Origin of the sequence: Pseudomonas fuscovaginae SE-1 (assembly GCF_000364705.1) — a bacterium.
Taxonomy (GTDB): domain Bacteria; phylum Pseudomonadota; class Gammaproteobacteria; order Pseudomonadales; family Pseudomonadaceae; genus Aquipseudomonas; species Aquipseudomonas fuscovaginae_A.
Genome location: NZ_AQOH01000094.1, coordinates 1 through 42015, shown reverse-complemented (window position 1 = coordinate 42015; position 42015 = coordinate 1). Strand labels below are relative to the sequence as shown.

The 42015-nt window shown below is 65.1% G+C and carries 28 protein-coding genes and 3 pseudogenes; 3 read left to right on the top strand and 28 right to left on the bottom strand.

Features of this window, described 5'->3' with window-relative positions; translation table 11 throughout:
• From K675_RS0110675 to K675_RS0110630, 10 genes and pseudogenes are all read right to left on the bottom strand, one after another.
• Positions 1–254, bottom strand: a pseudogene (locus K675_RS0110675) (fumarylacetoacetate hydrolase family protein); the annotation flags it as partial.
• A complete protein-coding gene (locus K675_RS0110670; protein WP_017903512.1) occupies positions 251–823 on the bottom strand; it encodes a cupin domain-containing protein in 573 nt (190 codons plus the stop codon). The gene K675_RS0110670 and the pseudogene K675_RS0110675, both read right to left, overlap by 4 nt.
• Positions 824–834: 11 nt before the next feature.
• Entirely contained in the window at positions 835–2040 is a 1206-nt protein-coding gene (locus tag K675_RS0110665; protein ID WP_017903511.1) for an MFS transporter, read from the bottom strand.
• Complete coding sequence (locus tag K675_RS0110660) at positions 2030–4528, bottom strand: efflux RND transporter permease subunit (RefSeq protein WP_017903510.1); 2499 nt, start codon at positions 4526–4528, stop codon at positions 2030–2032. The genes K675_RS0110665 and K675_RS0110660 overlap by 11 nt, the downstream gene beginning before the upstream one ends.
• Before the next feature lie 3 nt (positions 4529–4531).
• Positions 4532–5593 (bottom strand): WD40/YVTN/BNR-like repeat-containing protein, encoded by a 1062-nt coding sequence (locus tag K675_RS0110655; protein ID WP_017903509.1) that lies wholly within the window; start codon positions 5591–5593, stop codon positions 4532–4534.
• Positions 5594–5644: 51 nt separating this feature from the next.
• A complete protein-coding gene (locus tag K675_RS0110650; RefSeq protein ID WP_017903508.1) occupies positions 5645–7012 on the bottom strand; it encodes a DUF1329 domain-containing protein in 1368 nt (455 codons plus the stop codon).
• Between the two features lie 14 nt (positions 7013–7026).
• Positions 7027–8697 (bottom strand): DUF1302 domain-containing protein, encoded by a 1671-nt coding sequence (locus K675_RS0110645; RefSeq protein WP_017903507.1) that lies wholly within the window; start codon positions 8695–8697, stop codon positions 7027–7029.
• A gap of 99 nt (positions 8698–8796) precedes the next feature.
• On the bottom strand, positions 8797–9921 hold the full coding sequence (locus K675_RS0110640; RefSeq protein ID WP_017903506.1) for an FAD-dependent oxidoreductase: 1125 nt from the start codon (positions 9919–9921) through the stop codon (positions 8797–8799).
• Positions 9922–10061: 140 nt separating this feature from the next.
• Positions 10062–10409: a Rieske (2Fe-2S) protein gene (locus K675_RS0110635; RefSeq protein WP_017903505.1), complete on the bottom strand. Its 348-nt coding sequence runs from the start codon at positions 10407–10409 to the stop codon at positions 10062–10064.
• Between the two features lie 3 nt (positions 10410–10412).
• A complete protein-coding gene (locus K675_RS0110630) occupies positions 10413–11354 on the bottom strand; it encodes a VOC family protein (protein ID WP_017903504.1) in 942 nt (313 codons plus the stop codon).
• A gap of 278 nt (positions 11355–11632) precedes the next feature.
• On the opposite strand from K675_RS0110630, the gene K675_RS0110625 reads away from it, so the two are divergent.
• Entirely contained in the window at positions 11633–12571 is a 939-nt protein-coding gene (locus K675_RS0110625; protein WP_017903503.1) for a LysR family transcriptional regulator, read from the top strand.
• A gap of 184 nt (positions 12572–12755) precedes the next feature.
• Complete coding sequence (locus tag K675_RS0110620; protein WP_017903502.1) at positions 12756–13913, top strand: alpha/beta hydrolase family protein; 1158 nt, start codon at positions 12756–12758, stop codon at positions 13911–13913.
• A gap of 102 nt (positions 13914–14015) precedes the next feature.
• Here K675_RS0110620 and K675_RS0110615 read toward each other — a convergent pair whose 3' ends face one another.
• The 15 genes and pseudogenes from K675_RS0110615 to yfcF all read right to left on the bottom strand — a co-directional run bounded on the left by K675_RS0110615 (position 14016) and on the right by yfcF (position 32789).
• Positions 14016–15656: a methyl-accepting chemotaxis protein gene (locus K675_RS0110615; RefSeq protein ID WP_017903501.1), complete on the bottom strand. Its 1641-nt coding sequence runs from the start codon at positions 15654–15656 to the stop codon at positions 14016–14018.
• Positions 15657–15781: 125 nt separating this feature from the next.
• Positions 15782–17023, bottom strand: coding sequence for a glycolate oxidase subunit GlcF (glcF, locus tag K675_RS0110610; RefSeq protein ID WP_017903500.1), 1242 nt, complete (start codon positions 17021–17023; stop codon positions 15782–15784).
• Positions 17024–17027: 4 nt separating this feature from the next.
• Positions 17028–18083: a glycolate oxidase subunit GlcE gene (gene glcE / locus K675_RS0110605; RefSeq protein WP_017903499.1), complete on the bottom strand. Its 1056-nt coding sequence runs from the start codon at positions 18081–18083 to the stop codon at positions 17028–17030.
• Positions 18083–19582, bottom strand: a complete 1500-nt coding sequence (glcD, locus tag K675_RS0110600) for a glycolate oxidase subunit GlcD (RefSeq protein ID WP_026145091.1) — start codon at positions 19580–19582, stop codon at positions 18083–18085. Before glcD ends, glcE begins: the two co-directional genes overlap by 1 nt.
• A gap of 251 nt (positions 19583–19833) precedes the next feature.
• Positions 19834–19920, bottom strand: a pseudogene (locus tag K675_RS32960) (XRE family transcriptional regulator); the annotation flags it as partial.
• A 122-nt stretch (positions 19921–20042) separates the two neighbouring features.
• On the bottom strand, positions 20043–21653 hold the full coding sequence (locus tag K675_RS0110590) for a gamma-glutamyltransferase family protein (RefSeq protein WP_017903496.1): 1611 nt from the start codon (positions 21651–21653) through the stop codon (positions 20043–20045).
• A 91-nt stretch (positions 21654–21744) separates the two neighbouring features.
• The gene (locus K675_RS0110585) at positions 21745–22524 is read right to left on the bottom strand and encodes an amino acid ABC transporter ATP-binding protein (protein ID WP_026145090.1); all 780 of its coding nucleotides are present in this window, start codon (positions 22522–22524) and stop codon (positions 21745–21747) included.
• A 2-nt stretch (positions 22525–22526) separates the two neighbouring features.
• The gene (locus K675_RS0110580; protein ID WP_017903494.1) at positions 22527–23303 is read right to left on the bottom strand and encodes an amino acid ABC transporter permease; all 777 of its coding nucleotides are present in this window, start codon (positions 23301–23303) and stop codon (positions 22527–22529) included.
• Between the two features lie 12 nt (positions 23304–23315).
• Positions 23316–24122: an ABC transporter substrate-binding protein gene (locus K675_RS0110575; RefSeq protein WP_017903493.1), complete on the bottom strand. Its 807-nt coding sequence runs from the start codon at positions 24120–24122 to the stop codon at positions 23316–23318.
• A 71-nt stretch (positions 24123–24193) separates the two neighbouring features.
• A complete protein-coding gene (locus K675_RS0110570; protein WP_017903492.1) occupies positions 24194–24862 on the bottom strand; it encodes a GntR family transcriptional regulator in 669 nt (222 codons plus the stop codon).
• A 541-nt stretch (positions 24863–25403) separates the two neighbouring features.
• Positions 25404–28472: a C-terminal helicase domain-containing protein gene (locus K675_RS0110560; protein WP_017903490.1), complete on the bottom strand. Its 3069-nt coding sequence runs from the start codon at positions 28470–28472 to the stop codon at positions 25404–25406.
• A complete protein-coding gene (locus K675_RS0110555; RefSeq protein WP_017903489.1) occupies positions 28469–30316 on the bottom strand; it encodes a hypothetical protein in 1848 nt (615 codons plus the stop codon). Before K675_RS0110555 ends, K675_RS0110560 begins: the two co-directional genes overlap by 4 nt.
• Positions 30313–31539, bottom strand: coding sequence for a DUF6361 family protein (locus tag K675_RS0110550; RefSeq protein ID WP_051070745.1), 1227 nt, complete (start codon positions 31537–31539; stop codon positions 30313–30315). The genes K675_RS0110555 and K675_RS0110550 overlap by 4 nt, the downstream gene beginning before the upstream one ends.
• A gap of 295 nt (positions 31540–31834) precedes the next feature.
• Positions 31835–32044: pseudogene (locus K675_RS33590) on the bottom strand (PLP-dependent aminotransferase family protein); the annotation flags it as partial.
• 109 nt (positions 32045–32153) lie between these two features.
• Positions 32154–32789: a glutathione transferase gene (gene yfcF / locus K675_RS0110540; protein ID WP_017903486.1), complete on the bottom strand. Its 636-nt coding sequence runs from the start codon at positions 32787–32789 to the stop codon at positions 32154–32156.
• A gap of 185 nt (positions 32790–32974) precedes the next feature.
• On the opposite strand from yfcF, the gene K675_RS0110535 reads away from it, so the two are divergent.
• Positions 32975–33694 (top strand): helix-turn-helix transcriptional regulator, encoded by a 720-nt coding sequence (locus K675_RS0110535; RefSeq protein WP_017903485.1) that lies wholly within the window; start codon positions 32975–32977, stop codon positions 33692–33694.
• 49 nt (positions 33695–33743) lie between these two features.
• On the opposite strand, the gene K675_RS0110530 is transcribed toward K675_RS0110535, so the two are convergent.
• From K675_RS0110530 to K675_RS30610, 3 genes are all read right to left on the bottom strand, one after another.
• Entirely contained in the window at positions 33744–35702 is a 1959-nt protein-coding gene (locus K675_RS0110530) for a MacB family efflux pump subunit (protein ID WP_017903484.1), read from the bottom strand.
• Positions 35699–36856: a macrolide transporter subunit MacA gene (gene macA, locus K675_RS0110525; protein ID WP_017903483.1), complete on the bottom strand. Its 1158-nt coding sequence runs from the start codon at positions 36854–36856 to the stop codon at positions 35699–35701. The genes K675_RS0110530 and macA overlap by 4 nt, the downstream gene beginning before the upstream one ends.
• A 56-nt stretch (positions 36857–36912) precedes the next feature.
• On the bottom strand, positions 36913–42015 hold a 5103-nt coding region (locus tag K675_RS30610; protein ID WP_017903482.1), incomplete at its 5' end, for a non-ribosomal peptide synthetase.

Genomic DNA, 42015 nt, shown 5'->3' with positions numbered 1-42015 from the left:
CCGTGGAGCCACTGGCTGGCGCGCGGCAACGGCGCGGCAAGCTGTTGCAGGTCAAGGGCAAAGGCCTGCTCCACCTCGTTGGCATTGAGCCGCTGGTAGAGGTGCTGCAAGTCGCTCTCGACCTGCGACCAATGCTCCAGGGCAGACTGCAACGTGGCGACCACGCCACTGGCGTCCACCGCCTGCCTCAGGTCGCGGGCAACCACCAGCAGGCGGCCATCGCGGCTACCGTCTTCGAGCGTGGCGAGCTTCATGGCAACAGCTCCTTCAGGTCCTCGGCGTAACGGCCGTCGAGCAGAATGAAGACCATACGCGCCATCTGCTCGCTGCGGTTGCTCCAGGCATGGTTGGTACCGCGCTGTACCACGATATCGCCCCGCTTGAGCTGAACCTCGTCGCCGTCCAGCACCAGCCAGACCTCACCCTCGGTGACGATGCCATAATCCAGGGTCCGGGTACGGTGCATCAGCTTGTGCTTCGAATCGGCCTTGCCCGTGCCGGCGTGAGCCTCACCGATCTCGGCAAAAACGGCTGCCGCGTTCTCGGCGCTGACCTGGTTCTGCACGCTGTCCGGTGGAATGTCCACCACACGGATCACACTGCCGAGCGCGCCGGGGCTCAGTTGCAGCGGCTGCGCCGTGGGGTCGTCGCCATTGTCCAGCAGCGCCGGGCTGCCGACGCTGTTCCAGACTTCATAGAACAGGGTGCCGGGCACCGCCCTGAGCGGGAAGTTGTTCGGCGTCGGGCCACAACTGGCGACGACCGCCTGCCCCTGGGCATCGTGGCCCGTGACCACACGTTTGAATGCAGGAAGCGATTGCATGCTGTCTCCTTTCAATTGCCGTCGCCGATGGTCGTGCCACCGTCGACCATAAGATTCTGTGTCCTGCTCAGCAGCAGGCATATCGGGCCCAGTACCAGTTGAACGAACGCGACCATCAACAGTGCATGCGGCAGTTGCGTCGTCACACCGCCGGTCAGGGCCAGCACCAGCAGTGGGCTGGCGAACTCACCGGCGAAAATCGACGCCGTGAAGCCGCCCGTGGCACGGCCACGCTGATCGAAGCCGACTTGTTGCATCACCTGCGTAATCAGCGTCGGCAGCAGCAGGCCGACACCCAGGCCATTGATCAGCACCGCCAGGACCACGGGAGCATGGCTGCTCGACACGGCCATCAGCACGCCGCCCGAGCCCGCCGTAGCGAACCCCAGGGCCAGCAGCCTGCCCGCCGGCAGGCGACCCAATCGGCGAAAAGCCAGGGCGCCGACCAGCACGCCCAGTTGATTGGCGCCCATGGTCAAGCCCACTTGTTGCGGTGCGTCGACATGCAGCAGTTGCAGCAGGTAACCCGCCTGCACCGGCACGATGAACAGGCTGACACCGGCCAGAGCCGTGAGCAGGTACAACGGCGCCAAGGCCGCCCACGGAAAGCGTGTCACGCAGGTCGGCTCAGGTTGGAAACGATGGGTCCGAGGCTCCCAGAGCAGCGCGGCCATCAACGGCAGGCACAGCAGGCCCACGGCATAGAGCGTGAACGGCGTACGCCAGCCACTTTCCCCCAGCGCGCCCCCTGCGCCCATGAACACCGCGGCCGACAGCGAGGTCACCACCATCTGCAAGGCGAACAGCCGCTCCCGGCGCTGGCCGTCGAAGTAGTCACCCATCAGCGTGGTGCAGCAGGTCATGATGCCGGCCTCGGCCAAGCCAATACCGCCACGGCTGGCCACGATCAGGCCCAGTGAGTCCAGCCACAGCGGCAATACTCCGCAGAGGCTGTACAGCAGCATGCTGGCCAACAGCAGCGGGCGGCGACCGACACGGTCCGCCAGCACGCCAGCCAGCGGCGCGAGCAAGGCGATCACCAGGGCTGGCAGCGTGAGGGCCACCGGTACCAGCACGGCGGCACCGGGCGTCTCGGAGAAATGCGCCTGCATGCGAGGCAGCACCGGTGCGATGAGCACCGCGCCCAGTACGGGCAGGCAACTGCCGAACAGCAGCAACAAGGCTTGTGCATTACCCGCCGTGCGTTCAGCGCCCATGGCTCACCTCCTCCAGCGCGCGAAGGCGGGTGCTGTGACGAACCGGCTCGGGACGCTGCTCGTGCGCCTGGACCCTCTGCTCCAGGGCCGGCAGCACCGGCTCCACCTGCGCCCGGGGTTGCTGACGCGGCAACAGGAAGTAGGCCAGGGCCGGCAGCAGAATCAACGCCCCCACCATGTTCCAGATGAACATGAAGGCCAGCAGCACGCCCATGTCGGCCTGGAACTTGATCGGCGAGAAAATCCAGGTCCCCACGCCAATGGCCAGGGTCACGCCGGTGAGCATCACCACCTTGCCGGTGAACAGCAGCGCCCGGTAATAGGCCTCGGACAGGCTTGCGCCCTGGCGCAACTGGGCCAGCACGATGCTCATCACGTACAAGGCGTAATCCACGCCGATCCCCACGCCCAGGGCGATCACCGGCAAGGTCGCCACCTTCACCCCCATGCCCAGCGCGACCATCAGCGCTTCGCAAAGGATCGAGGTGAGCACCAGCGGCAGTACCGCGCAGAGCACCGCCCGCCAGGAACGAAAGGTCACCAGGCAGAGCAGGATCACCGCGCCATAGACCCACCAGAGCATGTCGCGGTTGGCCTGCTTCACCACCTGATTGGTGGCCGCCTCGATGCCGGCGCTGCCGGCCGCCATCAGGAACGTCGCCTGCTCGCTGTCGTTGGTCCGGGCAAAGGTCTGCACGCTGTCGACCACCCGCGCCAGGGTGTCGGCCTTGTGGTCGGTGAGGTAGGCGTAGAGCGTGAGCAGGCTGCAGTCATCGTTGTACAGCCCACGCGGAGCGTTGGCGGTGACCATGTTCAGGGTCGCCTGGTTGTTCACCAGCTCGTACCACTTCGGGTTGCCTTCGGACAGGCCGACCAGTACCCGGCGATTGAGCAGCGCCAGCGAGTTGGTCGAGTCCACGCCCGGCAGGCCGCGCAACCGCCAGTCCAGGTCATCCACCCGTTTCAGGGTGTCGTAGGCCGAGCAACCGCCAGGGGCCGTGCGCACCATCACGGCGAAGACATCGCTGCTGGCGCCGTAATGCTGGGTCACGAAGGCGTTATCGCGGTTGTAACGCGAATCCGCCCGCAGTTCGGGGGCTCCGGCGTCGAGGTCCCCCACCTTCAGGTGCAGACTCACGGCGTAGCCACCGGCAGCCATGAGGGCAGCCAGGACAATGCACGCGGCAGCCCAGCGGCGACGGGTGAACAGGTCCAGGAAGCGCCACAGCGCATGCTTGGCCGCCCCACTCGCCTCGGCCTCTTCGGCCCGCAGGCTGCGGCGCGCCGCGCGGGCACTGACGCCCAGATAGGACAGCAGCACCGGCAACAGGATCAGGTTGGTGAAGATCAGCACCGCCACACCCAGGCTGGCGATGACCGCCAGGTCCTGGATCACCTGGATCCGGATGATCATCAGCACGGCAAAGCCCACGGCATCGCACAACAGCGCGGTGAGCCCCGCCAGGAACAGCCGGCGGAAGGTGAAACGCGCCGCCACCCGGCGGTGCATGCCGCGGCCGATGTCCTGCATGATGCCGTTCATCTTCTGGGCACCGTGACTCATGCCGATGGCGAACACCAGGAACGGCACCAGTACCGAGTACGGATCGAGTTGGTAACCCAGCAGCGGCAGCAGGCCGAGCTGCCAGATCACCGCCACCAGCGAACAGATCACCACCAGCGCGGTGCTGCGCGCGCAGCGGGTATACCAGTAGAGCACGGCGGCAGTGATCGCGATGGCGGCAGCGAAGAACAGCAGGATCTGCTTCAGACCGTCGATGAGGTCACCCACCACCTTGGCGAAGCCGGTGATGTGAATCTCCACCCCCTGCGCCTGGAAGCGGGTGCGCAGGGTTTCCAGCTCGTGGGCGAACGCCGTGTAGTCCAGCGCCTGGCCATCCGGCGTTTTCTCCAGCAGCGGCACGTAGATAATGCTCGAACGCTGGTCGAAAGCCACCAGTTGGCCGATCTCGTTGGCGCGTTCCACATTGCGCTTGAGCGCCTCCAGGCTCGCTTCGCCGCCATCGTAACCATCAGGAATCACCGGGCCGCCTTCCAGGCCCTCCTCGGTCACACCGGTCCAGCGGGTGGACGGTGTCCACAACGACTTCATCGCCGCGCGGTCCACGCCCGGTAGCAGGTACACCGCGTCGTTGAGCTGCTGCAGGCTGCGCAGGTAGTCCTTGTCATAGAGCGTGCCGCGCGGGTTGGCCACGGCAATGCGCACGGCGTTGCCCAGGCCGGCCAGTTCCTGGCGATGCGCCAGGTAGTTGTGAATGAACGGATGATCGCCGGGGATCATCTTCTCGAAACTGGCGTTGAGCGTCAGGCGCGAAGCCTGCCAGCCCAGTAGCAGGGTCGCGGCCAGGCACAATAGCAGGACCAGCGCACGGTGGTTGAACAGGGCGCGTTCCAGCAGCGAGCCGGAGGTGCTGTCGAAGTCATCGAGACGGCCGCTGGACGGCGCGGGTGGGTTCGTGGCGTGCATGGCTCAGTCCGTCAGGGTGGGAAGAGAGGAAGGCGCCAGGCGGCGGGCACCGGCCATGCCAACGGCGACAATGGCGCCATCGGCGGCCAGGGTCGCGGCGGTCAGTGGCAAACCGTCAGAAACCGGCAAGGGTTGCGCGACGAAGTGGCTGAGGCCACTGCGCAGCAGCAGGCCCGCCTGGTTGGCGAGCAGCAGTTGCTCGCCAGCCACGCGGATGCCGTTGAGCGAAGCGGGCACTGGATTGGCCAGTGCCTGAAAACTGGCACCGCCGTCGTCGGAGGCGAACAGCGAACCGCGCAGCCCACCGACCAGCAGCCGGCCGTTGGGTAACACGCTGGCAGCGAAGTAGCTACCGTCGTAGGGCCCTTCCAGCGCCTCGAAATGGGCACCGTCGTCACGCGAACGCAGCAGCAGGCCCTGCTCGCCGGCGATGTACAGGTCGGCGCCCTGGCGGGCCACGGCATACAGGTGAAGCCCGCGCGGATTCGGTAACCGGTCCATGCTTGACTGCCAGCTGTGCCCGCCGTCGGCGGTGCTCAGGGCCAGTCCATAGGCGCCCACGACCAGGCCGTGCCGTGCGTCGGCAAAACTCAGGGCCAGCAGCGGCTTGTCGGCACCGTCGGCCAGCAGCCGTTGTGCGGCGGCGACGCGGTTGGCGTCGCCGGAAGCCTCGGCCGCCTGCAGCTCCAGGGCGGCGGCGCGCTGCCCATCAAGCTGCAAGGCCCAGTGCTCACCACCATCTTCGGTGTACAGCACGACCCCGGCGTGACCGACCGCCCAGCCGCGGTGTTCATCCACGAACTGCACGGCGGTCAGGCTGACGCTCACCGGTACGTCCATGGCCTGGCGCCAGGTCGTGCCGTTGTCATCACAAAGCAGCACCACACCGCGCTCGCCCACCGCCACCAGGCGCTGGCCGGCGCGGGCCACATCCTGCAGCACCGCGCGCAGCGCCTGGGGACCTTGCAGCGCGGGCTGCGCCAGGACATTCACACTGTTCCCGGCAAAAGCCGGGGGCAGCCCGCAGCAGGCCGCCAGCAGCCAGCCGTAGAGGATCTTCTTCATCGCACGCAACCTTTTTTCTTATAGTCGAGACAGCCGCAGCAAAGGTGCGCCTCAGCGCACACCCTCGCCCGCCATGGCATCGGCGGTGAACACCGAGTCCTTGTAGGGCGGCACGATGCGGTACTGTTCGTTCTTGCCGGCGAACAGGTCGCCGGCGAACCAGGCACCGGAGAGCAGGTCGTAGAAGCCATTGGTGAGGGTCACCACGCCAGGCAGGTCAGGCAGCACCACAGGCGAGGTCCAGAGCACCTTGGCCAGTTGGTTGCGCGCGTCGTAGCGCTCACCCAGTACAGCGGCCCAGGTGTCCTCGTCGAGGTAGTAAGTGCTCTTGGGCATCACGTGGCGCTGGCCGTTCTTCAGGGTCGCCTCCACCACCCAGACGCGATGCAGCTCCCAACGTATGGCGGCAGGATTGAGGTGGTGCGGGTCGAGCAGCGCTTCGGCGTTGGCCGCGGTGAAGACCTGGTTGGCGTTATAGGGGATGTACATCTCCTTCTTGCCCACCAGCTTCCAGTCGAAGCGATCGAGGCGGCCGTTGAAGACGTACAACTCATCAAAACTCATGACCCCGGCGGTGGCGGGCGTCGGTGTGTCGCAGCAGGCGTTGGGCAGGCGACGGACACGGCGCTGGCCCGGCAGGTAAGTCCACACGGCGGCCTTGTCGGCGTTGAGGTTTTCCAGGCCGGTGATGGCTTCGCCGGCACGCAGCGGTGGGCCGTCGTTGGTCATGCGGATCGACCAGAACACCCCCTTCTCCCCACTGCCGCCGGGCAGGTACCAGGGCATCTGCAGGTCAGAGCGCGAGTCGTTGGTCAGCACGTGCTTGCCATCGGCGGTGGTCAGGTACTGATTGAAGCTGGCATGCCAGGAGGCGCCGCGCCAGCGCAGCAGGTGGTTCCACATGGCCTCCACGCCGTTGGCCGGAATCGGAAACGGAATGCCCCCGGACGCGCCCTCAGGCATCGGGCCGGCAGGGCCGTCGACCAGCTTGCCGCGGGTGGCGTTGGCAAAAGTGGCGTCGTACACCGATTGCGGCGCGGCGGCGCTGCGATGGGTGGGGTAGACCTGCAGCCGGTAGCTGTCCGGGTATTTCTTGAGCATCGCCTGGATGCCCGGGGTCAGCTTGTCGGTGTATTGCGCCATGTTCTGCGCGGTGATGGTCAGTAGTGGCTTGTCGCCGGCGAACGGGTCGCCACGCTTGCCGCCGTCCTTGTAGGCCGGGTCGACCTGGGTGTAGCCGCCAGTCCAGGCCGGAATACTGCCATCGGCGTTGCCGGCCCGCTCGCCACCGAGCGGCGTCAGGGTGGTCTTGAGCTTGCCCGCCTCCTCGGCGGAGACCGCGGCCAGGGCGCCGTGGGCAAACAGCAGGGAAGCACTCAGGGCAGTGAGCAGGCAAACGACTTTCTTGTTGTGTTTCATCGGGTAGTCCTCGGTCAGAAGGTACGGCTGACGGTGAAGGCGATGAAGTCGCGGTCTTTGAGCGACTGTTCGAAGGTGTAGTGGTTGTTGGCGTCGAGGAAGGTGTTCTGCGGGCCGTAGTAATGCGTGTAGGTCAGGCCCAGGTTCCAGGTGTTGAGGTAGTTGCCCTTGAGGCCGATGTTCAGGTCCCCGCCGTGGTCGGTGCCAAAGCCGGTTCCCAGGGCCATGGACGCGCCGTTGGTGTAGCTGGCGCCGATCGGCACCGACAGGTCGAGGCCGGGCAGGATCTGCCGGTACATCGGCTCGAAGACCAGGCGCAGGCTGGTGGCGTCGCGGTCGGCGTTGGGGTCGACGGCGTCGGCGTTCTGGCTGATGCTCATCACCCGGTTCCAGGCAATTTCACCCAGGAAGCTCGACTCGGGGGCGATGAAATTCGGCTCCAGGCTGGCCAGCCAGGAGAAGTTGGCGTGCAACGTGCGGCCGTTGGCGTAGAGCGGGTCATCGCTGTTGTCGATCGCCTCGCCGACGAGCAAGGCATGCTGGTTGGTCGAGGCCAGCGGCTGGTTCCAGCGGGTGGACAGTTCACCGGCGATGTTGAAGTTGCTCAGGGTGGTGGAGAAGCTCGCGCCCAGGGCCTCGATGCCTTCGGGGTAGACCCAGTAGAACTCGCCGGCCTTGCCGGTGACCGGGTTGAGGCTGGCGAAATCGGGGCGCACGTTGAGCTGCGGCGACTTGTCGTGGAAACGAATGGCATAGACCCCCCAGTCCACGGTTTCGGTGCGCCAGCGCAGTTGCACACCGCCCTGCCCCGAGTCCTTGGCCTTCTTGTCCTGGCCACGGTAGAACGCCAGCGGCTGACCGCCCGGCATGACCGCGCCGCCCACGTACATGCGCTCGCCGCCGTCGCCGAAGAAGTCATCGTTGGAGAAATAGCTGCCGGCCGCCGGCAGGCGGCTGGCCTCCCACTCGAACTGGTAGTAGGCGCCCAGGGAGACGTCGGGGGTCAGTTGCAGTTGCCCGGACACCTGCTTGACCGGCCGGATCAACTCCTTGAACGGGGTGTTGGGCACCGACAGGCCCTTGACCACGTCCACCGGCGCCATGCCGCCGGCAATACCGTTCATGCCGTAGAACAGGCTCTCGCCCCACTGCATGGCGTATTGGCCCAGCCTACCGGACACCGGCATCTCGCCGATCTCGGTCTTGCCGAAGATGAAGGCGTCGAGCAACTCGCCCTTGCGCCCGTGCAAGGTACGGGTGTCGTCGGTGAACGTGTCGTGGCCGACCGAGTAACTGTTGGCCCGGCTGGGGTCGCTGTTGTCGGTACCCTGGTTGTAGACATCGTCATACCAGGCTGCGCCGCTGACCCGCGCACCGACGTTGCCATAGGTGATGTCGAGCTCCGACAGCAAGTCCAGACGGTTGGAGATCAGGCCCTTGTTGAAGTTGCGATCACCGTCGTCCAGGTTCAGGGCGGTCTGCCCCTCGGTGAGCTTGCTGCTGGCGCCCTCGGTACGCCAGGCTGCGCTGTACTTGAGGGTATTGTCCCAGCGCACCCGCATGTCGGGGTTGCCGGTGTCGATTTCGAAGGCCTGGGCCTGGCTGGCGGCCAGCGCCAGCAATGCCAGGGTGACGGGCTTGAGCGGCGGCAGCGACCGCCCGGTTGCATCTTTGCGAGTCAACATCGGGGTTTCCTCTTTCTTGTTCTTGTTCTTGTTCTTGTACGTCGGCGTTGGCGTAGGGTCCGGCGCACCCGCCAGGCAGCGGGCGCCGGGTACAAGGGCTCAGATCGGCTGAGCGGTGACCTCCAGCATCTGCTTGACCAGGCCGATACGGTCAAAGGACGGATCGCGCTGAACCTCCTTCTCGCCCGCCAGCAGGGACATCTCGCTGATGAACTTGCAACGCTCGAAGCGTCGGTCCATGAAACGCTGCAACTGCGCCTCGAGGCTGCCGCCGGCGGTGAGTTCCTCGGCCAGCACCACGGCGTCCTCGATGGCCATGCCGGCGCCCTGCCCCAGGTGCGGCGTGGTGGCATGGGCGGCATCGCCAATCAGCAGGACGCGGCCGCGATACCACGGCTCGTCGACGAACACGGCTTCCAGCGGCTTGTAGACGACTTCGGCACTGTCCTGGATCTGCTCGCGCAGCTCGCCGATCAGCCCGCCGAAACCGGCCAGGCGCTGGCGCAGGCCTTCGGCGAGGGTGTCTGGCTCCATCCAGGGATTGCCCGGTTCGTGGGAAGTGGTGAACAGGTACATCAGGTCGTCGGCGAGCGGCACCAGGCCGGCGTTGCCCGACGGGCCCTGGTAGTTGGCCAGGTGATCGATACCGGCCGCACGCGGAAAGTTGTAGCGCCACACCGACTGCCCGGTGAAACGCGGCTGGTACCGATCGCCGAACAGCAGCCCACGAATCCTCGAGAACAGCCCGTCGGCCCCCACCATCAGTGCATAACGACCCTGGCGACCGTCGCTGAACAGCACATCCACGCCCTCGGCGTCCTGCTCGAAGCGCTCCACGGAGGTGCCCAGGTGCACCTGGGTGCCGAGTTCCATGGCGGTTTCACTGAGCACCTTGTGCAGGGCACGCCGGGAAATACCGACGTTGGCCGGGTACTGCGGGCCGGCCAGGCGCTGGCCGGGAATGCGCGCCAGTTGCTGACCGTGGGTGGTGTAAATGGCGACATCTTCGAAGGCGTAAGCCGCATCGAGGTAGGCATCCAGCAGGCCCAGGCGCTGCATCTCGCGCACCACGTTGCTCTGTTGGATGATGCCCACGCCGTAGACGGTCCACTCGGTCTTGAGCTCGACCAGATCGACCGCGATCCCCTTGCGCCGCAGCGCAATCGCGGCACACAGTCCGCCAATCCCGCCGCCGACGACCAGCACCTTGTTCACAGTATTCATGGCAAATCTCACGTTTTTGTTCTTGTTGTCCGCCGCGTCGGGCGCAGCGGCCGTTTCCTGTGCCTGGGCACAGCTTCCCGGCAGCGCCGGGTTTTGACCAATCGAGTCCCGGGATGCGACCTATCGCGCGGCGTGATAGGTCAGCCTTCCAACTGCGCCAGCGGCAATAGCAGCCAGCCGTCCGCTTCACGGTGCTCCAACCGCTGCAGCACCTCGCCACGGCACGGGCCGTGGACACAGAGGCCGTCGTCCGGGCGAAAGCGTGCCCCGTGGGCGTAACAGATCACCCATTGGCCGTCGGCACTGAGAAAACGGTCCTTGCGGTACTCCAGGGGCACCAGCAGGTGCGGACAGAGGTTGCGGTAGACCCGCACATGCCCCTGGTACCGCAGGGCGAACAGGCTGTCGGCGCCCCGTCCCAGCGGATCGAAGCCGCGCGCCTGACCCTCGCCCAGTTCATCGAGCTGGCACAGCGCTGCGCTGCCCACGCTTCAACCCTGCTTGGGCGGTGGACCACCGGGTGCCCACTTCTCCCGCGAGGTGAACAGGAACAACTGCGAGTTATCCGCCGACATCGGTGCCTGGCGCGCCGCCCAGTCGTCGTCATGCTTGTCCATGTCGGCGTCGTACTCGATGTGGCAGCCCAACGGGCTGTTGAAGTACCAGAACCAGTTGGAGCCCAGCAGGTGTCGGCCCGGCCCCCAGAAGCTGGTCCAGCCCTTCTGCTGAAAGCGCGTACCGGCCAGCAGCACTTCGGTGCCGCTGCCCATGTGGAAGGTGAAGTGCTCGCAGCCCTGCATGTGCGGCGGCGTCTGGATCATGAACAGACAGTGATGGTCATCCATGCCGGCGGTACGCATGAACGGCCCGACGCCGACGAAGCGGTCGGTGGTGACGAAGCCCAGGCGGTCGCGGTAGAACGCTTCGCCCTTGGCGGCGTCAGGCACGAAGTACACCACGTGGGACAAGGTGCGCGGCTGCGCCGGCATGTCCGGGGTGATGCCCAACTGGTTGAGGGGGCGTTGTGGCGCGCTGCCAGGGGCATTGGTGAGGTCGGCCGGTGCGTCGAAGGCCCGGCGGCACGAGACCTGGAAGGCGATGGCAAAGCCCAGGTCATCGACGGTGTGCAGCACGCCGTGGGCATCGCGGTTGAGCGGGCGGTCACGCCCCAACTCGTCGGCGATAGCGTCCAGGTCCTGCGCCGAGGCCACCCCATAGACCGTCTCACGCAGCGACGGGGTCGGGCCCAGCGCCGCTGGCAGGCTCGGGTCATCGCCACGGCGGATGATGATCGCGGTACCATCCAGGGCCTCGAAACGGCCACCGTCGGTATCCAGTTGGGCGGCGGTCAGGCCGTAGTCACGCAGGCAATCGGCACAGGCCTGGATATCGTCGACGCCGAACACCAGCGCGTCGAGTCCAAGAATGTTCATGGCTACCACTCCGTTGAAATTATTATCGGGCGCCAGGCAGGTCGCCCGGTCATCGGTCTGGCGACGGCAGGGTCGCTCGACTGGAGCGCAGGTTGATGGCTGTCGGGGCTGGCTGACCAATCGCATGTCAGGATGCAAGGCATCGACAATCGCGATACCTGTGCGCCCGCCCATGGCGTCGGCTGTTAGCTCACCTGGGCTATAAGGGGGTCTTGACGTATCGATCAGGTGGCCGGAAGGTATCGCGAAAATAACTACAAGAACCGTGAGCCATCGCCATGCGCTTTCACCATCTGGATCTGAACCTGCTGGTGGCACTGGATGTCCTGCTCGAAGAGCAGAACATCACCCGTGCCGCCGAACGCCTGCACATGACCCAATCGGCCACCAGCGGCGTGCTGGGGCGTTTGCGGACCTTCTTCGAGGACGAGCTGCTGGTGCAGGTCGGCCGCAAGATGCAGCCCACGCCCTACGCCCAGGAGCTGGCCAGACCGGTGCGCGAGGTGCTGCTGACCATCCGCTCCTCGATCACCGCCAAGCCGGTGTTCGACCCCGCCAGCAGCAAGCGTCACTTTCGCCTGGTGACCTCGGACTACCTGATCAGCGTGCTGTTCGCCCAGGTCATCCAGAAGATCCACCAGGAGGCATCGCATATCACCTTCGAGATGATCAGCCCCGGCGACAACAGCGCCGAGCTGCTGATGCGCGGCGAGGTCGACATGATGATCGTGCCCGAGCGCTACCTCATCGAGGGCCACCCGGCGCAACTGCTATTCGAGGAGGATCATGTCTGCGTGGTCTGGCGCGACCACCCCGAGGTCGGTGAGCAACTGACCCTGGAGCAGTACATGGAAATGGGGCATATCTCGGTGGGCTTTGGCCGCAACCGGCACCTGAGCATCGAGGACTGGTTCATGAGCCAGTACGGTTTCAACCGCCGCCTGGAAGTCATCACCAACGACTTCAACACCCTGCCGCAGCTACTGGTCGGCACCCAGCGCATCGCGACCATGCACCGTCGGCTGGCCGAACTCTACGCGGGCTACCTACCCCTGCGCATCCTGCCGCCGCCGGTGAAAATCCCGGTGATGCGCGAATTCATGCTCTGGCACCGCAGCATGGACGGTGACCCGATGCACCGCTGGCTGCGTGAGCGCATCCTCGAGTTCATCCAGCGCGCCGACCAGCAGCCAGCGCCCCTTCGCGCCACCGTCTGAACACCGACTCATCGCCCCAGCCGCCACAACCGTGCCGGGGCATCGCGTTTGGCGATACCTCGCATCCCGACTCACGATTGGCCCCGTCCTCCCCTGCCTGCGTACCTTGACCCTTGAACCGCGCCCTGCGTGCCTGTCGCAGCTCTACGGCGCCGGACTCAACGACCGCAGAAGGACAATAAGAATGTTCCGTTACTTCCCCACCAACTACGTCTGGAATCTCTCGGTGGACCTGGCCATCGAGATGGGTGCCCGCCTGGGTGAAATCGAGGAAATGTGCGCCCCGCTGCAGGAGGCCGCCAAGCAGCCCGACGCCGCCGGCACCCAGGCGTTTCGCGAAACCTGGTCGAAGATGGCCGACAAGCTGTGCGCCCTGGCCGAGGAAGATGAAGCGGCTGGCCGCCACCTCTCCGCCGGCGAGAAATACAACCGCGCCGCGACCTACTACCTCACTTGCGAGCGCCTGCAGGCCCACGGCGCGCCGGGACGCGCCGAACTGTACCAACGCTTTCTGGACACCTTCGCCCGCGGCCTCGACCTGTCCCGGGAAAATTGCGAACGGGTGGAAATCCCCTATGAAGGCAAGCACCTCTCGGGCCTGCTGGTGCGCGCCGAGGGCGTCAGCGGCCCCGCGCCGCTGCTGGTACAGGTCAACGGCCTGGACTCGACCAAAGAGATGAAATACCGCGTCGGCCTGCCCGCCTGGCTGGCCAGACGCGGCGTGTCCTCACTGATCATCGACCAGCCCGGCACCGGTGAAGCGCTGCGCCTGCACGGCCTGACCGCACGCTACGACAGCGAGCACTGGGCCAGCCGCGTGGTGGACTGGCTGGAAACCCGCCCGGACGTCGACCCCAAGCGCATCGGCCTGGAAGGCGTGTCCCTGGGCGGCTATTACTGCCCGCGCGCGGTGGCCTTCGAACCGCGCTTCGCCTGCGGCGTGGTGTGGGGCGCCAACCATGACTGGCGCGATGTGCAGAAGCGGCGCCTGGAGAAGGAAGGCAACTTCCCGGTGCCGCACTACTGGGCGCACGTGCGATGGGTCTGGGGGGCCAGCGACATGGACGCGTTCATGCGCATCGCCGAGAACGTGCACCTCGATGGCGTGCTGGAGCGCATCCGCGTGCCGTTCCTGGTCACCCACGGCGAGAAGGACTCGCAGATTCCGCTCAAATGGGCACATCGCACCTACGAGCAACTGGTGAACAGCCCGAAACGCGAGCTGAAGATCTTCACCGAGCGCGAAGGTGGCGTGCAGCACTCCAGCTTCGACAACAGCATCAACGCCGGCCACTACATCGCCGACTGGGTGGCCGAGACCCTTGGCGGTCGCACCGCCTGACGGCCTTTGCGCCGCTGATGCCGGCGCACGCGTGCAGGTATCGACGGCATCGTTGGGAGGCCATCGACAACAAGCGCCAGGCCTGGTTTCATGCTCAGGCTGCTACAGCTTGAAGGTTCCCACCAGTTGATTGAACGAGATCGCCAGGCGCGACAGTTCCTGGCTGGAGGCGCTGGTCTGGTTGGCGCCGGCCGCCGTCTGGGTGGACAAGTCCTGGATGTTGACCAGGTTGCGATCGACCTCGCGCGCGACGTTTGCCTGCTCTTCCGAGGCCGTGGCAATCAGCAGATTACGGTCGTTGATCGCGGCGATGTTCTGGGCGATACGCTCCAGGGATTCGCCGGTGGCCTGGGCCAGTTCCTGGGTGCTGTTGGCCAGGGTCCGGCTGTTGCCCATGGCCTTGACTGCGTCGTCGGCACGCGATTGCACACTGGCGATCATCGCCTCGATCTCACCGGTGGAGGACTGAGTGCGGGCCGCCAGGGCACGGACTTCGTCGGCCACCACGGCAAAGCCGCGCCCCTGCTCACCGGCTCGGGCCGCCTCGATGGCGGCATTGAGTGCCAGCAGGTTGGTCTGCTCGGCGATGCCGCGGATCACATCGAGCACCTTGGCGATATCGCGGACACTGCCGGCCAGCTCATCGACGATGACCGTCGACTGACCAATCTCGTTGTTCACGCTGGTGATGGCCTTGACCGCCTCGCGGGCCTGGTCACGGCCGCTGGCCGCCTCCTGGCTGGTCTGCCCGGACGCTTCGGAAGCCGAGGTGGCATTGCGTGCAACCTCCTCGACCGCCGCGCTCATCTCGGTGACAGCGGTAGCGGCCAGTTGGATCTCGTCGTTCTGCCGGGTCAGGCCACGGCTGCTTTCCTCGGTCACGGCATTGAGTTCTTCGGCGGCCGAAGCCAACTGATCCGCGGCACTGGCGATCTGCGCAATGGTCCCCTTCAGTCCGCCCTGCATCTCGCCGAGCGCCGTCAACAGCTGACCGGCCTCATCCCGGTGACCGCTCTGGATCGATTGGGTGAGATCGCCACTGGCAATGCGCTGGGCGTTACGCACAGCGGATGCGATCGGGGCGCTGATCACCCGGCTGATGAACATGCCCAACACAACGGCCGCCACAAAGGCCAGGCCGATACCGGTATACAACTTGAGCTTGGCCGCCGCTTCCGTGGCACGCGCCTCCTCGCCGCCCTCACCGATCTGGCGGTTGTTGGACTCGACCATGATGGTCAATTCATCGTTGATTTTACGGAAGCCCTCATGCAATTCCCCGGAAATGAAGCGCCGGGCCCCGGCCAGATCACCCTCGTTGATGATCGCCACCGCACGATCGACGAGTGCCTGATAGGCGGGCCAATCCTTCTCCATGCGATCGCCAGCCGCCCGCTCGTCATCGGCCAGCGGAGTGGCACGGTAGATGGCGAAGGCACGCTCGCTCTTTTCGCGACTGTCCTTCATGGAGGCGACGATGCTGCTGCGCTCGGACGCGGAGTCCCCCGCGGCAGCTACTGACAGCAGACGATACAGCTCACGGTTCTGCGTGATGGCATTGGAGCGAGCCTCGGCGGTTTTGGCCACCGACACCAGGTTGTTGGTAAACACCAGTTGCAGGCTTGAAGACAACGAGCCAATGCCCAGGCTGCCGAGAATGCCGACCACCAGCGTGATGGAGGCGCAAAAAGCGAAGGCGAGATAAAGCTTGGTCGAGATCTTGGCGTTGTAGAACCAGTTCATAGGCAAACCTGCACAAAAGGGATGAGCATGTGACCATGCGGTCGCGTGGGTATAGTCATCCTATCGACCGTGCCAGAACGGTCTTAAGGGTCGGTATCGGGTTTATTTGACAAGCGGTGCCTGCCCTACCCTCGACGGAGCATGGTTGCAGGGGCCAGCGCTTCATCCACCAGTTCGATCCAGTGACGCACGGGAGTCCGGCCGGCCCCGTTCAGATGGGTCTGGCAACCGATGTTGGCGGTGGCGATAACCTGCGGCTTGCCGCTTTCGAGCGCGTTGAGCTTGTTGTCGCGCAATTGCCGGGAGAGTTCGGGCTGAGTCAGGGAATAGGTGCCCGCCGAGCCGCAGCAAAGATGGCCGTCGGGGACCGCGGTGAGGTTGAACCCCAAGCGTGTCAGTACCTCCTCGACCACCCCGCCCAAACGCTGGGCATGTTGCAGTGTGCAGGGGCAATGGAAGGCAACCTTGAGTTCGGGACGTGGTGGGAGGGCCTGCAACGGCTCCGCACGCAGGATCTCAACCAGGTCCACGGCCAGGGAGCTGATGCGTTTGGCCTTGTCGGCGTAGTGCGGATCACGCGTAAGCAATTGGCCGTACTCCTTGACGAAGGCACCACAGCCGCTGGCGGTCATGATGATCGCCTCGGCATCGGCCTCGACGGCCGGCCACCAGGCATCGATGTTACGACGTGCGCGCGCCAGGCCTTTTTCCTGGGCGTTGAGGTGGTAGTCCAGGGCGCCACAGCAGCCGGCTTCACGGACGGCCACCGCGCTGATGCCCAGCCGATCCAGCACCCTCGCCGCAGCGGCATTGGTGTTGGGCGACAGGCTCGGTTGCACGCAGCCCTCGAGCATCAGCACCTGGCGTGAATGCCGGACCGACGGCCGCTCGCCGGCGGGCCGTACCTCGCTCGGGACCCTGTCCCTGAGCATCGGCGGCAACACCGGACGCAGCGCACGCCCGGTGCGCAGCAACAGGCTGAACATCGACGGCTCGGCCAGCACCAGGCGCAGGCCGGCACGCAGGGCCTGCTCGACCAGCGGGCGCGGAACCGCCTCTTCGACCACTCCCCGGCCAATGTCCAGAAGGTTGTGGTACTTCACTCCCGAAGGGCAGGTGGACTCGCAGTTGTGGCAGGTCAGACAACGGTCCAGGTGCTGCCGGGTACTGGCCGAGGGAGTCTGTCCTTCCAGCAGTTCCTTTATCAGGTAGATGCGACCCCGAGGCCCATCCAACTCGTCACCCAGCAGTTGATAGGTCGGGCACGTCGCATTGCAGAAACCGCAGTGCACGCAGCTTCTCAGGATAGCTTCGGCCTCCTCCGCCCGGGGCAGGGAGCGAGCCTGTTCACTCAGATGGGTCCGCATGGTCTCAAAGCTCCCTGTACAGGCGGCCTGGATTGAAAATGCCTTGTGGGTCGAGCCGGGCCTTGAGCTGGCGGTGGTAGCGCAGCAGCCCTTCGGGCAGCGGATGGAACGGCGAGTCGCCGCCTGAAAAGCAGGTGGCATGCCCACCGACCTGGCCGGCGACTTGCCGAATCCGCTCGGGCTCGGCGTCGCTCTTGAGCCAGCGCTGGGCGCCACCCCAGTCGACCAGTTGCTCGCCGGGCAGATCCAGGGGCGCGACAATCGCCGGCACGGACAACCGCCACAACGGCCGCGGGTCGGCGAAAAACGTCAGGCGATGCTCTTTCAGGTCCGCCCAGAAGCCCGGCTCGACGGTCTCGCACCCCAGCCGGTCACGGGCCGCGTGGACCGAGCCCTCCCCACCCTCCAGGCGAAGGTGCAAGGCGCTACCGTCATGGCAGGCCGCGCTGATCGGCAGCGGCTGCCGCCCCCAGTCGGCCAGGCGCTGCATGGCACCCGGCAGGTCCACGTCCAGGCGCAGATTAACCACCGCGCGCGGTTTCGGGAGCACCTTCAGAGAAACTTCGGTGATCAGGCCCAGGCAGCCAAAACTGCCAGCCATCAACCTCGATACGTCGTAGCCGGCGACGTTCTTCATGACCTCGGCGCCAAAACGCAGGTGCTTGCCTTGGCCGGTGATCACCCGTGTACCCAGCACGAAGTCGCGGACCGAGCCTGCCCAGGGGCGACGTGGCCCCGACAGGCCGACCGCGACCATGCCGCCCACGGTCGCCCCGGGGCCGTAATGTGGCGGCTCGCACGGCAGGCATTGACCGTGCTCGGCCAAAGCGGCCTCAAGCATTTGCAGGGGTGTCCCCGCGCGTGCCGTGACGATCAGTTCGGTGGGGTCGTAGTTGACGATGCCCTGATGAGAGCGAGTGTCGAGGACCTGGCCGTTCACCGCCTTCCCCAGCCACGCCTTGGACTGCCCGCCCCGGATGTCGAGGGGGTTGCCCGTGGCCAGGGCCGCCTTGACCTGATCGAGCAACTGGGCACTGGTATCAATATTGCTGCCGGGCATCAGAAGCGCTCCAGATCAGGAAATGGCAACTGGCCGTGGTGCACGTGCATGGCACCGAACTCGGCGCATCGGTGCAGGGAGGGAATGTTCTTGCCCGGGTTCAGCAAGCCCGTCGGATCGAAGGCCGCCTTGATCGCATGGAAGGCGGTGAGCTCGTCGGCGTTGAACTGGATGCACATCTGGTTGATCTTCTCGCGACCGACGCCATGCTCACCGGTGATGCTGCCGCCCACCGACACGCACAGCTCCAGGATGCGTCCGCCCAGTTGCTCGGCCCGCTCCAGCTCGCCCGGTGTGTTGGCATCGAACAGAATCAGCGGGTGCATGTTGCCATCGCCGGCATGAAAAACGTTGGCCACGCGCAGGCCGTATTCGCCCGACAGCTCGGCGATGCCCTTCAACACGCCCGGCAGCGCCCGCCGGGGAATGGTACCGTCCATGCAGTAATAGTCCGGCGAGATGCGCCCGACGGCAGGAAAGGCATTCTTGCGCCCGGCCCAGAAGCGCACCCGCTCGGCCTCATCCTCGGCCTGGCGCACCTCGGTGGCGCCCGCCTCGACCAGGATCTGGCGAACCCGGGCACAGTCGTCATGCACATCGGACTCCACCCCATCCAGTTCGCAGAGCAGGATGGCCGCCGCCTCCACCGGGTAGCCGGCATGAATGAAGTCTTCGGCGGCGCGGATCGCCAGGTTGTCCATCATCTCCAGTCCGCCGGGAATGATGCCGGCGGCGATGATGTTGCCCACGGCAGCGCCGGCCTTCTCCACCGAATCGAACGCCGCCAGCAGCACCTTGGCGACCTGGGGCCTGGGCAGCAACTTGACCGTGACCTCCGTCACCACCCCGAGCATGCCCTCGGAGCCGGTGAACAGCGCGAGCAGGTCGAAGCCCGGGCAATCCAGGCTCTCGGCGCCCAGGGTCAGCCGTTCACCCTCGACGGTGAGGATCTGCACCTGCAGCAGGTTGTGCACGGTCAGCCCGTACTTGAGGCAGTGCACGCCACCGGCATTCTCGGCTACATTGCCGCCGATCGAGCAGGCGATCTGGGACGAGGGGTCGGGGGCGTAGTACAGATTGAATGGTGCCGCGGCCTGGGAGATGGCCAGGTTGCGCACGCCGGGCTGAACCCGGGCAAAGCGCCCCTGCGCATTGATCTCCAGAATTCGGTTGAAGCGCGACATCACCAGCAGCACGCCCTGCTCCAACGGCAAGGCCCCCCCGGACAAACCTGTACCACTGCCGCGCGCCACCACGGGGACCTGCAGGCGGTGGCAGATCCTGAGTATCGATTCGACCTGCTCGATGCGATCAGGCAGCAGCACCAGCAGCGGCAACGTGCGATACGCGGACAGCCCGTCGCATTCGTAGGGTCTGAGGTCTTCGCTGCGGCTGAGCACGGTCAGGTCTGGCATCTCGGCTTCAAGCGCGGACAGCAGTTGCCGTTTATCAACCCGTGGCAGAACGCCATCGATGCTCTCGTCGTGGAGAATGTTCATGGTCATCACGCCCGTGGCTATTGTTGTGCCCTGGTCAGCCTAGGCATGAATACATGACTTTGCGATTCACGGGCAGAGAATAGACGTCCCCCCGTTTTCTCCTATCCCCGCAGTCAACCAGGTTTCGCCTCAGCGCTGTACTCGAACACAACCCGCGGTCGACGGGCGATGGCGGTTGTAGGCCCCAGTGTGCCCCACAGCCAACGCTCGCCCCCGCCACCGTAGTAAACCTCGACCGGCTCAAGCATTTCGGGTTTTCTCTTGATACGCTGGCGCTTGACGCCATTTTCGTAGCGGCGAATGTCTTCAAGGCTGTCCAGCCTGGGCAAGGTCATGCCGACGTCGCCGGCTCCACATCGGATTTATCCCCTGACAGGAGCAAGGCGATGTTCAACGCCGGACTCTACCCGTTGGGGGCCTTGCCCCGCATGGAAATGGCGCGGGTCATGACTTGAGCCCCTCACCAAACCCCCACCACCGAATCCGCCCTCGGCTCCGTCCCACCCCACAGCACCCCGCTCACCGGATCGCGCAAAATGATCTGTCCGCGCCCGTAATCGGTCAGGTCACTGGCCACCACCACCTCGTGCCCGCGGCGCGCCAGCGCATTGACCAGATCCCGCGAGGCGCCCTGCTCGATCCCGACCTTGTTCCCGCCCAGCCACTGCCAGCGTGGAGCATCCAGGGCCGCCTGGGGATTGAGCCGGAAATCCACCAGGTTCATCACCATCTGCACATGCCCCTGGGGCTGCATGTAGCCGCCCATCACGCCAAACGGTCCCAGCGCCTGCCCGTGCCGGGTGAGGAACCCGGGAATGATGGTGTGAAAGGTCTTCTTGCCCGGCACCAGGCAGTTGGCGTGCGCGGGGTCGAGGCTGAATTCCTGCCCGCGGTTCTGCAGGGCGATCCCGCTGTCGGGCAGCACCACCCCCGAGCCGAAGCCATGGTAGTTGCTCTGGATGAACGAGACCATGTTGCCCTCGGCATCCGCCGTCGCCAGGTAAACCGTGCCGCTGGCATGAGGATCGCCCGGTCTGGGCGGCTGGGCCTGTTCGGCGATCTGCCCGCGTCGGCGCCGGGCGTAGTCGTCGCTGAGCAGGTCCTGCACCGCCACGCGCATGTGCTGCGGGTCGGTGATGTAGTGCAGGCCGTCGCTGTAGGCGAGCTTCATCGCCTCCAGTTGCCGATGCCAGGTCTGCTGGCTGTCGCGGTGGTCGAAGTCGAAACCTTCGAGGATCTTCAGCGCCATCAGCGCCACCAGGCCCTGCCCGCTCGGTGGGATTTCCCAGACGTCGACCCCCCGATAGTTCACATGGATCGGGTCGACCCAGTGTGCACGGTAGCCGTCCAGGTCACTGGCGCGCAGGTAGCCGCCAGTCGCACGGGAGTGGGCGTCGAGGCGCTGGGCCAGCGAGCCACGGTAAAAGCTCTCGCAGCGGGTGGCGGCCAGCTCTTCAAGGGTGTCGGCCTGGGCAGGGTTGCGAAACAGCTCGCCGGCCTTCGGTGCGCGGCCGTCGGTCAGGAAAGTGTCGAACCAGGCCTGCAGCACGTCGTCGCGGTGCGGTGCGAACTCGTTGAGCGCGATCTGCCATTGATGGGCGACCACGGGCGACACCGGAAAGCCGTCACGGGCCAGGCTGATGGCCGGTTGCAACAGCTCGGCAAACGACAGCTTGCCAAAGCGTTTCGACAGCTCCGCCCAGGCCGAGGGGCAGCCGGGGACGGTGACCGGGGTCCAGCCATAGAGCGGCATCTCGGTGTGGCCGGCCGCCTTGACCGCTTCGAGATTGAGCGCGGCAGGCGCCTGGCCGTTACCGTTGAGGCCATGCAGTTGGCCCTGGGTCCAGACCAGGGCGAAGGCATCGCCGCCAATCCCGCAGCCTGTCGGTTCGACCACCGTCAGCGCGGCAGCCGTGGCGATCGCGGCATCAATCGCATTGCCGCCCTTTTGCAGCATTTCGATCCCGGCCTGGGCCGCCAGCGGCTGGGAGGCGGCGACCATGCCGCGGCGGGCGAAGACGCTCTGACGCTGCGACGGATAGGGGTATTCGTGGGCAGAGAGATTCAACATGACAAAAGACTCTTCAATGAGGGATTCACTGGCCGCCGCAACACGCCGCGAGCAGACTCGACGAGCGCCGGACGGATTTCCTTTGACGGTTTCAGAGCACGCGGCTGAGAAAGGCCCGGGTACGGGCGTGGGTCGGGTGGTTGAAGATCTGTTCCGGCGGGCCCTGCTCGATCAGTTCGCCCTGGTCGAGCACCACCACGCGGTCGGCCACTTCCCGGGCAAAGCCCATTTCATGGGTCACCACGACCATGGTCATGCCCTCCTCGGCCAGCTCCTTCATGACCTGCAGCACCTCGCCGACGATTTCCGGATCGAGGGCGCTGGTGGGCTCGTCGAACAGCATCGCCTGGGGTTTCATTGCCAGCGCCCGGGCGATCGCCACCCGCTGCTGCTGGCCGCCGGAGAGCATCGACGGGTAATGTCCGCCCTTGTCCGACAGGCCGACCCGGGCCAGCAGTTGCCGGGCCTGCTCCAGCGCCTCGGCCTTGGGCACGCCGAGCACCTGGATCGGCGCCTCGATGATGTTTTCCAGCGCGGTCATGTGCGGGAACAGGTTGAAGCGCTGGAAGACCATGCCGATGTCCCGGCGCTGGCGGGCGATGTTGCGCTCGGAGTCGCGCACCAGGCTGCCGTCGGCACGTTCGCGATAGCCCATGGCATGACCGTTGACACGGATGCGTCCGCCCTGGATGTCTTCCAGCAGGTTGATGCAGCGGATGAAGGTGGTCTTGCCCGAGCCCGAGGCGCCGATCAGCACCACCACTTCGCCGCGCCGCACCTGCAGCGACACGCCCTTGAGAATCGGCAGGTTGCCAAAGGACTTGTGAATGTCCAGCGCCTCGATGACCAGCTCTTCGCTTTTGTGCGCCATGCTCAACGCCCTCTCAACAGTTTCAGGGAGCCGCGGCCGAACATCCGGCTGGCGGCCGGTGGCGACGAATCCGGCCGGTCGGAGCGACCGGAACGGCTCTCCAACCAGCGCTGGAAAAAGCCCCACAGGGTGGTCAGCAACAGAAAGTAGATAGCCACCACCAGGTACAGCTCGAACACGCGGAAGGTCGCCGAGGTGACCATCTGCGTGCTCAGCAACAGTTCCTGTACGCCGATCACGCTGACCAGGGTGGTGTTCTTGAGCATCACGTTGAACTCGTTGCCGATCGGCGGAACGATCACCCGAAAGGCCTGGGGCAAGACGATGCGGCGCATCAGCTTGCCGAAGGTCATGCCCAGGGACCTCCCGGCCTCGTACTGGCCCTTGTCCACCGCGCCGATGCCGGCGCGGATGATCTCGGCCATGTAGGCCCCTTCGTTCAGGCCCAGGGCGATGATTGCCGCCTGGATGTTACCGGGCACCACCAGGCCGAACAGCGAGATATCCTCGAAACGGAAGACCCCGCCCGCCGCCAGCGCCGTGTAGAGAAAGACGATCTGCACCAGCAGCGGCGTACCGCGCATCAGCCACACGTAAAAGCGCACCGGCCATTGCAGCAGCGGGTTGCTGGACAGGCGCATCAGTGCCGCCGCCAGTCCCAGCACGCAGCCCAGCAGCATCGCCAGCACCGCGATCAGGCAGGTCAGCCACAGTCCCGTGAGGTACACCCCGCTGGGCTGCAACAGGTACTGCCAGAACACATCCCAATTGAAGTTCATCGAAGCTGTTCCTCAGTCGAGGGTGTCGCTGCTGACATGCCAGGTGCCGAGCAACTTCGCGTAGCTGCCATCGGCGCGCATGTCGTTGATGATCTGCTGCACCGCGGCGCTCAGTTGCGCGTCGTCCTTGCGAATGCCGAGGCCGGTGAGGATGCGACTGAAGGCCGGCACACCCTCCTCGAACAGGTCCGGCGCCATGGCGGCGTAGTAGCCGGCGGTCTCGACGGTGGTGCCGTAGGCGTCCACCTGGTTGATGCGCAGGGCCTGGAAGGCGTCGGTGTCGGTGTTGTAGACCACCACTTTCATCGGCGCCTTGCCGGCCTTGGTCAGGCTATCGTTCTGAGCGTCGAGCAGGGTCTTGATGGTGGAGCCGTTGAGCACCGCGACCTTGTGTCCGGACAGGCTGTCCAGGGTCTTGAGCCCCTTGGGATTGCCCTTGGGCACCACCACCGCCTGGCTGGAATACATGTAGTTGACGATGTCGATCACCTGGCGCCGCTCGGGCTTGTCGAACAGTTGGTCGACGATCATGTCGCATTGCCCGGCGAGCAGCGCCGGCACCAGGCCGGAGAACGGAATCACCCGCCACTGCACCTGTTTGTTGCCCAGGCGCCTGGCGATCTCCAGGCCGATGTCGACGGTCAGCCCGCGGGGCTTCTGCGCTTCGTCGAAGGAGACCAGAGGCGGTGAATCCATCCCCGAGCAGTAGATGAGTTTATCGACCGACTTCAGGCGATCCGGCACCTGGGGCGCGGCGGCGGCCCATTGCGTGGACAACCCGAGGGAAACAGCCAACAGCAAGGCACGGCGTAAATGCATGACCAGACACTCCACTTCGTTGGGTAACGGCAGGACTCAAAGTCAACACACGGACGGGTTCGGACCCGCCTCTATTTTTCCGATTGCAGGAACTGGATCAGCGCGGGCACGGTGCCCTCGATGTGCTCACGCACCACCGCTTCGGCCTTGGCCCCGTCACCGGAGCGAATCGCATCGAGAATCACCGCGTGCTCCTCACGGGCGCTGAGGGGTTTGTCGCCGTGCTGCAGCCACAGGCGCATCGGCGCCTCGATCAGCGAGTACAACGCGAAAATCTGCTTCATCAGCCGCGGCCGGCCACTGAAGCTGCACAGGTGCTCGTGAAAGGCGCGATGGCGACGGACCCACTGCGCGCCGTCATCACGGTAGTCGTCCATCTCGTCGAGCATGCGCTCCAGCGCGGCCAGTTGGCGGTCGCCGATACGGCTGACGGCGACACGCACCGCCAGACCTTCGAGGGCGCTGCGCATCTCGAACACTTCATGCAGCTCGTCGATATCCAGGCCACTGACCACCGCGCCGCGATTGGGCCGCAGGGTCACCAGGCCCTGGGCGTCGAGCCGGCGAAAGGCCTCGCGCACCGGCATGCGGCTCATGCCGATCTCCGTGGCGATGTCCTCGGCGATCAGGCGGTCACCCTTGCGGTAGCGACCGCCGCAGATGGCTTCCAGGAGGAAGTTGTAGGCCTCCTCCTCGGCGGTCTGGGGCTGACGGTCTACGTAGGCGGGGGCGAATTGCATGGGGCATACCTTTGTATTTTTGTATCCAATTATCCACGGATACAAACTAGCAAGGGGTGTGCCAAGTGGTTCGCGTGACACTCAAGCGATTGATGCAGAAAGAAAAGAGACGCAAAAGCACGATTGGAGGTTGAAGGCCGACGGACCGCAAGTGCTACCGAATGGCTCACCGGGCGAACCACAAGTGTGCACGTTGGTGGTTGGGTAACAATCTGGATCAGTCATGAAAGATTCCCACCTTCGTGCGCAAGTCTGGGAAAACCGTGAGCTGAAGGAGGTTCACCTTCAAGGTGGACGACGAGTACACCCGTCTGGTAAGAGACTTTGCGCCAGCATTCGTGGAAGATGACAGCCTGCTCGCGGGTGCTATCGCCGTGTCGAGCCCCTTGATGCAGGACCTCGCCTGCGCTCTGCAGAAGGCCTCGGGCATGAGCCTGGGCAAGTTGCGGTAGACGCATGCCACCTCGACAGGACAGGGCCAGAAAGGTACCGGTTGGTGTTTTCTGGGCTCTGACTCATGGCGGATCCCTCAACCTCGTGCTCAAAGTATCTGGAGTGGGGACTCGCGCGCGCTCTGGTGAGCTCGGGGCTCTGCGGCCTGCTCATGCCGCAGCCCCATCGCAGAGAGGTCCAGCACCAGAGGCCGCAAGATACCCAGGGCATTCTCGCCGCCCTGGGCAAGGATATCGATGAAGTCCTCCTGGTTGGGTTGGCCCAGTGCCAACCGATAGATCAGCCGCTGCTCCTTGAGTCGGTCGAACCGCATATTGTCCCGTCCGAACGGACGCTCGAAGATATAGCGTTCAATCGCGGCATGGTCCAGCACCCACCAGGGGCGTAGACCGCTTGCATCGGTGAGTCGCCCGGCACATTGGGCCAGTTTCCGCCAAGGCGACTCCATCAGCGGACCTGTGCCATGAATCACTTCGTCACGCAACAACCTGGCCAATCGACGCCTGACTGCCAGCCCTGCGTAGCGCTGAACCCTTCCTTCACGCTGCTCCAGATCGAGGGGGTTGGAGGGCAGGTCCCAGTGCAGCACACGGGAGCACCACGGATGAAAATCCAACCCCTCCTGCCCTACCGACGTCGTTGCCAGTACGTAGGGCCAGAAGGGGGTATTGAAGCTCTGGCGCACCTCATCGGGACGCGCCGGCTGTGCCGTGGCCCCATCGGCGCCCAATGCCGGCTCCGCCTCAGCGTTACCGAACGGCACGGCAACATGGCAACGCACAGCAATCTTGCCGCCCTCTGCACTCAGGGAATGGAAACTGAAAGAACCCGCACGAAGGCCAAGGGATGCCCGCAGGTCCTGTACCAGTTCCGAACTGCCTTTTGGCAAGGCCTGGGCACGAAGCCAGAAGTGTTCGTCGAGCAGGCTCTCGAAACCGCCATCGAGCATGGCCGTCATCACCTGTCCCAGCGCACTGTTTTGCTTTCCGCTCGTGAGGAATACAGGATTGTCCAGGTAGGACCTCAATCCCTGCCAACTCAGCTGGACCAACTCGGCGAAGCGCTCAGCGTTCAGGATGGTACGGTCATGCCGGTACAAGGCTCGCCCAAGTATCACACCTGGTGCAGCGATCGCGTACTCCACGAGGTCGTCAAGTTCAAGCGTCGACAAGCGAGTGAGTGCCTGCGTCTGCTCCCACTTATGAATGGCGCCCTGGGCAGCCTTGTCCTCGCCAATGACCGTTCGCCAGGCTCTTGCGGAGTGAACGTCCAGATTGAACGTTTTTTCCAGAGCCGCAAGCGTAAGGGCAATCGAGCGATGCCGGCGCCGTAGCTTGGCTGATGTGCGGTCCAGGATGTTCTTGGGGAGTGCGGCCAGAATCTGCCGGCGAATCTCCTGGCGGATAACGCGCAGACTGGCACCTGGCTTTACCAGTGGGTCGGTATGGCGAATCAGCCAGGCCGAAGGGTGAAACGCCGCCATCACCGGACCAGGCGACGACCCCAGTTTGAAACGGCGGCTTCGATAGACCTTGTCGTAGTTTTTGCCTCGAGGAAGGCAGTGCTCCTCGACCCCCAGGCTGATCAATGCAGCGACACTCGACGGTGTCGCTCGGAAGCGGCTGAACATCAACAACTTGAGGTTATCGGGGTTATCCTCTTCACTCTTCCAGCCACCGCCCAATGGCCACCAGGGTAATGATGGTGCGACCCAGGGAAGCGCCAGTTTTTGAGGAGGGAGCAGACCTTGCATCGCGCGCAGTTTCGCGTCCGGCCAGCCAACCTCTTTCCCTGACTGCTTGATACGCCGCTCGAGGGTCATCTGGGGCAAGTTTCTTGCAGGCCGAAACTTCGCCGACCTCCACGCCTGGTACTGAGGGCCCAGGGATTGTGCGGGCAACGGGACAGACGCCCAGTAAGGCAGCGCTTCGTGATGCAGCGCAGCAGTGAAGCCTTCCTTGAGGTGCCGGAACACCTTGAAGTCTTCCTCGACAGGGTCTGCCCACAAGCGCTTGGTGACTTCGGACGACGCGGAACTGCCCACGCAATCGCGCTCGGTCCTGGAGATGATCGGAATCAACAACCGACGTAATTCGTCTCTGAACTGCCGAGCGTGATCAATGCGCTCTCGCAGTGCCTCCTGAGGGTTTTCGGCTTGTGTGGCAATGTCCCTCAAGCAGTTGCCAAACAGCGAAAAAAGCCGCCTGGCCCGCTCGGCGACTTCGTTACCTGCCAGAAACTCGATCAGCTTGAGCATTTGCGACTGCGCAAGCACACCTTGTGTCTCCTCCCAGCGGGTGGTGAGATGCGGATACGGTGTCGCACTGAGCAGCAAAACGGCGGGTGGCGGACCACCACAGGGATTGAGCAGCGTCGTCATCAACGTTCCACTGTCGGTACCCTCCAGCAGGTTCCGATAGCGCTGGAACTCATCAAAAATGATCAGGTGCGGTGGTTGATGCCGCACAGCGGCCAACACCAGTGCACGCCGTAAACGGCCTATGAAAGCCGCCTTGGGTAGTGCTGTATCGCCATGGACAGCCCGTTCCAGCCGCTCGCGTACCGGCACACCGAACTCCTGCGCCAGAGCCTGTCGAAACCGGTTGCACAGCCCCGGGGATGAACCGGCGAACCGAGCCTGGGCCTGCTGAAGAGCCCACTCCCAGGAGCTGTATGCATTGAGCTGCAAATACTCCGCGCCCAAACGGCCAGCAAACGCCGGATAGGCTTTCTCCAGCAACACCCAAAGAAACGCACGCTCCTCCTTGCGCCCACCGGTCAAACGGGCCTTGTCTCCCGGAAAAGATGTCAGCGGCGTGAGTGCATAGATCAGCAGTTGGGCATCAGGAGGTGATTGCTGAGCGATAAGTGAAAGCCGATCCGGCGTACTGACTGCGCGCTGGAACTCACTGCCTTTCAGGAAACCGACGATGCGGCTCTTGTTCTGGTAGGAAACCGAATGGCCATTGGCGATGTAATAGATCGTCATGGGCTGCTTGCGTTTGTCGAACAGTCGACGGGCCAACTCGCTGGCCACGACGGTCTTGCCAAGACCCACCTCATCGGCGACCAGAAAGCGCCGCATGCCGGAGAGGTTTTCCAGGGTCGCTAAAGCAGCCTCGACAGCGGCCGCCTGGAAGGGTTTAGGCTCACTCACTGTCTTCTGCTCCTTGAAGAGGTAATGCCGAGTCCGCGGCGCAGCTTGCGCCATAGGTCTTCGAAACGCCGCAACAGTTCCAGCGTTTCATGAGCCTCGCCGTTTCTTGCGCGCTCAAGCAAAGCGGGTAGATAACGCGATACGCGTTGCTCTATAGCCTGGAATCCTGCAGGGTCACGCGCCCATGCACCGAGCATGTCCTCCAGGGTCGGCATCCACGCCTCCCATGTTGCGGGAAGGCCCTGATCCCTGCTTGTCGGCCCGCACAGACGCCAATCCTCACCCGGGCCTGTGCTCTCTTCAGCGAGCATCGCGGCCAACCAGCGCAGGAAACCGTGGGTACCGAGAAAATGCACGAACGCCGCCCGATCACGCCCCTCTCCCAGTTCCGGAATCGTCGCGGCGCGCTGGAGCCAACAAAGACCTCGGCCGTTACTGCTCACCCGTAAGCGGACAAAATCGCTACGCTCTGCCAGCGGAGGCGGTTCGATTTCGATCCTGGGCTGGCTTACCGGCCAGGATACGAGTGCGCCACACAAGGGCCCGACTTCCAACATGACGCCTGGCTGATCGGGATGCGGTCCCGCCGGATGCTCCTCACTCTGTTGTTCAAGCCACAGCCGATCCTGCTCAAGCGACTGGATAACTGACCACCGGGCTGCCACCTGGGACCTCGCGATCTCCAGCAGTGCCTCCTCCTTTGCCGCCGCATCGGGTTCATGCGTCACCGTCGGATGCGCCACCGGCCGTGCACTGCCCAGCAGCGCCTGCAGCCCCTGCTCCACCTGTTCGTTCACCGTTGCCCGCACCATGACCTCGACATTACGCCCAGACCAGGCGCGCATCGTGGCATTGGCGCTCCCCAGCCACACTCTGCGTTGCTTGCCGCCGCGGATGAACATCAGCTTGGCATGCAGTCCGTTGCCGACCGCCTCATCTTCCGGAGTGTTCTGTCCACTCGCAGGCGCGCCTGGTTCGTCCCGATCACCATCAGGCGCATGGACCGCCGGATAGTCAGGCGCATCCAGCGCCAGTAGCTCATCAAAGGCAGGCAAGGAAGGCCCGGCACTTTCGATCGCGTGCAACGTGCTCAAGAGGACTCGGCGATACGCCCTGCTTCTTGGAGGCGTCAGCTCCGCCAGGAACGTACGGTCTATGAAGGGGCTGACCACTACAAGCTCATCAATGTTCTCTGGCAGTTTGGGAAGGGCTTGCATCCCGCATCCATCCGACCACTGAATGCATTCGACTTTCACTCCAGGCGGCGCCCGCCAGGTGATCCTGCCAACCGCTTCGGCAAGCACACGTGCGTTGACGCCTTTTAACCTGGCCTGCTTCGCGAGGGCGTGGGCAAGCGCCTCGGCTCCAGGTATCGAAGTGCCTTTGGGATCCGAAACCAATAGCAGTCCGAGGTCCCGATTCGAACATTCGGTAAGATTGCGGCTACCTACCCACAAGCGCCAGGCAGGGCTGCCGTCTTCACGTCGCAGCCGTAGCAGGGCCACTTTGGCGTGCCAACTGTGGCGCGCCTCATTGAAATCCACTTCCCGCACGAACTGATCCAGCACCGCCGCCATTCGCGGTGTACGTGGCATACGCGCCAAACGCCCACGCTGGATCACCACGCGCACTTTTCCTCGTAACAACTCCACGGCCTCGACGAAGTCCACGGTGCTGCCGCCACCGGCCTCGGAATCCTTGCAAGCCAGCGCCAACAATGCCGCACCGATGGATCCCAGATCTGCCGAGTAGGATGACAGCAAGGCCAGTTCGACGGTTTCTCCGGGCCCGGGTCGAAGGTGTTCGAGGAAAGACAACGCAGGCCAGTTGACAGCAGTGCTCATGCGGCATTCGCCAGATCGTTCAGGAGTATGCTCACGTTATCCCATCTGAAATGCAGTGGCTGAGCCCAGCTATGGCTGTCACGTACCCACTCCCGGCGTCGAGCCTGCCCGTCACGCGTCATCGCCAGACGGGCACGCACCCCCTTGCGTGCCTCGGCGTGGGTATACACATCCCGCAACGACAGTGGGTCGGTGGATCCGGCGGCGGCCCAGGTGCGAGTGGCAGTCACAACGTCACGCAGAGCCCCGGGCAGAGGGCCGATATCCCTTTCGAGACTGTCCACATCGAGCTGCGCGGCTGACTCCATATGATCAGGGAGCATGCTTTGCAGGTGCTCGTGACGAGCCTGCGCGACATCCCCGCTGTCACACTCATGCACCAGGTGCTCCAGCAGTGCGTCATACACCGCCCGCCCCAAGCCAGCCAGACTGGCGACCTGCCTGGCACGCTCCAGAAATGGTTTCTGGTCGCGTGCAACGGCAAGCGTTTCGGCAGACCACATGCTCTCCGGCGCCGCGGCCCTGGTCCTGACCAGCCGAGCGAGCAGCGAAAGTTCTTTCGTGCCGTTGATGGGCAGATAGGCCAATCGCTCGTAGAGAAAATCCGCCTCCGTGCGCGTCAGTCGCAAATCGATACGGCCGTTACTCCACTCCGGTGGCCGCTCGGGTAAGACCACAAAGGGGGGCTCATACGCCAACAAGGGTTGCCCGTCAGCATCCAGGCGAGAAGGCTTGACCTGGAGCAGCCTGTGCACCTGGGCGCGCGTTGGAATGTGGTTTTCTCGTGATCGCAGAATTCCCCAACTGGCCAGGGCATTCCAGTAGACCGTCGAGGGCGGCTGACTGGCTGGCCTGGGGTAGACATTGCCGCCAATGACCTGGTGCGGTTCCGATTCCCTGAGGCGGCCAGCGAGCAGACGTTCACGCTCCTGCAGTTCAAGCTTGGCGGCGGTGCCGCTCAAACCAGCCATATCTTCGAACAGCCAGGGCACGAAGAGTGCGTATCGGGCCCGACCGTGCAGGACCGAAGTGCCGGGGAAAAACCGGTCGGCATAGCGCTGGTGGATGGTCAGGAAACCCAGTTCGTCACGCACCCCGGTGGACTCCGCATCCATTTGCGCCTTGGCACGTGCCAGAGCTTCGCGGGACAGATAGGTCCATCCCAGGCTCGGCTCAATGGATGGCGCAGGCCTCGAACGGGGTGTTTGTCTAAATCGCTGCAAGGCCTTTCGCTCCCTCGAAAGGAATATCGTAACGCCATCATCGTATGTGCGCCAAGGTCCTGGCCCGACGCTTTCGGGACACGCATCGGGTAGCCATGACGCGGTTGCTATCGCCTCGCTGTCCCGAAGCCGTACACCTGGACAGAGGCCAGGGAGCCAGCAGCCCTCGGTGGTGCGCGCCAACAGCCACTGCGACACCCCGCTGTCGGCCACGGGCTGAATTCGCCCATCGAAAGTCCGCCAGGTACTCAGGGAACTGGCGCTGGGTACGCCGGTGCCGCACGACGCAACCGGTCGGCAATCCGGACAGGCTGACGCCCAGCGCCTGGCGCGTCCGGGCATCCCGGCGTTGCTCGGTTTCCAGGCGCGCGACCGTGCCGTCCTCGATCCAGGTACAGGCCAGGGCTGTCATCACCCCCGAGGTATTCCAGGTAGTCGCCCTGATCGCCCGCTGCAGCAGCGGCACCTTGGGCAATGGCACGGCGACGAAACCGACCCGCAGGCCGGGCACCCAGGTGCCGGGGCCACCAGGTGCCCGCCAAGTGGCGCCCGAGACCGAGGTCGTCGGTCCCCTGCTGGGCGCGTCCAGCCGTTGAGCCGGACGCGTCCACGCATCAGCCCAGGGCCGGACGCGACAGCGCCACCCACTCCTGCACCGCCGGGTGCCGCCACTGGCGCCGGGCATAGTCGACCAGGCCGGCAGGTACCGGGTCACCATTGAGAATCAGTCGGTTGAGCATCAGCGCCAGGTCGATATCGGCAATCGACCACTGGCCGCACAGTTGCTCGCGCCCATCCCCCAGCAGTACCTGCGCCGCCTCGATCAACTTGTGCGCCGCCGCCCCGCCGGCGGTCGACAACGGGCCGGCCTTGCGCCCATGGAAGATCACCAGGGTCGAGCGCTCCTGGCGCAGCGCCTGCAGGTCGCTGCGCAACCAGGCCTGCACCTGTCGCGCCCGTGCCCGTTGCTGGGCATCACGGGGATAGAGCGGTGCCTGCGGAAACAGTTCTTCCAGGTACTCGGTGATCGCCGACGACTCGGACAGGGCGAAGCCGCCCTGCTCCAGGGTCGGTACCCGCTGAGTCAGGGACAAGCCGGTGTAATCCTGCGACTGCTGCTCACGGGCGTCCAGGTCCAGGGGCTGCAGATCGAATTCGAGGGCCTTTTCCCGCAGCGCGACAAACACCGACAAGGCGTAGGGGCTGGTGTACTGGGCATCGACATACAAACGCAGACGGGCATTGTTCACGGCACACTCTCCTTGGGATGAGAGCGACACGCTACGGGATCTGCCCGGACAAATGAAATCAACGATTTTCATGGGCGCATTCCCGAGCGGAATACTGGGAATTAGGCTATGGTTAGTGGCCGCTGCCCCAGGCTCGCTTGCCTGGGCGGCGAATGTTCCGGATCTTGAAACTCATGGATGAATCGATGAACTCACAACAGCTTTTCCCGCAAATTGGCAAGGTCATCGCCAGCACAGGCAGTCGCCGTTTTCCGCGGATGTTGCACGACCTCATTCTCACCCAGTTGTCAGTCGACGCCACCCACATCCGCAAGCTGCCGACAGGCTCGCAAACCACAGCGGTCACGGCCCACGCCGACAGCCAGATCATCACCCACGGCGAACCGATCTCCACTGCGTCCGACGCGAAGGAGTCGGCCCTGCACCTGACCCGGCGCAAGGATGACTGCAGCTACACCCTTTCGGTGTACCGCTCGAGCCCGTCACAGCATTTCTCCGCACAGGAAAGGAGCATCCTGCAGGATTTCTCGCCGCTGTTGCTGCCGATGGTTGAAAAGCACATCAGCGCCCTGCACCCCCTGTCGCCCCCATTGGACAGTCAGTCCGGCCAGCTCGACGACATGGAGAGCCAGGGGCTGCAGGCGTTGCGCCTGCGTTTTGTCGATCGCCTGGTGCAGTCGGGACTGACGCTGTCCAACCGGGAAACGGACGTCTGCGTTGGCCTGCTCTCCGGACGCACGGCACCGGTGCTGGCCGAAATGCTCCAGTTGAAAGTCAATACCGTGGAGAGCTATCTCAAGCGTGCATCCATCAAGCTGGGCATCAGCGGCCGCCACTCGCTGATGCGCTGGATGTATGCGGCGGAAGAGGCGCCGGCAGCGGTGATGCCGACGGTGCCCCTGTAGCCGCCCCGGCGGCGGACCGCCGGGGAAGCGCGCCCGGCAATGCCCCGGCTCAGTCCCGCGCCAGCGCCTCGATCGGGTCGAGCCGCGAGGCGTTGCGCGCCGGTACGAAGCCGAACACGATGCCGATCAGCGTCGAACAGATCACCGCGGTGGCAATCGCCCCCAGGGAAAACACCATCTGCCACTCCTTGATGAACAGCGAGAACAGATAGCCGATCCCGAAGGACAGCGAGATGCCGATCATGCCGCCGATCAGGCAGACCATTACCGCCTCCACCAGAAACTGCTGGCGTATGTCCGACTGGCGCGCGCCGACCGCCATGCGAATGCCGATCTCGCGGGTACGCTCGGTGACCGACACCAGCATGATGTTCATCACGCCGATACCGCCGACCGCCAGGGAGATCACCGCGATCAGCGACAGCAGCAACGCCAGCGAGCGGCTGGTCTTGTCCACCGTCTGCATGATGTTGTCGAGGTTGTTGGTGAAGAAGTCCTTGGTACCGTGGCGCTGCTGCATCAGCTTGATCACGTTGTCCTCGACCACCTTGCTCGGCTGCCCGTCCTTGATCCGCACCATGATGCTGTCCAGGTAGCGCTGCCCGAGCAGGCGGCCCGCCGCGGTCTCGTAGGGCACCCAGACATTCAACTGCTTGCTGGAGGTGAAGATGTTCTTGTTGTCGGCCGTCACCCCGATCACCGTGCAGGGCAGATTGTCCAGCAGGATCACCTGGCCCAGCGGGTCGACGTTCGGACCGAACAGGCGGTTGCGCGTGTTATGGTCGATCACCACCACCTGGGCCTGGCGCCGGGCATCGTTTTCGCTGAAGGAAATGCCCTGCGCCAGTTTCAACCCGCGAACCTGGAAGTAGCGGTCACTGACACCGTTGACCTGGGCATCGAGATCGACGTTCTGATAGCGCAGGAGCATGTTGCGCCCGACCATCGGCGTGGCGCTGTCGACGTAGTACAGCTGGCTCAGCGCAAGCACATCGGCCGGTACCAGCGTCTCGATCCGGCTGGCCCGGCTGTCACCGAAACTGGTGCCCGGGTAGATATCGATGGTGTTGCTGCCGATCGCCTGGATGTCCTTGAGCACATAACGCTTGGCGCCCTCGCCGATGGCCGAGATCGACACCACCGAGGTGATGCCGATGACGATGCCAAGCATGGTCAGCAGCGTGCGCATGCGATGCGAGATCAGCGCCACCCAGGCCATGTTGAAGGCTTCCTTGAATAACCCGAAGCTGGCCACCAGGCGCCCCGCTCCCCGGGAGGCCAGGGTGTTTTTTTCCACGGGCGCCGGGCCGTCGGCCGGACGCTCGTTGGCCCGGTCGCTGATGATCTCGCCATCGCGCACCTCGATGATCCGTTCGGCGTTGGCGGCGACCTTGGGGTCGTGGGTGACGATGATCACCGTATGCCCGGCGGCATGCAGTTCATGCAGGATCTGCATCACTTCCTTGCCGCTGTGGGTGTCCAGCGCACCGGTGGGTTCGTCGGCGAGAATCACCTCGCCGCCGTTCATCAGTGCCCGGGCGATACTCACCCGCTGCTGCTGACCACCGGAGAGCTGGTTCGGCCGGTTTTCCAGATGCGCGGCCAGGCCCAGGCGGTGCAGCAGCTCACGGGCCCGGCCATGGCGCCTGGACTCGCCGGTGCCGGCATAGATCGCCGGCATCTCGACGTTGTGCAGGGCACTCAGGTGCGGCAGCAGGTGGTAGCGCTGGAAGATGAAACCGAAATAGTCGCGACGCAGTTCCGCCAGTTCCTCGCTCCCCAGGTCACGAGTCTCGCGCCCGTTGATCCGGTAGCTGCCGGCCGTGGCGTAGTCGAGACAACCGAGGATGTTCATCAGGGTCGACTTGCCCGAGCCCGAGGCCCCGGTGATCGCCACCATTTCCCCGGCCTGGATGCTCAGGTCGATGTTCTTCAGCGCGGTGAACTCGCGTTCGCCGGCCATGAAGCTGCGGGTAATGCCACGCAGTTCCAGCAGTGGCTGCGTCATTGCCCGGCCCCCGCCACCGTCGGTGTCGGCTCGCCGATCACCACCTTGTCGCCTTCGGCCAGGCCGTCATTGATCTGCACCTTGACGTTGTTGTTGATCCCGGTGCGGACGTTGCGCGACTGGGCCACGCCCTTGGCGTCGAGCACCCGCACCGCAAAGCTGCCATCGGCATTGCGCGTGCCGAGAGCCGCCACCGGGACCGTCAGCACGCCCTTGGCGGTGTCGAGCACGATACGCACTTGGGCGGTCATGGAAATCCGCAGGCGATGGTCGGGGTTGGGCACATCGAACAGCGCGTTGTAGAAGACCGCGGTGTTCTGCTTGGGCGTACCGGCGGTCTGGGTGTCGAGAAAATTCTGCGGCGCCGGCTCGGTACCACGCAGCGTGGCATAGTAGCGCCTGTCCGCCTCGCCGAGGATGGTGAAGTACACCTCCTGGCCGGGGCTGATATGGATCACGTCGGCTTCGGAGACCTGCGCCTTGACGGTCATGGTGTCCAGGTCCGCCAGCTTGAGCAGCACCGGCGCCAACTGGTTGGCGATCACGGTCTGGCCTTCCTGGGTGACGATACCGACCACGTCGCCATCGATCGGCGCGACGATGCGGGTGTAGGCCAGGTTGATCTTGGCCGTGTCGATCTGCACCTGCGCACTCTTGATCTGTGCCTCGAGGGCGCTCAGGTTGGCCCGCTGCACTTCATAGTTGGATTCGGCGGTCTCGAAATCCTGCCGGGAGATCGCCGCATCGCTCTGCAGCCCCAGGTAACGCTCGTAGACCGCCTTGGTCTGCTTGAGTTGGGCCTGGGTCGCGCGCCTTTGCGCCTGAAGGTTTTCCTCATCGACCTGGGCCTGGCGCAGGGTGTTCTGCAGTACCTGCGGATCGATCTCGGCCAGCCACTGGCCGCGCTTGACCTTGTCGCCAACCTTGACCTTGAGGGACTTCAACTGCCCGGAAACCTGGGCGCCGACATCGACCTGGCGGACTCCTTCGAGCAACCCGGTGGCCAGTACCGTGTTCTCGATATCGGCACGCTCGACCGTGGCGAGCAGGTACTGCGGCGGCTCGGCCGGCGCCTGCACCGCATAGAACACCAGGCCGGCGACCACTACCAGCGCCAGGCCGATACCCGTCTTGCGAAACTTCGACTTTTTCATAAATGACCATCAATACCTTGAGAAATACCTGAAATCGAACCCGGGGGCGGGGCGTCTCACGACACCCCCTCCTCCACGGCGGTCGACAGCCGGCCCAGCCACCAGGCCGCCAGATGGCTGACCGCGGGTGCCTTGAGCAGGCTGAAATGGTTGCCGGGCCCATACCACACCGTCAGTTCATCCACCTGCTCGCGCCAGCCGGCGATCATCGCCTGCTGCTCGCGCTGGTTGCCGGCCGCGTCCAGACTCGGATCGTCCGCCAGCACCAGGCTGACCCGCCCGGCGAAACGCCGCTGTGGCCGGTAGAGGGTGCGCAGCGCAGTGGCGAAGGTCCGCGCCGGGCCATGCATGGCCTGTGGCGCCGCGCGCGCCGACAGCAGCCCGACCCGGACCATGCCGGCATGCAATTGCGCCAGTTGGCGGTTGTCGTCCTGCTCGGCGAAGGCCTGCGCATCGATCCCCAGGGACTTGCCCGAGGCCAACTGCATCGCCTCGACCAGCCGCTGCAGGGCCGCGGTGGTGGTATAGGGCTTGCCGATCACGCTGTTGCCGCCCGGCGACTCGCTGTCGATCAGCGTCAGCGAGGCCACCTCGCGCCCGGCCGCCTGCAGCCGGATGGCCATCTCGAAGGCGACCCAACCGCCGAACGAGTGCCCGAGCAGATGCAACGGCCCTTCCGGGCGGACCTGTTCCAGCGCCTGCAGGTACGACTGCGCGGCACTCTCGACGCGACTGTGCGGCACCGACTCACCGTCCAGGCCGCGCGGTTGCAGGCCGATCACCGGCCAGTCCGGCCCGAGGGCATCGGTGAGCCCGATGAACCCGGTGACACTGTCCCCGGCTCCGGGCACACAGAAGATCGGTGCATGATCCGCACGGCCCTGCTGGATCGTCAGCAGCGGCTGGTGCACGCTGGGCGATACCACCTGCGCCCGCTCCAGGGCCTCGCCGAGGGCCTGACCGAGGGCCTGGACATGCGGCGCCCGCATCATGCTCAGGTGATCGCCTGGCACCTCGATGCAGCGCAGCTCGCCGCGCCCCAGGGCCTGCTCCCAGCCCAGCGATTCGCTCTGCCGCGCCAGTTCGCTGGTACGCTCGCCAGCCCGGAACAGGTGCACCGGCATGCCGATCGGATGCAGCCGGTAATGGGCCAGCGCATGCCCGTGGGCCACCTCGCGATCGATGAACTGCCACAGTTCCTGCGCCGACACCGCGTCGAGACCGCCCGGCAGCAGTTGGCGTTCGCGGCAGTGCTCCAGCAGCCCCCCGAAGTCGAAGCGTTCGAGCTCCTGTTCCAACTGCCGTACCTGTGCCAGCCCGTCGCTGCCCGAGGCCCCCGCGACAGTGAACCAGGCCGAGCACTGCAGCAGCAGATGGCGCTTGTGCGCCGCCTCGCCGGCCCAGCGCGCCTTGCCCTGGTCGGTCAGGCGCGGCACGTAGGTGTCGAGCAGGCCGAGGAACTGCACCGGCTGGTCCTGGCCCAGCAACTGGGTGGCGATCTCGTAGGCCAGTACCCCGCCGAACGACCAGCCGGCGAGGCGATACGGCCCCTGCGGCTGCACCTCGCGGATCAGTTCCACCAGCCGGGTCGCCAGGCATTCCACGGTCCGTAACTGCGGCTGGCCCAGGGCGATGCCCGGCAGGCCATAGATCGGGAAATCGCCGGGCAGGTGCTGACCCAGCACCGGGAAATAGGCATCCGCCCCACTGAACTCATGCACCAGGAACAGCCCAGGCTGGCTGCCGCCGGCACGCACGGTGATCACCTCGTCGCGCCCTTGCGGCGCGGCGCCGCGCTGGCTGAGCAAGGTGGCGAGCGATTCGATGCTGGCATGCTGGAACAACTCCGCCAGCGACACCGACAGGCCCTCCTGCTCCAGCAGGTTGACCAGGCGGATCGCCAACAGCGAGTGGCCGCCCAACTCGAAGAAGTTGTCATGGCGGCCGATCCGCTCGACCTTGAGCACATCCGCCCAGAGGCGCGCCAGGGTCTGTTCGAGCGGATTCGCCGGGGCGACATGGGCCCGGCTGGCGAAGTCCTCGATACGCGGCACCGGCAACGCCTTGCGATCCAGCTTGCCGTTGGCGGTCAGCGGCAGCATCGGCAGTTGCACGTAGGCCGACGGCACCATGTAGTCCGGCAATTGCCCCAGCAGGTGGTTGCGCAGCCCCTCCACTTCCGGCACCACGTCTTCGTCGATCGGCGTGAAGTAGGCCACCAGGCGCTTGTCGCCTGGCGCCAGCTCGTGCGCCAGCACGGCCACCTCGCGCACCTGTGGATGCCGCCCGAGTCGGGTCTCGATCTCGCCCAGCTCGATGCGAAAGCCACGGATCTTCACCTGGCCGTCGTTGCGCCCGAGGTATTCGAGGTTGCCATCGGCGCGCCAGCGCACCAGATCGCCGGTGCGGTACATCCGGCTGTCCGGCAGCGGGTTGAACGGGTCGGCGAGGAATTTCTCCGCCGTCAGTTCCGGCTGGTTCAGATACCCCTGCGCCACCCCCGCTCCACCGACATACAGCTCACCGACCGCCCCCACCGGCACCGGCTGCCGCCGGGTATCCAGCACGTAGACACGGGCGTTGCCGATCGGCCGGCCGATGGGGATGCTGCCTCCGACCACCGTGGTGATTTCGAAGGTGGTCGAGAAGGTCGTGGCCTCGGTCGGCCCATAACCGTTGAGCAGATGCCGCGGCGCCCCCTGCCGGAGCACCCGCTCGATCACGGCCGGATCGAGCATGTCGCCACCGACGATCAGGTAGCGCAGGCCACGCAAAGCCTCCATCAAGCCGTCGGCGTACTGCTGGAACAGGCCGGCGGTCATCCACAACACGCTGACGGCCTGCTCCTGCAACAACGCCCCCAGCACATCGCGCGACAGCAGGTCGCCCTGGTCGACCACCACCACGCACCCGCCGTTGAGCAACGGTGCCCAGACCTCCAGGGTACTGGCGTCGAACGCCGGGTTGGAGGCGAAGGCCACCCGGTCGTGCTCGTTGAAATCGGCGTAGCCGTTGTTGATCACCAACCGTGTGATCGCCCGGTGCGGCACCAGCACGCCCTTGGGCGTACCGGTGGAGCCGGAGGTGTACATGAGGTAGGCCACCGTCTCGGACGACTGCGGCAGATCCGGGTTGTGCTCCGGCCGCCAGTCGAGGGTCAGGCCGTCCAGCTCGACCCGGGCCAATGCCAGGTCGGCCAGTTCATCACCACGCGTCAACAGCAGCACCGCCCGGCTGTCTTCGAGCATGAAGCGCTGGCGTTCGACCGGAGCATTGATATCCAGCGGCACGTACACCGCCGCGCACTTGCTGATTGCCAGTTGGCTGACCAGCAGGTCCGCCGAGCGCTCCAGCAGGATCGCCACCGTGTCACCCGGTGCCACGCCGAGAGCCAGCAGATGATGTGCCAAGCGGTTGGCCCGGGCGTTCAAGGCGTGATAGCTGAGGGTCTGTGTCCCATGCACCAGCGCCTGGGCCTCGGGACGGGCCAGGGCCTGCGCCTCGAACAGCCGGTGCACGGTCTGCTGGTGCGGATACTCGCGCGTGGTCGCGTTGAACCCGTCCAGCAACTGCCGGCGTTGATCGCCCGGCAGCACCGACAGTTGCTCGATCGTCAGCGTCGGTTGCTGCTCCAGGGCCTGCGCCAGGTTCTCCAGCACCGCGTGCATCATGTCGCAGACCCGCTGCGCACCGATCTGCGCCGGCGCCAGCGCGGTCAGCGCGAAATCCTCGCCCAGGTCGTCGACGCTGAGCGTCAACAGGTAGTTGGTACGTTCCTCGGCCTTGAGCAACTCGATGCCCTGCCAGGCGCCCCGAACTTCATCGTCTGCCGCCGTTGCCGAGGCGCCGTGCCGGTAGTTGAGCAAGGCACTGAACAGCGGCGTGCCAGCGGCCACGCCGCTGCAACGCTGCATCAGCGCCAACGGCGCATGTTCATGGGCCAGCAGCCGGGCCAGGCGCCCATGGGTGGTCTGCAGGGCATCGCGCACCGGCCGGGCGTCGATGTCGACGCGCAACGGCAAGGTATTGATGAAGACCCCCAGCGCCCGCTCGGCCCCCTCGCCGCCCTGCAGGCGGCCGAGCAGCACGGTACCGAACACGACTTGGTCGCGGGCCGCGGCCGCGCCCAGCAAACGCGCCCAGGCCAGATGCATCAGGCTCGCGGCGCTGACCCCCAGTTGCCGGGCCTGCAGACGCAGACGCCGGCTCAACGCCGGATCGACCGGCCGCTGGTACTCCTCCACGCCGCCGCCATTGCCCTGCACCTCCCGCAGACCGAACGGCAAGGTCGGCTCATCGATATCGCCCAGTTGTTCGCGGAAGAACGCCTCGTGTTCCTGCTCGCTCATGCCCAGGCGGGCCTGGGCCACATAGTTGCGGTAAGGCACCGCGGCGCCCAGCCGTTCGCCCTGCCCGAGCAGGCAGGCCTGCAACTCCTGCTGCAGCACCTCCAGTGCGACATGGTCCATGACCAGGTGATGGAACAGCAGCAGACCGATGATCCGATCGTTGACCGGGTCGACGCAGTGCACCAGCCGCAGCAGCGGTGCGCGGGTGATGTCCAGGCGATAGTGGCGGGTATCGAAGCGCGCCAGCAGTTGGCCGGACACGTCACCGTCGGCCGGGTCGAGCGACACCGCTTCGCACACCAGCGGTGCCTCGCGCAGCACCACCTGCAGCGGTTCCGGCAGGCCGTCCCAGAGGACCGCGCTGCGCAGGATGTCATTGCGTTCGATCACCTGCCCCAGGGCCTGGCAGAAAGCGTCTAGGCGCTCGCGGCTGGCGAAGGCGAATTGCGCCTGCAGCAGGTACGGGTCGCCTTCGCTGGCGGCCAGGTGGTGGTAGAGAATCCCCGCCTGCAACGGCGCCAGCGGGTAAATATCCCTCACGTTGGCAGTGCCGCCTGGAACGCTGGCGACGATCCGGTCGATGGCCTGCTGCTCCAGTGTCACCAGTGCCAGGTCGTCCGGCGTGATCCGCTGGGCACCGGCACGAATGCGGTTGGCCGGAATCTCGATCTCGCGCCCCGCACCGAGGCTGGCGGCGAAGGCGGCCAGGGTCGGCTGGCCGAACAGCACCCGCACATCGGCCGACAGGCCAAGGCGACGCATGCGTCCGATCAGGCTGACGGCCAGCAGCGAGTGCCCACCCAGCTCGAA

What these genes read in the sequence shown, in the direction of transcription:
- K675_RS0110575 (WP_017903493.1), bottom strand. Translation starts at nt 24,122, where the DNA reads ATGCATTTACGCCGTGCCTTGCTGTTGGCTGTTTCCCTCGGGTTGTCC.
- K675_RS0110655 (WP_017903509.1), bottom strand. Translation starts at nt 5,593, where the DNA reads ATGAAGAAGATCCTCTACGGCTGGCTGCTGGCGGCCTGCTGCGGGCTG.
- K675_RS0110640 (WP_017903506.1), bottom strand. Translation starts at nt 9,921, where the DNA reads ATGAATACTGTGAACAAGGTGCTGGTCGTCGGCGGCGGGATTGGCGGA.
- K675_RS0110555 (WP_017903489.1), bottom strand. Translation starts at nt 30,316, where the DNA reads ATGAGCACTGCTGTCAACTGGCCTGCGTTGTCTTTCCTCGAACACCTT.
- glcD (WP_026145091.1), bottom strand. Translation starts at nt 19,582, where the DNA reads ATGAACATTCTCCACGACGAGAGCATCGATGGCGTTCTGCCACGGGTT.
- glcF (WP_017903500.1), bottom strand. Translation starts at nt 17,023, where the DNA reads ATGCGGACCCATCTGAGTGAACAGGCTCGCTCCCTGCCCCGGGCGGAG.
- K675_RS0110535 (WP_017903485.1), top strand. Translation starts at nt 32,975, where the DNA reads ATGAACTCACAACAGCTTTTCCCGCAAATTGGCAAGGTCATCGCCAGC.
- K675_RS0110670 (WP_017903512.1), bottom strand. Translation starts at nt 823, where the DNA reads ATGCAATCGCTTCCTGCATTCAAACGTGTGGTCACGGGCCACGATGCC.
- K675_RS0110615 (WP_017903501.1), bottom strand. Translation starts at nt 15,656, where the DNA reads ATGAACTGGTTCTACAACGCCAAGATCTCGACCAAGCTTTATCTCGCC.
- macA (WP_017903483.1), bottom strand. Translation starts at nt 36,856, where the DNA reads ATGAAAAAGTCGAAGTTTCGCAAGACGGGTATCGGCCTGGCGCTGGTA.
- K675_RS0110665 (WP_017903511.1), bottom strand. Translation starts at nt 2,040, where the DNA reads ATGGGCGCTGAACGCACGGCGGGTAATGCACAAGCCTTGTTGCTGCTG.
- K675_RS0110590 (WP_017903496.1), bottom strand. Translation starts at nt 21,653, where the DNA reads ATGTTGAATCTCTCTGCCCACGAATACCCCTATCCGTCGCAGCGTCAG.
- K675_RS0110625 (WP_017903503.1), top strand. Translation starts at nt 11,633, where the DNA reads ATGCGCTTTCACCATCTGGATCTGAACCTGCTGGTGGCACTGGATGTC.
- K675_RS0110580 (WP_017903494.1), bottom strand. Translation starts at nt 23,303, where the DNA reads ATGAACTTCAATTGGGATGTGTTCTGGCAGTACCTGTTGCAGCCCAGC.
- K675_RS0110645 (WP_017903507.1), bottom strand. Translation starts at nt 8,697, where the DNA reads ATGTTGACTCGCAAAGATGCAACCGGGCGGTCGCTGCCGCCGCTCAAG.
- K675_RS0110530 (WP_017903484.1), bottom strand. Translation starts at nt 35,702, where the DNA reads ATGACGCAGCCACTGCTGGAACTGCGTGGCATTACCCGCAGCTTCATG.
- K675_RS0110620 (WP_017903502.1), top strand. Translation starts at nt 12,756, where the DNA reads ATGTTCCGTTACTTCCCCACCAACTACGTCTGGAATCTCTCGGTGGAC.
- K675_RS0110570 (WP_017903492.1), bottom strand. Translation starts at nt 24,862, where the DNA reads ATGCAATTCGCCCCCGCCTACGTAGACCGTCAGCCCCAGACCGCCGAG.
- K675_RS0110650 (WP_017903508.1), bottom strand. Translation starts at nt 7,012, where the DNA reads ATGAAACACAACAAGAAAGTCGTTTGCCTGCTCACTGCCCTGAGTGCT.
- K675_RS0110630 (WP_017903504.1), bottom strand. Translation starts at nt 11,354, where the DNA reads ATGAACATTCTTGGACTCGACGCGCTGGTGTTCGGCGTCGACGATATC.
- K675_RS0110585 (WP_026145090.1), bottom strand. Translation starts at nt 22,524, where the DNA reads ATGGCGCACAAAAGCGAAGAGCTGGTCATCGAGGCGCTGGACATTCAC.
- K675_RS0110660 (WP_017903510.1), bottom strand. Translation starts at nt 4,528, where the DNA reads ATGCACGCCACGAACCCACCCGCGCCGTCCAGCGGCCGTCTCGATGAC.
- glcE (WP_017903499.1), bottom strand. Translation starts at nt 18,083, where the DNA reads ATGCCCGGCAGCAATATTGATACCAGTGCCCAGTTGCTCGATCAGGTC.